The organism is Flavobacterium sp. (genome assembly GCF_039930565.1).
Taxonomy (GTDB): domain Bacteria; phylum Bacteroidota; class Bacteroidia; order Flavobacteriales; family Flavobacteriaceae; genus Flavobacterium.
This window is the reverse complement of the sequence record NZ_JBDTTP010000018.1, coordinates 1-57,495: the sequence shown is the minus strand read 5'-3', so window position 1 is coordinate 57,495 and position 57,495 is coordinate 1. Positions and strand designations below refer to the sequence as shown.

The following is a 57,495-nucleotide window of genomic DNA, read 5'->3' as shown; positions in this document are numbered from 1 at the left end:
CAGAACCAACTGTAATTACAGGAACAACGATTGTGAGTAATGTATCTTGCAATGGGGGCAGCAACGGAACTATTGATTTAACACCAACAGGTGGAACAGGAAGTTATACTTATAATTGGAGTGACGGAATTACTACTGAAGATAGAACAACAGGACTTGCTGCAGGAACATATTCATGCACCATTACTGATTCTAATGGATGTACAGGAACTGTAAGTGGAATTACCATTACAGAACCAACTGTAATTACAGGAACAACGATTGTGAGTAATGTATCTTGCAATGGAGGCAGCAACGGAACTATTGATTTAACTGCATCAGGTGGAACACCGGGTTATACCTATAATTGGGGTGGCGGCATCACAACCGAAGACCGAACAGGATTAGCAGCAGGAACTTATTCTGTTATTATCACTGATGCTAATGGATGTACTGCCAATGTATCGGCAACCATTGCACAACCAACGTTAATTGACGCTACGGTTTCAGTAGCATCTGGCGTAATTACTGCCAATCAATCTGGAGCTACGTATCAATGGTATCAATGTCCTAATATACTTTTGGTAGGCGAAAATAATCAAAGTTTTACGCCAACTCATTCGGGTGATTACAAAGTTGTGGTTACAATTGGAACTTGTTCTCAAACGTCAACTTGCATTACGATAAGTACTTTAGGAACTCAAAATCTACAATCTAAAATCGAAATTGCAATTTATCCAAACCCATTCAGTGATGCATTTTTTATTGACAGTAAAGAGAATGGTGTTGCATTGGTATTTGATGTTTTAGGAAAAACAATCCAATCTCAAAAGATAACATCGGGAACTACAAAATTGGATTTAAGCAATGCTCCAAATGGAGTGTATTTGTTGAAAGTAATTAATGATAACAATCAATCCAAAACAATCAAATTGATTAAGAAATAATCAATTCTTTGAAAATTTACAAATCCTGTTTTACCTCGGTAGAACAGGATTTTTTATTAATGGTTTAGTATTCCATTAGTCTTTTCAAACTGTCTATATGTCTTAATTGGCTATTCAATCATTTTATTTTTTATTTAATTTTGTAAAGACTAATCGAAAGTGTAATTCAGGGTTTCCCCTTATAGTAGTTACATTTTAATTGGTAGAAATTTGCAATTAAATTTATAAGTAGCCGTCTAAATTTTAGTTTTATCCAAATTTTTAATTTTTTAAAATGAAAATTATCAAATCGAATTTTCGCAACTTATTTTAGAAAAAGCCAAGAATAATAAGGATTTTAGATTGTTGAGGAGAAATTTACATTATACTTTTCTAGAACAATTAGAAAAAGTAATTACTACAGATAATTTAAAAATAGAGTTTTGGTTAACGATATATAATGCGTTCATAACTCATATGACTAAGGAATCTAATAATGGTGAAATTGATTATGAGAAAAAAAGAATAAAAGTAGCTCAAAATCTTTTATCGCTCATCGATATGAAATTTGGAATTTTAAGAATACCTAAATGTTCTATCTCTCTTTTAAATATAAATTTATTTAAAGAACCAATAATAAAAAAATGATGATTGCTAAACCAGATCTAACCTTGAGCGAAGTGCTATACAAATAGAGTAAGATTTCAAAATAATTACCAATTCTGGTGTTTTTTATTTTCTTTGGAATTTAATAAAGTTAACTTTGTCAAAAGAAAAAAAGTCTTTATAATCCAAGCAAGAAACAATTCCAAAAAAAATAAAATTTATATGAAAAAGACCTTTAGCATTATATTATTTTCGTTTCTATTTATTTCTTGTCAACAAACGATAACGCCTGCAGATATTGCAAAATTGAACGGTTATTGGGAAATTGAAAAAGTAGTTTTTGATAAGGGCGCTGACAAGGTTTACGGGATGAATGAGAATTTCGATTTTTTTAAAATCAATGGTACCAGAGGCACGAGAACTAAAGTTATGGCGCAGCTGGATGGTACATTTTTAACAACAGATACTTTTGAAAATGTTTCGGTTCGGTTTACAGACAAAGGGACTTTTCTGGATTATAAAACTGATTATGCAAAATGGAGTGAGGAACTGATTTCGATTTCGGATGAAAAATTCGTGGTGAAAAATGAACAGAATAAAGAATATTATTATAAAAAGGCGAGGCCTGTAAATTTATTAGGAGATGGCAAAGAGACTAAATAATCAGAGTACGATTGGTGCAGTTTTGCAACAGATTATCCAGGTGAACAAACTGCAGCCAGGCATGGATCAGATTGATGTAAAAGAAGCCTGGAAACAATTGATGGGAAATGGTGTGAATACGTATACTAAAAATGTAGTTTTAAAAGGAAGCACGCTATATGTAGAATTGGGATCGGCGGTTTTAAGAGAAGAATTAAGTCATGGAAAATCTAAGATTGTTAAGATGATTAACGAGGAATTAGGACGTGAAGTGGTGAAGGAAGTTGTTTTGCGATGATTTAGTTTGCTGTCACAGTCTCGGATTCAGTATAAAAAAAGTCCCATTTCAATTTGAAATGGGACTTTTTTTATACTAAGTAAGTTACTGAAAACGGTGACTAAAACTGCTCTCTTCCAGCAAAGTGAAATGCACTTTCGATCGCTGCATTTTCGTCGCTGTCAGACCCGTGAACTGCATTTTCTCCGATAGACGTTGCATATGCTTTACGAATTGTTCCTTCAGCAGCTTCAGCCGGATTGGTAGCTCCAATTAAAGTTCTGAAATCTTCTACTGCGTTATCTTTTTCTAAAATAGCAGCAACAATTGGTCCGCGTGACATAAATTCAACTAATTCTCCGTAGAAAGGTCTTGCTGCGTGTACAGCATAAAAAGCCTGTGCATCAGCTACAGTTAGTTGTGTTAATTTTAATGAAACGATTTTGAAACCTCCGTTAGTAATCATTGCTAAGATGTTCCCGATGTGTCCGTTTGCTACAGCATCCGGCTTAATCATTGTAAAAGTTCTATTTGTTGCCATTTTCTTGCGAATTTTAAATTTTTGTGCAAAAATAGACTTTTTTATGAATTGATTTTAATAAATTCACAATTAAAACTCTTGAAAATGATTTTAAAGGACTAAACCTTAAAAATGAGTTTGTTTTTGTAAAATATCCACAAAATAAACGTCCAGATACCAACATAAACTAAAGCTCCAGCGAAAGAAGCTGCCTTTGGATCGCTAAAAAATGGTGCAATTCCGAAGCTATACAGGTAATCTAAAAGATTAATGTTTTGTTCCGGATTGTGTGGGTTTTTAAACTGAATCATCACTAATGCCTGCGGAATAATCTGTGAACTAAAGAATACAATCATTGGATTTACTCCCCAAATTAAAAAGAGTTTAAAGGATTTTTTATAATCAGCAATATCAATTACATAATATAATATTGATAAGAAAGTAGTCGCTAATCCTGTAGTGTACAAAACGTAACTGCTTGTCCAAAGTGATTTATTAATTGGGAAAATTAAATTCCATGATATGCCTGCAATGATAAATGCTGGACCAAGTATAGCCATTTTTGTTGCTTTTTTTGTTTTCCCGATGTCTTTTAATAATATTTGTCCAATCAATAAGCCGATTATTCCGTTTACGATAGATGGAATAGTACTTAAAATTCCTTCCGGATCCCAGGTTACGGTTCCGCTATACATGTGTCCTTTAAGCAAAATGCTGTCAAGCCATGACGCTAAATTGGTTCCTTTTTCAAGATTGGCATCTCCAATTCCCGGAACAGGAATCAATGTCATTAAAGCCCAATATCCTAATAACAAAACAATTCCTGTAATGATCTGGGTTTTTTGAGAAGTTTTTAAATATAAAAGCGAAACTACAAAATATACAATAGCAATTCGCTGTAAAACTCCCGGAAGCCTTACATCCTGATAGGCTTCGATGCCACTGTATGCTAAAAAAATATAGATAAAAAGAATTGAAAGAGCCAGAATGTTTTTGACTTTCGGGCTAAAGCTTCCCATCAAGGCATATCCAACAGCTATGGTAATGAGAAGTCTTCCTATCAGAAGCAGAATTCCATCTAGACCAAAAAACTGAATTTTTCCAAAAAAGTTGAAGAAAATCCCTAAACAAAGCATTCGCAACGAGCGAATTAGAATCTTATTTAATGTGGTGCTGTCATAAAATTTCTCAGGCATTGCTAATGGAACAGCAACTCCCATGATGAAAACGAAGAAAGGAAAAACCAAATCGGTTGGGGTACAGCCATGCCAGTCAGCGTGTAGTAAAGGTGGATAAACATTTCCCCAATCTCCGGGATTGTTTACAACGGTCATCAATAAAATAGTGAGTCCACGAAAGACATCAAGCGAAATTAAACGTTCTCTTACCATCAGTTTTTATAAATAGGTTATTTTTAATTTTCTATTTGGTTTGAGAAGTAATAATTTCAGAAGAGAGTGGTTATTTATTTCTGAAGACTATTACTTTATTGTTTTTTTTATATAGTTATAATATTAAAATTAGTTTCTAATGGTTTTAATTTTTGAATCAAAAGCGGAATTAATTGTTCCCCTTTTTGTAAATAAAATTCTGAAAAATTAGTCTGACGTTCCTGTAGACTTTTGTTTGGGAATAATTCGCATTGTAGATTAGTTATACGCTGTAATTCGTCATCCAGTTTTCGTTTTTGTGCTTTTAATAATCTCTTTTCAAGATTTTCAAGACCTTTTTTCTGTTTTACTTCCTGAGCTTTTACAGCACCGCTAAATGATTTGTCGGTTTGCTGCGCCAGTTCGTAAAGATATTCAAATTGTTTTTCCAATGTTTCCTTTTGTGGCGTTAAATCAATTGGAAAAACAGATAGCTTGTGTGTAGTTGTGTTTACTAAATTTTCCGGTTTTGTAAATAAATCTGCCCAGCTTAAACCTAAATTATCTGCTTTTTTTGCTTGTTTTTCTGTATTTAAAAGTACCGAATTTCGAACTAAAATTATTGGAAAAGTAATTTTTACCGAATCAAAGAATGATTTTAGTTCCAGCCAATAGGCAATTTCTCCGCCTCCGCCAATATAGCAAAGATTAGGCAAAATAACTTCCTGATAAAGAGGACGCATAATCACATTAGGACTGAATTTTTCCGGATTACTTTCTAATAATTTTAGAATTTCTTCTTTTGAAAAGGAGATTTTGGTATTATTGACAAAATATTTATCGTTTTCAAAAATAATTCTTTCACGCAGATTATCTTCAATATAAAACAAATTGATTTCCCGCGGATTTACCTGAACGGTGTACTCTTTCAATTGTTCGATTGTTTTCTGAACAGTCTTGAACGAAATTTGTTTTTCTAATTCTTCTTTGATATAAGGAATAAAAACACGTTTTAAATGCTTTTCGTCTGCATCTAAAATAACTAAACCATAATCAGCAAATAAACTGTTGGCTAAAAAGCGAGTTGCATCTGCCAGGTTTCCATGCTTTAAATAGGCTTCTTCAAATAAATTTTTTAGGAAGCCGGCATTTGTACCTGATCCTAATTCTGCAGCATAAATTTCACAGAATTCCGCTAAGCCTTCAGTTGAAAGCCTCCCAACCGGACCGGTACTTTCTTTATTCCATCTGAACTTTTTCCCTTTAAAATTAAAATAATTAATCTCTTCAAAATCATGGTCTTCCGTAGCCATCCAATAAATTGGAACAAAATTGTACGTTGGATATTTGGATTTTAATTCTTTGGTCAGGTTAATTGTCGAAATAATTTTATATAAAAAATACAAAGGACCGCTAAACAAATTTAATTGATGACCTGTCGTAATTGTAAAGGTATTTTGAAGTGCTAAAAGCTCGATATTTTGTTTAGTCGAATCAGAAATTTCGATGTTTAGATATTGTTTTTTTAACGTATCCACTAATGGGATTCGGTTGTTATTATCAAAATTAGCTTGCTTTTCAATGATTTGCTTTTCAAAGTTTTCCAAAGTTGGAAAATGATTGTAAAGAGAATGTAATTCGGTTTTTTGATCTAAATAATCGCGTATCAATTTAGAGAAATATCCTGATTTTTGGTAGCTGATACAGTCGGTGGGCATAATTTTAAATTTATTTTGACAGCTGTAAATTTAATGAAAATATGTACTTAAAAACGGTTTTAACGATTGCTTATGATTTGAAATTTAATTTTAGGTTTAAAGTCTTTGTAATCAGGTTTTTAGTTTGATAAGTTGTGTAAAATTGAAAATTCATCAAATTTGTTAAAAAGTGTAGGGGTTGCGAAACTAATCAATCTAAAACTGAATTATTGACAATGAAATTCTATTTTTGCAACTAAAAAAACACATCAAATTAATATGAAAGATAACCCTAATAAAAAGAACTCCTTAAAACATGTTCTGTTTGGAAGTTTAATAGGCACAACAATCGAATTTTTTGACTTTTATATTTATGCTAATGCGGCGGTATTGGTTTTTCCGCAATTATTTTTTCCTGGTTCTGATGCGACAATGGCAACCTTAGAATCATTAGCAACTTTTTCGATTGCCTTTTTATCGAGGCCATTAGGTTCTGCTTTTTTTGGACATTATGGAGATAAAATCGGGCGCAAGTTTACCTTAGTTGCTGCATTGCTGACTATGGGAATTTCTACCGTAGCTATTGGCTTTTTACCAAGTTATGCCAGTATAGGTGTTGCGGCTCCTTTATTATTAATGTTATGCCGATTTGGGCAAGGCGTTGGTTTAGGAGGTGAATGGGGAGGTGCTGTTTTACTAGCAATTGAAAATGCACCGCCACATAAACGTGCATGGTACGGAATGTTTCCACAGTTAGGTGCGCCAATTGGGTTGTTGCTTTCGGGAGGAACTTTCTTGTTATTGACAGATTCCATGAGTAGTCAGGATTTTATGGATTATGGTTGGAGAATTCCTTTTATAGCGAGTTCACTTTTGGTTGTAGTCGGGTTTTATATCCGAACTAAAATTACAGAGACACCTTCTTTTGAAAATTCGAAAAATGCACATGAAGAAGTTAAAGTTCCATTTCTAACTTTGATTAAATCCTATAAAAACCAATTAATTTTTGGAACTTTGGCAGCGGTAACGACATTCTTGGTTTTTTATTTAATGACGGTTTTTACTTTAAGCTGGGTAACTTCTGATTTAGGAATTGTTAAAAGAGACGCTTTATTGGTACAGCTTTTTTCTGTGTTGTTTTTTGCGCTTTTTATTCCAATTTCTGCTGTGGCTGCCGATAAAATAGGACGTCGTAAAATGCTGATAATAGCTACAGCTGCAATTGCAATTTTTGGTTTTTTCTTTTCATTCTTTTTAAAATCAGGAGATTTAGTTTTAGTTACAATTTTTGCCTGTATAGGAATGGCATTGATGGGATTTACTTATGGACCATTAGGAACATTTTTATCCGAGTTATTTCCAACAAACGTTCGATATTCTGGGGCTTCATTAACTTTTAATATGGCTGGAATTCTTGGTGCGGCATTTGCACCGATGATTGCAATTTGGCTGGCAAGCACTTATGGTTTGAATTATGTTGGTTTTTATCTGACCAGTGCGGCATTAATTTCCTTAGTTTCATTTTTAATGATTTCTAAAAAAGTACATCAGTTTTAAATATTGTAAAGAATAATTATGAGGTAGCGAATATATATTCGTTGTCTTTTTTGGGAATAAATTTCAAATTTAAACAATTTTGATATATTTTAACTTATTGGTATTTAATTAGTTAAAATTATTTTAAGAAAATTTTATGATTTAATTTGTTTATTAAGAAAATAATTCACAAAATTTGCATCAGAAAATAAATAATAACTATTAATAACGAAGACAATGTTTGTATTAAACTTTACCTCTCAAAACATCGCATCAGGATCAGATTCTGTTGGCATGTGTCTTCGTGGCTTTTCTCAATCATAGCAAATCAATTTTAGAGATATGAACAAGCCCGAAGTAATTTAACTTTTGGGCTTTTTTTTTATTCTAGACTCTTCAAAAAATTCCCGATTATCAGAACTTAATTTATCTGTTTCAGATAAAATGCTATTTGTCTTGTATTTTTTATGCTTGACAGAAAATCTATAATCTAATTTTTTTTTAAAATGGACAATTTTCTTTTTGACGATTACATTAAATGTTCTCGTTTAAAGAATAAAAGACGAAAAAAAAGATTAGTTAAAGAGGATTTTGAAAAACAACTTGTTCAATTATCAAAACGAAGACATGCAATTTATTTGGCAATTAAAAATTTGCCTCTAATAGAATTGAAGGAACCTTATCAAAAAGGATGGGTTCGGTTTTTTGTAGTCCGGAAGGATGTTTTGCGATCACCCGACGGTGTGTTTTATGAAAACGTATTAGAAAAAATAAACACTTTTCAGTTTTCAAATCAAAAAATATTTATGAATCGGAAAAAGCGTTTTGGAAAAAAAGCAGAGAATCCAAAAGAGCAATTTGTTAGTAATATCAGTATCAGCGATTGGAATACTAATACATTCGAATTGACTGAGAAAGAAAAATCCTGTTTTACACTAGTCGAAAAATGGTCTGATTTATACAATCGTTTTCTTAGAAATTACAAATTTAATGAGCCGTGGAGGTTTGTATTTAAAATTGAGCCTTACATAATCACACATAAAAAAGCTGTAGATGTGTTGCTGGAAAGTGAATTTAGGCTGATAGATAATTACATAGAGAACCGGAACTTAAGAGGTAAGATTTATAAATCACGTAATAGAGACAGTTATTATTATCGAAGTTTAGAAAAACTAAGAAATAATAATGAAATAAAAACTAAAAATCTGAATACTATTTATGAAGAGTATTTAGAAGAAAAAATATAAATAATGGGAAATAAATTATCCGGAAAAGACCTGATTAAAATAGGCTTTCCAAAAAATAATAGTATCAATATAGCTTTAGGGCAAATAAACCGATACAGAAAAAGAGAAAAAAAGAAAGTATATTAACCGAAGCCAAAGAAGTTTTATTGTCACCTGAAAAATTTACGGGACACGGAACCTGGGGGAAAGTTGCAGAAGGATTAGTAAATCCGGTACAGGTGAGAATGCATCAGCTTAATAATACCAGAGCACCTTTTTCCATATTTGGAGAAAATGAAATAGATGAAAAGGCAAAGTATCAGTTATATGATGCCTTAAAATTGCCAATTTCAATTGCCGGTGCTTTGATGCCCGATGCTCACTCAGGTTACGGATTGCCAATTGGAGGAGTGCTGGCAACTGACAATGTTGTGATTCCTTATGGTGTGGGAGTGGATATCGGCTGCCGAATGAGTCTGTCAATTTTTGATATTCCGGCTTCATTTTTTAAAGGAAAAGACCATCAGCTGGAAGCTATTTTAAAAGACAATACAAAGTTTGGAATGTATGAGACACATACTATAAAAGCAGATCATGAATTGTTCAGCCTAAGTGAATTTCAGGATATTCCGCTCTTAAAAAGTCTTTTAGGAAAAGCATACAAACAACTGGGAACTTCCGGCGGAGGCAATCATTTTGTAGAATTCGGAATAGCAAAAATTACCAATCCTCTTAACGAATGGAAAATTGGTGTAGGTGAATATTTTGCAGTGCTTTCGCATAGTGGTTCAAGAGGTTTGGGTGCCAATATTGCAAAACATTACACTTATCTCGCAACTAAACAATGCCCGCTGCCTAAAAATGTGCAGCATCTGGCCTGGCTGGATTTGAATACACACGACGGACAGGAATATTGGCTGGCAATGAATTTAGCAGGCGATTATGCAAAAGCCTGTCATGACGATATTCACCGCCGAATTGCAAAAGCCATTGGTAGGAGGGTTGTAGTAACAATAGAAAATCACCACAATTTTGCATGGAAAGAAATCGTAAATGGCAAGGAAGCAATTGTTCACCGAAAAGGAGCAACTCCAGCAAATAAAGGCGAACTGGGAATTATTCCCGGCTCGATGGCAGCTCCCGGATTTATTGTTCAGGGAAAAGGAAATGCAGAAAGTTTAAATTCTGCTTCTCATGGTGCAGGACGATTGTTTTCTCGTAGAAAATGCAAAGAATCCTTCACTCAAAGTGAAATCAAAAAAGTACTTAAAGCAAATGATGTGACTTTGATTGGCGGAAATATCGATGAAGCACCAATGGCGTATAAAGACATTAATAAAGTAATGGCAAACCAAACGGAACTGGTGGATGTGTTAGGCACGTTTACACCAAAAATCGTTAGAATGGACAGATAATATGGAAAAAATAATTCAAATAACATCAGGTCGCGGCCCGGCAGAATGCAGCTGGGTTGTTGCTCAGGTGCTGAAAAATTTTCTGGAAGAAGCAAATGACAATAAAATAAAAACGACTTTGCTTCAGCGGGAAACAGGAATCGAAAACGGAACCGTAGAAACGGCAACAATTTTACTGGAAAGCAATGATCTAAATGAGTTTGTAAACTCTTGGATTGGAACAATTCAGTGGATTGGTCAAAGTCAGTTTAGAAAATTTCATAAACGTAAAAATTGGTTTATAGGAATTTTTGAAGTTGATAAAGCGACAACTACCAAAATTACCGAAAAAGATATTCAGTATCAGACCATGCGAAGTTCCGGAGCCGGAGGACAACATGTAAACAAAGTAAGTTCGGCAATACGAGCGACTCATGTTCCTACGGGAATTAGTGTAGTTGCTATGGATTCCCGTTCACAGCATCAGAATAAAAAACTGGCTACCGAAAGATTGCTGCAGAAATTTAAAGATGAAACCGTTAAACAATTCAAAGCCGAATTTCAGTCGCAATGGATGAATCAATTGCAGGTTCAAAGAGGGAATCCGATTCGGGTTTTTCAAGGCTTCGATTTTAAGAAACAAAAACAAGTAAAAAATTACAAACAGGAACGGCAAAGATTAAAACGAGAAGATTATTCGACAGAGAATAATTCCTGACTTTGAATTTCCAAACAAAATAAATTATGAAAACAGTAGATAAATATCTTTTTCAGGCACTGGACAGTTATCCCTATTCGTTGGAAGAAACCATTGAATCATTGGATTATGCCTTGTCTTATGATGACAAAAACACCATGGCTTTATGTTTATATGGTCAGGTTTTTACAGATCAGTTATTGAAATATGAAGAAGCTAAAGAGTATTTTCAAAAGGCGCTTTCCATTAATATTTATGCTTTAGAAGTATATCCTTTTTATATCCATACCTTAATTTTGAATGAAGATTATGAAGAAGCAATGAAACTGATTGATTTTGCATTAGCCATCAGAGGAATCAATAAAACGGAAATTCTTTTGAAAAAAGTAATGCTTTTGGAAAGTCAGCAAGACTTTAAGAAAGCTTTGAAAGTGATTAACAAAGCAAAACTTTTAACAATAAATAATTCTTACGATTACATAATTGAAGAAACCGAAAAAAGACTGAACAAAAAAACCAATGGTGATTCTAAAAAAGAGGAACAGACCAAGAAGAAAAAGAAGAACAAGTAAAGAAGAAAGGATGTCATAGTTGACATCCTTTTGTGTTTTAAATTTTTATCGTTTCAGGCTAAAATGACCTCTATATTCTGTTCCATTCAATCGTGTAACTGTAAACCAGTAATCAGAAGCAGGTTCTTCCCGACCAATGTATGTTCCATCCCAGACAGAATTGGTTGTTAATTCTTTAATGAATTTTCCATAACGGTCAAAGATTCGGATTCCAGTATTCGGTTTCAAATAGGCAAAATCAATTGTCCAGGTATCATTAAACGTATCATTATTTGGAGTAAAGAATTTTGGATACGGAAGTTCATCTACAAAATTGATACAGTCTGCAGTTGTGGCTCCAAGAATATTTATTAAAACAGGAATTCTGTCACTTTCGCAATTATTTATAGTTTGGTAAGCGTAATAGGTAATTCCGTTTTCTAGCGGAGTTGATTCTGATAAATTTATAGTTGAAGTACTATTTTCAAACCATTTTATATTTTCTCCTGTAATAGCAATGTCATTTATTGAGGCATTTTTTTGTATGCAAAAAGCCTGTGGTGAATCAGCAATTGGAATTTGAGTATCCTGAATTTTTACAGTAATAGCAAGTGGTTCACTTTCGCAGTTGTTCAATGTTTGTGTAATGTAATAAATACTATTTTGGAGTAAGGTCGTTTCTGTTAAAACGTTTCCATTATTAACTGAATCATAGTATTTTAGTGATGTTCCTGTAATGTTGAGATCAGCGATGGTTGCGTTTTTATCAATACAAAATGGTTGATTTTTATTTCCTGTAGGTAATGGTGTGTCATTAATTCGAACCAGAACTGGAGTTCTGTCACTTTCACATCCAATAGTTTGGGATGCATAATACCTTTTGTTATTTTCTAATAAAGTAGTAGTAGGTAAAGTTGCTGCTTCAATAATAGAACCATACCATTTTATATTTTGCCCTGCTATTTGGATATTCTCTAAAGTTGCATTTTCGCTTTTGCAGAATTCTGTATCTCCATTTGCTATTGGTGCAGAAGGCGTATTTACAATCGATACTGTAACTCCAAATCTTTCACTTTCACAGCTGTTTATGGTTTGTGATGCAAAATAGGTTTTTCCATCAATAAGAATATTTGTAGCTGGTAGAAGGCTTCCATTTGAAGAATCATCATACCATTTTATTTGATCTCCGGTAATTTGAATATCTGCAATTGTTGGATTTTGCATCGAACAAAAAGGTTGATTTGTATTTCCTGTTGGAGGAGAAGTATTCTGAATTGCAACAATTGTTTTTTTCGTGCCATCACAACCGCCTGTTCCAGAGATTAAACAATTATATTCACCATTATTACTTGATATTACATTTGTTATGATTGGATTTTGATCGGTAGATGTAAAACCATTTGGGCCTGTCCATAAATAATTAGTTCCTCCAGAGGCTTTAAGCTCTAAAGAGCCTCCAATACAAATAGGAGAATTACTTGAAATTATAGGAGAATTAAAGATATCTTCTGAGAACTTCATTAAATAATAATTTTCAGTTCCTAAAATATCTGATTGATGTGAAGTATTATCTGCAATTCCATTATTTCCATAAGAGATTCCACTAATAAATATTGCATTATCATTATTAAGCGCAATTCTTGATACTCTACCGGTACTCATACCTCCTACGTAGGTTCCCCATATTAAATTTCCTTCTTTAGAAAATTTGCCAATATATCCTTCAGAAGATGTATTAGTTGGTCTGTAAGAGCATAAAGTTGTTAATTTAGTGTTATATGATTGACCGTTTGTAGCTCCAATATAAATTGAATTGTTTTTAAAAATAAGTGAATAAACATGCGCTTCTCCTAAATAAGTACCCCAAATTCTTTTTCCATCCTTATTTAATTTTGCCAAAAAACCTTTATAGAGCGATTGATTAGAACTTTCAAAACTTCCTAGTGTTATTATATTGTTATTACTCGCACTTTCTCCACCAAGATATATATTATTTTCATTATCAATGCCTACAGCATAAACGTAATCAACTTGCTCACCTCCATAATAACTAGACCATATTCTGTCTCCATTAAGGGAAAATTTATAAACTGTACCATCACTATGACTTATAAGATCATGTTTTTCTTGAAAAACTCCTGGGGTCCCAATATTATTGTAACTATGAGAATAGCCTCCTGTGATTAAAAAATTATCTTTTACTTGTATTGTTTTTAATTCATCCCAGAGTTCTCCACCTACGTAGGAACTCCAAACCAAATTACCATTAATATTAAATTTTGCTAGAAAACCGTCAAAATGTGTATTTGTGTTGTCGAGATTTAATTGTGTTTGGAAATTATTATTTATAGAGATTCCAGTTTTACTATTAGTCCTTCCTACTATGTATATGTTATTGTTGTTATCAATATTTAGAGCAAAGGCAGCATCTCGATTTTCCCCTCCATAATAAGTTCCCCAAAGTCTAATTCCAGAATCATTGAATTTTGCCAAGAAAGCATCATCATCTCCTGTTATACTAGATTTGTATGACCCAGGAGTACTTATGTTTGTTTCTCCCTGTGTAATTCCTGATATTATAATATTATTTTGCGAATCTATTTTTATATCTGATATTTCATTATAATCTTTGCCTCCGTAATAAGTCCCCCATAAAAGATTTCCATCTGGATTAAATTTTGCGATTACTCCATTTGATGTTGTGTAAATTGAACTAGGTAATTGCGTTTGATGGGCTCCAGTAGTCGCATAAGAATTACTTGAACTGGTAGTTCCTGTCATATAAACGTTTCCAGAAGAATCAGTAGTAACACTAGATGCAATGAGAGCATAGTGATTATTTCTTTGATCCCCATAAAAGGTTCCCCACAGTCTCGTTGGTACAGGATCAATTACAATAGTTTTTCCATTAAGATAATGATCAGAACCAAATCCATAAACATTCTTTTTAATCTTCCTGTACTCAACAACAATTTCTTTTTTACATACTCCATCTTCAATCCAACTTGCAGGAAGCGTTTCTTCCATTTTTCCAAAACGAACATTCATCTGAATTTTATTATCAATCAAGTCTGTTTCAGCGCCATTAAATTTTAATTGTATATCAGCTATTTTCCCTTTTGGATGAATGACAAAATTATATTCAACTGTTTTTTGAGGATCTTTAGGGACTGTAAAAACAACATCAATATTGGGATAAATGTTTTTGTAGGTTATCTGTTTATATTGATGAACGCCAACAATTCCCTCTGGTTTGTTTGGAACATTATAATAATTGTCAAAATCAGTTGACTTTTGTTCAGTAATTAACTCAACTTTTGAATTTGAGTTTAAAAAATCAATATCTATTCTATGAAAAGTATATTCTAAATTATATTCCGGTTTTGTTTCTTTGTTTTTTTTAGGAATTATATAAGGAAGTGTTTTTGCAGTTTCAGAACGAACGATTGGATTTTTTTTTACTTCATAAACATCATACGAAAATCCATTTTTTCTCAGTTGGACATTTAATCCGTTAGAGTTTAACAGATATTTTACAGCAGAATTGGATTTGCCTTTTTGATCAATAATCTGACCCTTATTTTCTTTGAAACCAACAGATTGATTTTTATTTTGGGAAAATAATGAAATGGTAATTATAAGAAAAAATAAAAGTACTGTATGTTTCATCCGAATAATTTGATTGCCGCAAATGTAATTAAATATCTACAAAATAAAACTAAGGTGAGCAGTCGAATCTTTTCCTGAAAACAAAATAAATATCCCGTATTTTTGCAGAAAATATTTCCTTTTGAACACGAAGCTTTTCATCATAACACCACCTTTTACACAACTGAATACTCCGTATCCGGCAACCGCTTATATCAAAGGTTTTCTGAATACGAAAAATATCGAATCGGTTCAGGCAGATTTGGGTATTGATGTGATTTTGGAGTTGTTTTCGAAGAAAGGTTTGCAGGATTTATTTCAATCTGGCAACCAACAACCAATAACTGACAACTGTAAAAGAATTTTTGCTTTACAGGACGAATACATCAAAACCATTGATGCTGTAATTCAGTTTTTACAAGGGAAAAATCCAACATTGGCGTTACAGATTTGTCAGGAAGATTTTCTGCCCGAAGCTTCCCGTTTTGCACAATTGGAAGAACTTGATTGGGCTTTTGGGACCATGGGAACTCAGGACAAAGCAAAACATTTAGCGACTTTGTATCTCGAAGATATTTCGGATTTTATCGTAGAATGTGTGGATGAAAATTTTGGCTTCAGCCGATATGCAGAACGATTGGGACGAAGCGCCAATTCTTTTGATGAATTATATGAAGCTTTACAACAACAACCAACTTATATTGATTCAATTTTAATTTCACTTTTAAAAACTAAAATTGAAATAGTAAAACCGACTTTCTTTTTAATTTCTGTTCCTTTTCCGGGGAATTTATACAGCGCGTTTCGATGTGCGCAATGGGTAAAACAAAACCATCCGGAAATAAAAATTTCAATGGGTGGCGGTTTCCCAAATACCGAATTACGTTCTCTTTCTGATAAACGTGTTTTTGAGTTTTTCGACTTTATTACTTTGGACGATGGCGAAGTTCCAATTGAAGAATTGATTGCCAATGTTGAAAATCCAGCTCACAATTCCTATAAAAGAACTTTTTTATTAGAAAATGGAGAAGTTGTTTATAAAAACAATTCCTTAAAGCACGATTACAAACAGGCGTACGTTGGAACTCCTGACTACTCTGATCTGTCTTTGGATAAATATATTTCGGTTATAGAAATCGTAAATCCGATGCACCGAATGTGGAGCGACGGACGTTGGAATAAACTTACCATGGCGCACGGCTGTTATTGGGGGAAATGTACTTTTTGTGATATTTCATTAGATTATATAAAAGTTTACGAACCTGTTGCCGCTAATTTGTTATGTGATCGAATGGAAGACATGATGCGGCAAACCGGTCAGAATGGTTTTCATTTTGTTGATGAAGCTGCACCGCCTGCATTAATGCGTGCTTTGGCACTTGAAATTTTACGCCGAAAACTGGCAGTTACCTGGTGGACAAATATCCGTTTTGAGAAAAGCTTTTCTAAAGATTTATGTTTGCTGCTAAAAGCTTCAGGCTGTATTGCGGTTTCCGGTGGTTTGGAAGTGGCTTCGGACCGATTACTCAAATTAATTGACAAGGGTGTAACTGTTGAACAAGTTGCAAAAGTAACGAGCAATTTTACCGAAGCGGGAATTATGGTTCATGCGTATTTAATGTACGGATATCCAACACAAACGATTCAGGAAACAGTGGACAGCCTTGAAATGGTGCGCCAATTATTCGAAGCCGGAATTTTGCAATCCGGTTTTTGGCATCAGTTTGCCATGACGGCTCACAGTCCGGTTGGATTGTATCCTGAGAAATTTGGCGTGAAAAAAGTAACGGAAACTATTGGAACTTTCGCCAATAACGATATCGATTATACCGATGCTACCGGAATCAATCATGATAAATTTAGTTTTGGATTAAAAAAATCGCTCTTTAATTTCATGCACGGAATCTGTTTTGATTACGAACTGCAGGATTGGTTCGACTTTAAAATTCCGAAGACTAAAATTGATCCTGATTTTATATTTAATGCACTTCAGGAAGAAAATGACTTCAATACAAAACCAAACGCAAAAGTGGTTTGGCTTGGTGGAAAACCTTCCGTAGAACATTTCACAAAATCAAAAAAAGGAAATTCATGGGAAATAATGAGTTTTACTTTTCACGATAAAAAAGAAAGTTTCACCATTCAGACCAATAAAAACGAAGGTGAATGGCTTATAGAAATTTTGAAAAAAATCTCAATTTCAAATGCTAAAAATTACACTTTTCAGGAAGTTAAAAATGATTTTGAAACCAGTTTAAATGACTTTGAATTATTTTGGTATTCCAAACCAATCAATACTTTACGTGAATTTGGATTGTTGGTTTTATAAAGCTTCAACACTAAATCTAAAGCCAATTCCGTGTAAATTCTCAATTGAAATTCCTTTTTCGTTGACCAGAATTTTACGTAATCTGGAGATAAAAACATCCAGGCTTCGTCCGGTAAAATAATCGTCATTTCCCCAAAGTGACGTTAGAATTTGCTCCCTTTTTAAAACGGAATTTTTATTATCGAGAAATAATTTCAAAAGTTCAGCTTCGCGTTGGGTAAGACCAATTTTTTCATTTTCATTGAAAAGAAAGAAATTTTGTGTGTCAAACTGATACTTTCCAACTTCGTAAATTGTTTTTTGTGTTTGGGTGTTTTTTTGTGAACGCTTGAGGAAAATTTCAATTTTCAAAAGTAGTTCTTCAATACTGAAGGGTTTCACCAGATAATCATCGGCACCCAAGCGCAATCCTTTTAATCGATCTTCCTTTAAGGTTTTGGCAGAAAGAAAAATAATAGGAATATCTGTATTGTTTTTTCGGATTTCAGTAGCCAATTCAAAACCATCCATTTTTGGCATCATGATATCGAGAATACAAATGTCAAAATGTTCACTTTTAAAAGATTCCAAACCTGATTTTCCATCAGAACAATGGATGACTTCATAATTGTTCTGTTCCAGATTATCTTTGGTTAAAAATGCCAGAGTTTCATCATCTTCGGTATAAAGAATTTTACTTTTTATCATTTTTATAAGGAATTGAAATCGTTATTTTGATGCCTTTATTTAAGTTATTTATAGCTGAAATTTTCCACTTTTGTAAGTCGCAAATCTTTTTTACATAATATAAACCCAATCCAAAACCAGTTACTTCATTGCTTTTTTCATTTTGGATCCGATAAAATTTATCAAATATAAAAGAGATGTTTTTTGTTGAAATTCCAATTCCATTATCAATAAAGTCTAACTTCAGAACAGTATTTTCCAAGCTGATTCTAATTGTAATTTCAGGTTTTGTATCGCAGTATTTAACAGCATTATCTAATAAGTTATAGATCAGATTCGTAAAATGAAAAACATCAGTTTCAATTTGATACTCTTCTAAAGTATCTATTTTGATATATGCCTCCGGATATTTCAATACAATATTTTCAATTGTTTCTTCAATTAAAGGAATAATAGAAACCAATTCTTTTTTTAGTTCCAAACTAGTATAATCTGATTTGGCAATTGTCAGGATTTTTTCTATGTGATGATTCAGCTTATGACCCTGATTAATAATAATGTTGGTGTAGGTATGAAGCTTTTTATCTTCTTTAATTAAATTCTGTTCACTCAGATATTTGGAAGCAATTAAAATAGAGGACAAAGGGGTTTTAAATTCATGCGTCATATTATTAATGAAGTCACGCTGTAATTCGGAATATTTTTTTTGCTGTAAAAGAGTAAAAATCGAATAAACATAAATCAGTAATATAAAAATCAGAACAATAGAAAGTACAAACCAAAAACGCATAGAACTGAATAAATAACTGGTTTCATTAGGAAAGCGGACAGCAAAATAATAAATCAGATTTTTATGTTTCGGAAAATAAACAGATTGCTTTGCTTTTCCTTTATCAGACAATGAAATATAATTTCCGTACACCATTTCATCACTTTGGCAATTGTACATAGCATATTCAAAATCTGTAGTGATATTCATTTTCTTGAATTCGGTTTTCAGATAAAACTCCAGAATATCAGGTTCAAAATCATTATCAATATTAACTATATAATAATCATTAGCAATTTTCTGCACCGGATTTTGTACGGGTAATTCATGATTAGTGCCTTTATATAGTTTTTTAGCAACTTCAAGTAAGGCAATATGGGTTTTTTGGCTAAGCTTTTTCTGCTCTAAAGTAAATGCTTCTCTTGTCCACAGCAACTGTGCGACCAATATGCCGATAATGGCTATTAATCCGAGGATAATGATACTGTTGAGCTTATTTATTTTCAAGAAAAAGGTGTTTAGAAAGTGTAATATTAATCAAATTTTAAATTAAAAACACCAGTTAACAAGTCATTAACAAACATTTGAAACCGCTTAACAGCGATTTGTTTTTATCCGGATTACTTTTGAAATATTAAATCGAACCATTAACCAATTAAATAATATAATATGAAAAGTTTTCAAATTTCGATGTTGGCATTAGCTTTAGGATTGATGTCATTCTCTGCAATTGCACCAGTAGAATCATTAGCTTCAAAATCAACAACTGCAGTTACAGCTTCAACAGTTTTATGGAAAGCAGAAAGTATTGACGTAGGGCAGATTCCTCAGGGAACACCAAAAGCGATTGTTTTTGAATTTAAAAATACAGGTAAAACAGCTGTAGTGATTACAAATGTAAAAGGATCATGTGGCTGTACAGCAACAGATTATACCAAAGAACCAATTCTTCCTGGTAAATCTGCAAAAGTAACAGCAACTTATAATGCTGCCAACAAAGGCGCTTTTACAAAAACAGTTACGGTTACGACAAGTGCTGAAAGTACTCCTAAAATCCTTACGTTAAAAGGTACGGTTATCTAGAATAAAGGTTGATTATATAAAGGTGAGAAACTCTGGACATGTTATGTGTCCGGAGTTTTTTTTAGATATTATTTAGGTAAAACAGTAATGCATTTATAAAACCGTTTGCTGTAATGTTCTGAATTCAGTTCGCTAATTGTAACGCTTGCTGCTTTTCCTGAAGAAGCATGAATGAATTTGGATCCCATGCCATTGGCTTCACAGATAATTCCAAGATGACCAATAATGGTTTTGTCCTTGTAACCATAAAAAACTAAAATATCACCAATTTTAAAATCTTCAGGTGACAATGCAATTCCTAAATTTTTATAACCACTGGAACTTCTGGGTAAATTAATATTAAAATGATGGAAAACATAACTCACAAAGCCAGAACAGTCAAATCCTTTGTTAGGATCATTTCCAGCATATAAATAGGGTGTTCCCATATATTGAGAAGCATAACTGATAATAGAGTCCCGATCAGTTTTAGCTTGTATTTTTTCAGTTTTGGCAGATATGGTTTTGGTGTCTTTTTTTACATTATAACAAGAAAATGAAATGGTCAGGAGAATAATGATAGAAGTTATTTTCATTTGTTTAGGGCATTTTTTCAAAGATAAAGATAAGTTCTTTTAATTGAATATAACTATTGAAAATTGAGGTATGTTTTTGGTGTTTTTTTATTGCTTTTTGATGTTTTAGTATCTTTATAGAAGTTATAATTCAATATATTTGTGAATCACATTTATATTTAACAATAAAATTATGTTTTTAAAAAAAATACCATTTTTAATTTTCTTTTTGCTGGTTTCAATCGTATCGATTTCGCAAAACACAACAAAAACTTTTTTGTATGCCGGAAGGGTTGATGTCTTAAAAGATAACAAAGCGGTTTTGATAGGAACTGCAGCCTCAGTAACATTTAATTTTTCCGGAAAAAAATGTGCCGTTACCTTGCAGAGTATTGATTCTTGGGAACATCATAATTATGTAGCCTTAGAATTGGATGGTCAGTATATGGGCAAAGTCAGAGTTGAAAAAGGTCCTGCTCAGTCTTTTAATATTAAGGCTACTTCAAGGCAAAAAGTACACACACTCACAATATACAAGGCTACAGAAGCTACAATGGGGAATGTTTTATTTATAGGAACTACTGCTAAATTAATGACCATAACCCCAGTTAAGAAAAAGAAAATAGAGTATATCGGGGATTCCATTACCAGCGGTGCGGCAAATGATCCGTCAACGATTCCGTGTAATGAAGGTGAGTATTTTGATCATCATAACGGCTATTTTGCATATGGACCTATAATTTCCAGAGATATTGATGTTGACTATTTATTGAGTTCCGTTTCCGGAATAGGAATTTATCGCAACTGGAATGATGCAGGCTCTGAAGTGCCGATTATGCCTGTTGTTTATGAAAATTTATATCTGACAAAAGAGGCCTCCAAACCTAAATATGATTTTGCCTTTCAGCCGGATATTATCAGTATTGCTTTAGGAACCAATGATTTTTCGAATGGAGACGGCAAAAAAGAACGTTTGCCTTTTGATCCTGAAAAGTATGTTTCTAATTATATCGGTTTTATCAAAATGATATACCAGCATAATCCAAATGCACAGTTGGTTCTGACAAACAGCCCGATGGTTAATGGAGAAAATGCAGTTGTTTTTGAAAATTGCCTTAATCGGGTTAAGGCCGAATTTGAAGCTGATACGACAAATAAACCTATCATTATCTTCAAATTCAAACCTATGATGCCAAGCGGTTGTTTAGGGCATCCTAATATTGAAGAACATAAAATTATGGCGGCGGAATATGGTCCGTTTTTAAAAAATCTTCTAAATGAAAAATAATATATTTAAGTTTGTTTTCATTCTGATGATTTCCGGTACTATGATGGCAAACGTTTCCCTTCCAAATATATTTGGTGATAATATGGTATTGCAGCGCAACTCTGAAGTAAAAATCTGGGGATGGGCGAATCCAAAAGAGGAAATTAAATTAGTATCCAGCTGGAATAATCAGGAGTATAAGGTTACCGCAAACAATCAGGCGAAGTGGGAACTCAAGATCAAAACACCTGAAGCAGGAGGACCTTATACTATTTCAATAAAAGGTTATAATGAAGTTGTGCTTAAGAATATTTTAATTGGCGAAGTATGGATTTGTTCCGGACAATCCAATATGGAAATGTCAGCAAGTTGGGGAATCGACAATGGTGATGAAGAAGTAAAAAATGCCTCCAATCCTAATATTAGATTTTTTACTGTTCCAAAATTAACTGCGACAACACCACAAAATAATTTACTTGGAAATTGGGTTGAATCAACTCCTGAAACTATGAAAAACTTTAGTGCAGTTGGGTATTTCTTTGCTAAACGCCTGCGGGAAGATTTAAAAAACGTTCCAATAGGATTAATTTCTTCCAACTGGGGAGGAACTCCGGCCGAAATATGGATTCCGGAAGAGGTTGTTCTAAACGATGCCGTTTTATTAGAAAACGCCAAAAAACTAAACGAGCAGGAATACGGGCCACGTCAGCCGGGACGTGCCTACAATGCAATGATTTATCCGGTTGTTGGTTTTAAAATTGCCGGAACGCTTTGGTATCAGGGAGAATCTAATGTTGGTTCTTTGGTTTATGATAAAACTTTAGAAGCCCTGATAACCTCGTGGAGAAAAGCCTGGAAATATGATTTTCCATTTTATTATGTACAAATTGCACCCTACAAAACAGGCAGTAATAATTTCTCGAATGTTATTGTCAGAGATTCCCAAAGAAAACTACTTAAGCAAGTTCCAAATACCGAAATGGTTACCATAAGCGATGTCTCGGATACGATAGATATTCATCCAAAGGATAAAAAACCTGTAGGAATCCGTTTAGCGAATTTAGCATTGGCAAATACCTATAAAACCAATTCAAATTTGGTAAACGGTCCGCTTTTTAAAGAAATTAAAATCGAGAAGAACAAGGCAATAGTTTCTTTTGATTATTCTGATGGATTGTATTTTAAAAACAAAAAGTCAAATCAATTTGAAATAGCTGCGGCTGATGGGACTTTTTATCCTGCTGAGGCTTCGATAAAAAACAATCAGATGATCTTAACAAGTAAAAAAGTACCGAATCCTGCGAAAGTTCGATTTGCGTGGGGAAATACGATTCAGTCTGACTTGTTTAATAAAGCGAATTTGCCAGCTTCGTGTTTTATTACGGAATGAGAGAAGAAAGAGTAAAGAACAAAGAAGAAAGATTTTAGACTTATTTTTTTCAGATTGAGACACACAGTTTGTCATTTCGACGCAAGGAGAAATCAAATTAGTAAATCGACAAAGATTGGCGATTTTGATTGCGGAATTTCCCATGTGATTCATCCTTAGTCGAAATAACAAGATTGGCGAATAAAAACCGAAAAAGTTTCGTTTACCCTGAATCGCGTGAGGGATAGAGGCGGTATCCTTTTGTGAAGAGAAACGGAACAAAAGATAAAGCCGAAAGCCCGACGGTTGCCTTTTTCGGGCAAGCGACACGCCAAAATATAAAAACCACTTACCATTATGAAAAATAAAAAAATACTAATTATTGGGGTTTTTACCCTGTTTATTGCCGGAAATATGAATGCACAAAAAAAGCCGTATCTCGATGAAAATAAGACCATTGAAGAACGTGTAGATTTGCTGATGCAGCAAATGACTTTAGAAGAAAAAGTAGGTCAAATGAACCAGTATAACGGTTTTTGGGATGTGACAGGACCTGCTCCAAAAGGAGGAACAGCCGAATTGAAATATGAACATTTACGAAAGGGTTGGGTTGGATCGATGCTTACCGTTCGTGGTGTAAAAGAAGTTCGTGCCGTACAGAAAATTGCAGTGGAAGAAACCCGTTTGGGAATTCCGCTTATTATCGGTTTTGATGTGATTCATGGATATAAAACATTGAGTCCTATTCCTTTGGCAGAAGCCGCGAGCTGGGATTTGGAAGCGATTAAAAAGTCGGCTGCGATTGCCGCTGATGAAGCTTCGTCATCCGGAATTAACTGGACATTTGGTCCCAATGTCGATGTTGCAAACGATGCCCGTTGGGGTCGTGTGATGGAAGGTGCAGGCGAAGATCCGTATTTGGGAAGTAAAGTTGGTTACGCAAGAGTAAAAGGTTTTCAGGGAGAAACAATTGCTGATTTGGCGAAAATAAATACTATTGCAGCCTGCGCGAAACACTTTGCCGCTTACGGTTATGTGGAGGCGGGACTGGAGTATAATATTGTAGAGATTAGTAATTCTAAATTGTATAATTCGGTTTTGCCACCTTTCGAAGCGACTGTGAATGCGGGAGTCCGTACATTTATGAATTCTTTTAATACTTTAAATGGTGTTCCGGCAACCGGAAATGTTTTTTTGCAAAGGGATATTCTAAAAGGGAAATGGAAATTTGATGGTTTCGTGGTTTCTGATTATGCTTCGATTCGCGAAATGATAGCGCACGGTTATGCAAAAGATGAAGCTGATGCTACAGCAAAAGGTGTTATTGCCGGTTCTGATATGGATATGGAATCGTATTTATATGTAGCTAAGTTGACTGGTTTGGTGAAAGAAGGAAAAGTAAAAGAAGCTTTGGTCAATGATGCCGTTCGCAGAATTTTGCGTGTGAAATTTGAATTGGGATTATTTGATGATCCCTACAAATATTGCGATGAAAAACGTGAAAAAGCGGTAGTAGGAAGCAAAGCAAATAATGAGGGTGTTTTAGACATGGCGAAGAAGTCTATCGTTTTGTTGAAAAATGCTCCTTCTCCTTCTGGGAAGGCTGGGGAGGGGTTACTTCCGCTGAAAAAGTCCGGACAAAAAATTGCTTTAATCGGTGCTTTGGCAAACGATAAAAACAGTCCGTTGGGAAGCTGGAGAATTGCTGCAGATGATAATAGCGCAGTATCAGTTCTTGAAGGAATGCAGCAATACAAGGACAACCAGCTGGTTTTTGAAAAAGGTGGAGACCTGTTATCTCAAAAAGCTACTTTTTTGACAGAAACAGTTTTTAATACGACAGATAAAAGCGGATTTGAAAAAGCTAAAATGGCAGCCAAAAATGCCGATGTCGTAGTAATGGTTTTAGGGGAATATGGTTTTCAGAGTGGTGAAGGAAGGAGCAGAACAGATCTTAATTTACCAGGTTTGCAACAAGAATTGTTAGAAGAAATTTATAAAGTGAATCCTAACATTGTTTTGGTTTTAAACAATGGGCGCCCATTGAGTATTCCCTGGGCTGCAGAGAATGTTCCGGCAATTGTTGAAGCCTGGCAATTAGGTACCCAAACCGGAAATGCTGTTGCTCAGGTGTTATACGGCGATTATAATCCGAGTGGAAAACTGCCAATGTCTTTCCCGAGAAATGTAGGTCAGGTTCCGATTTATTATAACAAATACAGTACAGGAAGACCAATTGACAGTGATAAAAATGTTTTCTGGTCTCATTATATGGATATAGAAAAAACGCCTCAATATCCGTTTGGTTTTGGTTTGAGCTACACCAAATTCGATTATAAGGACTTGAAAGTAAATAAAACTTCTTTTGCAAAAGGTGAAAAAGTGCAAGTGAGTGTTACTGTAACAAACTCTGGGGATTATGATGGAAAAGAAGTGGTACAATTATACATTCATGATGAATTTGCCAGTATAGTTCGCCCAGTTAAAGAATTAAAAGGTTTTGAATTAATCAATTTGAAAAAAGGAGAAACCAAAACCGTAACGTTTACTTTGACTGATAAGGAGCTTGGTTTTTATGATAATGATGGAAATTATTTAGTAGAACCGGGAACTTTTAAGATCATGGTTGGAGGAAGTTCTGATAAAGGTTTGGAAAGTGGTTTTGAATTAAAATAGATTAAAGTAAAAATGTTTTCACTTAGATTTAGAAGATTCGGCAATTTTTTTTATCTCCTTAGTCTGCTAAATCTGTGTGAGTTTTTTGTATTTTTAAAATCTATAAAGTTTTCAACCTTAAATAAAAATAATGAAATATAACAGATGTGGGAAAAGCGGTTTGCTTTTACCCGAAATTTCTTTGGGATTATGGCATAATTTCGGATCAGTAGATAATTTTGAAAATGCTGAAAGTATTGCTGTAGAAGCTTTTGACAAAGGAATTACGCATTTTGATCTGGCTAACAATTACGGACCTGTTCCAGGTTCCGCAGAAACCAATTTTGGTAAGATTTTATGGCACAACTTTCAGGGAAATCTTCGTGATGAAATCATTATTTCGACAAAGGCAGGTTACAACATGTGGGACGGACCTTATGGGGATTGGGGTTCAAGAAAATACTTATTATCAAGCTTAGACCAGAGTTTGAAAAGAATGAAAGTAGATTATGTCGATATCTTTTATTCGCATCGTCCTGATCCTGAAACCCCAATCGAGGAAACAATGATGGCACTTGATTATGCTGTAAGAAGTGGAAAAGCCTTGTATGTTGGAATCAGTAATTATTCGGCAGAAGAAACTCGTGTTGCAGTTGGTGTTTTAAAACAATTAGGAACACCATGTCTCATTCATCAGGCTAAATATTCGATGTTAGAACGCTGGGTTGAAAATGGCTTATTGGATGTTCTGGAAGAAAAAGGGGTGGGCTGTATTGCGTTTTCGCCTTTGGCACAGGGACTTTTGACAGATAAATATTTAGACGGAATTCCGGAAAATTCAAGAGCTCATAATCCAAACGGGCATTTAAAAGAAGATGAGGTTACAATTGAAAGAATCCAGAAATTAGTTCAGCTGAATGAAATTGCCCAAAACAGAAATCAATCTTTGGCACAATTGGCTTTGGCCTGGCTGCAAAAAGACAAACGAATTACATCTGTTTTGATTGGTGCGAGTTCTGTAAGGCAGTTGAATAATAATATTGAATGTTTACAGCGCTTAGATTTTACACAAGATGAACTTAATGCGATTGAAAAAATATTAGCATAATAAAAAATGGGACAATTTGTCCCATTTTTTTTATTTTATAATCATAGCCAAACCTCCGCCACTTGCTAATCGATATTTTAACTTCGTTGTTGAATCAACTTTAATAATTTCTCTTTTATAATCATTCGCAGCCTTATCAGCATTTAATCCATCTGAGAAAATCTCGGCTTCGAATTTTTTGCCTTTTTCAAGAAAGGAGAAATCAATTGTAATTTCTCTGGAATCCCAGTTTGTTATTGTCCCTAAATACCAAATATTTCCTTTTTTACGAGCGATTGAAACAAATCTTCCAACTTCGCCATTCAAAGCTACAGTTTCATCAAAAACAGTTGGAATCTTAGCTATAAAATCAGTGCTTTCCTGTTCCTTCATATAAGCAGTCGGACTATCGGCCATCATTTGCAAAGGCGCCTCAAAAATGGTGTACAAGGCCAATTGATGACATCTAGTTCCCTGACTAACCGGATTAGAATTACTTGATTTGAATTCACTTTTCGAAGCATTTCGCATGGCACCAGGAGTGTAATCCATCGGTCCCGCAATCATTCTGATAAACGGAATTGTGGTGTCGTATAAAGGAACATCATCATTTGGAGTCCATTTGTTATTTTCCAGTCCTTTTACACCTTCAAAATTTAAGATATTCGGAAAAGTTCTTTGAATTCCGGTTGGTTTGTACATACCGTGAAAGTCCAAAAGCAATTTATTGTCAGCTGCTTTTTGCGCAATGTCATAAACTGAATTGACCATTTTAGCATCGTCACGATCTAGAAAATCCACTTTAAAACCTTTGATTCCTAAATCAGCATAATTTTTTAAAATACCTGATGTATTTTTTGTCAAAGCCATCCAGGAACTCCATAAAATAATGCCAACATTTCGTTCTTTTCCGTAGGCAATCAAAGCTTCCAGATCTACATTCGGATTGTGTTTCATAATGTCATCTTCCAGACTCCAGCCTTCATCTAAAACCACATATTCTACTTTGTTTTTTGAGGCGAAATCAATGTAATATTGATACGTTTGCGTATTAATTCCGGCTTTAAAATCAACATTGTAAATATTCCAGTCGTTCCACCAGTCCCAGGCGACTTTTCCGGGCTTGATCCATGAAATGTCGTTAATTTTTGAAGGCTCGGATAATTTCTGAACCATGTCATTATTGGCTAAAGCAGCATCGTTTTCAGAGATTACTAAAATCCTCCACGGAAAATTTCTTGTTCCTTTTGTCTTGACCAAATAATCTGCTCGATCTGTAATTAATCTGTTGATGTTATTGAATCCCCCGTTTTTTTCCTGCAAAGGATATTTTGAAAAACGAGATTCAAAGCCTGATTTTGATTTATTATTCGTTACAAATAATCCCGGATAATCTTCCAGATTGGCTTCCAGAAAAACTGCTTTTTTATTTTTTTTATAATCAATTAAAAAAGGAAGAAAAGCCAAAGTATCTTTTGCAAATTCACTGATTTTTTTGTTTTCATAATGCGATTCAAATGAAGAAATATACGGATCTTTCGGATTTCTTAAATCCCGAACATACGGCATTAAAGTGTTGTAATCCTGATCGAAATTCAAATTAACTTCTTCCGATTTTACCGTAATATCATTTTTCTTTTTAGTGATGAATCTGTAAGCGACACCATCATCAAAAGCACGATATTCAATGCTGAAATCATTTTTGAAATTCAAAACCAAAAGATTGTATTGGTTTTTTACTGAACTTTTTTTGTAAAACGGAGAGTCAAATGTTTGGTTTATTTTCTCTCTCTTTGAATTCAAAAGCAAAGCATTTTTTCCTAAAACTTCATTCTGCTCCAATGTCATTGAAACAGCTGACGGAGCCAGAATCAAATCGTTTTCATGTGTAACCGACCAAGTTATTTGCTCATTAATTACAATGATAATTTTTATTTTCCCGTTTGGAGATGCCACAGTGAAATCCTGAACTTTTTGCGAAAAAGAAACATTAAAAAGTAAAATCAAAAAGGCAGTAAATATTTTTTTCATCTTATTTGTTTTAAAACGGCAGAAGTGATTATAAGTCAATCAATTTTGGACAAAGCCAGTTATGAACTTATAATCACTTATATGGTAAAGAATTTTATCTTTTCTTCAACTCCAAATTATATTTCTTCACAATTTCCAAAGTTGATTTATCGCCAGAAAATACCGAATTTAAGCCTTGTGGTTCCTGCGGAGGATCTGTGGTTAAAGGTTCTCCGGGATTCCATTTACCTGTTTCGTTTACTGCTTTTCCTTCACCGCCAAATCCCCAAAAATTAGCTGCCTGCAACGGACCTTTATTGGATACACTTTCTGCAACTCTTCCAAAAATATAATTGTAAAACTGATCACGATAAACAGAAGAAGCTCCCGCATTTAAATTTTCATTTTCCCTTGGTAATCCAAATTCCTCAATAATAATGGGGCGATGTAAATTGTTGGCTACTTTTACATGGGCATCAATATATTTTCCTGCGTTTTCAATTGTGGCAGGAATTGTGGCTTGGGCATTCTCAGCCTTAAACCAGTTCCAGTTTTTAGGCCAGATGTGCATCGTCAAATAATCGATATTTGGGTTTTTATGCGTTCTTTCGAAAATTTCTATGTTATCGTTTGAACTGTTTAATCCTTCAGAACCTGTAGAAATTAAATGGTTTTTATCTAAACGATCCATTAAATTGACAATGTTGTTCAGCCAAATAGTGAATTTCTCCTCGTTTTCAACTGTAAAAAGTCTTGGTTCATTTCCAACCTGCCAAGCCATAATGGTATTGTCATCAGAATATTTCTTTTTTGAATATGGATTTGTACGTGTCATGATAAATTTCACATGATTTTCTAAACCCTTCATACAAGGTTCACAGCTGTGAAATTGTTCTGTGTAGGACATAAACTGAGGCCATGTATTGGGTGCAATATTCGGAACCGGAATCGCTCCTTTGCCATTCCACTCTAAATATTGAGACATCCCGCCAGACCATTCCCAGTTGTTGGTCAAATACAAAACCGCATACATTTTGCGTTTGCTCATTTCATTCATCAGGAAATCTAACCCATCAAGCAAATCTTCATTATATTTTCCCTGCTCATATTGCAATGCCGGACGAACTGTGAAATCATACTTTCCGCCATCGGCACCCACCAGTATTCGTAAATTGTCGATTCCGTTTTTTTGCATTAAATCTAGTTCACGAAGCAATCTTTTTCGGTCACCCACTTTTTTGGAAGCCAGTAAACTTCCGTACCAATAATTTGTGCCAATGTAGGCGTAAGGTTTATCACCTTTGTAAAATTGCGTTCCTTTTACCGTAATTCTGGGAAGCTGTTTTTGTGCTTCGCAACTTAGATTCATAAAACAAAATAAAAGCAGAAGTAATTTCGGAATAGAATTTTTCATAGTTTATTAATAAATAATTTTTATTTTTTTTCGATAACCACAAAAACAGAGGAGCGGGCTGGCAGGGTTAAGTTTGTACCTTTTGTTGTTTCTGCTGAATATGGTTTTAGGGTTGCATAATTATCAGGTCCTCCAGCCACTAAAGCAGGGCCGTTTCCGTTTATAATTACCTTTCTTGAAAATTCTCCATTATCGGTATCACCAATTAATGTATACCAAAACATTCTTTTTCCAGTTAGGAAATTGCTAAGTTTTACTTTTATATTAATTGCAGCTGTTGCTTTATTTACGAAGGTAAGACCTATTTTTCCATCTGAAAAAGAGGAGGCATACACTTCATAATTTCCGTTTGTGTCTTTATTGGCTTCGATCAAACGATCTCCCATATACTTTTGGAAATAATACATATGATAGAAAGCAGGACGAGGGGTACCTTTTGGGATATTTGGCTCATCTCCGTTGCTAAAGGTTCCATGATCATCTCCGTTTGACCAGGCATTTGCTAAATCCCAACGGGCAGCAAGGCCAATTTTGTTTTTTAAAACTTCTCCTAAAATTAAAACAGCGTGCATTCCGTTTATGTGAGAAACTTGCTGTTTGCTGCCAGTTGAAAAAATATTCCACTCGTCTAATGCAAAAGGTTTTATTTCTGCAGCTGCGGCTGTTAAAGCATTTTTTGAGAAAGTCATCATTTCAGCAGTCACTTTTTTAGGAGTGTCTAATATTTCAGCAGCAGCAGCATTTGTGTGGTAATTGGTATAGTAATTATGAATCACATAATAATCAGCTTTACCCTCGATGTTTTTAAGTAATTTGTCATTCCAGGTTTTATGGCACTCAGGCAGATAACTTGCTGGTGTGCTTTCAACCATAACAGCTCCAATTTTAATTGGATTTCCAATTGCTGTAGCCGCTTTGCGCATTGCTTCTGCAATTATTTTGAAATGTTGGGCATACAATTGTCCGTTTAAAAGTTCTGGTTGTCCATCTTTATTATTGGCAGTGTTAATGCGATAACTTGCTTCCCAATCTGCGAAAACTTCGTTGCCAATTTCCCAATATTGTGTTCTTCCATTATCATATGTTACCCAGTCTGCCGCTAACTTTGCAGCATCTGCAACTGGATCTGCACCCGTTCCATATCTTGCGTATCCATAGTTTATTGTGATGATTCCTTTACTGTTGGTAGCTTGTAAAAGTTGATAATAATTATCTAAAGAAATGGTCCAGTCCGCATCATTTTTACCATACCAAAATCCGGATGCTTCTTCACTACCATCTGCTTTTATCAATTTTGAAGGTGCTGTAGCCGGAATACTGGCAGTATTCCAAAAATAAACATCACTAATACTTCCTCCGGGAAATCTAATAATATTTGGCTTTAGATTCTTTATATCGTTTACCAGAGTCGTATTGGTAATCATTTTACCTGACCATAAATTGGCATTGTTTCCATAAATTGAACTTGGAATTTTAGTAATTACATTGGCAAAATCAACAGTAACTGTCGAATTTGTCGTCTCAGGTATAGTCGATGGTGTATAATCTGTTGGTGAAGTGAAATTTTTTGGTGTCCAATTTTCCAGAAAAAAACCAATAGTACCGGCTATTGCAGGATCTGTTTGTTCTTTTATTACAGGATCTGGAGAATCTACTGGAGCAGTAGAATTTTCATCTTGTTTGGAACAGGAAAACGACTGAATTACAGCAAAGAACAGTGCTATGTAAATTAATTTTTTCATTTTTTGATATTTTGGTGATCAGTTTTAGGCAAGCAAAATAATTTTAAGGTTTTATTCTTTTAATGAGTTCCAGACAAGCACGGCTATTATGATAAGGGCATTTCCAGAATCCTGCTTTGTCCTTTTCAATCAAAGAATAATCCTGATAAACTCCCCAAAACCATTCTCCGTTTTTGGGGTCTAAAATATATTTTTTTATGAATTCCCAGTTTTTATAAACGATTTCTAAATATTTTTCATCTCCTGTTAACTGATAGGCATTATAAAAGCCGATAAGCGCTTCTGCCTGAACCCACCAATGCTTTTCTGTAACTATTTTTTTTTTTACAGGATCAAATTCGTACGATAACCCTCCATCAGAATCTAAGCCCTTCTCAGCTGCCTTTGTCATTTGGATAGCGTGTTTTTTATATTTGGCAATTAAAGTCTGGTTTTCTGAAATTTCAGCACATTGCAATAAAAGCCAGGCAGCTTCAGTATCGTGTCCATACGATATAACATCTGGTTTTTCATTCCAGTTTTCATCAAAAAACAATCGTAAGTGCCCTGTTTTTGTATTGATGAAATGTTTTTCTATGGTTTGTAATAATTCGATAATAGTGTTCTGAAGCTTTTTGTCTTTCCATACTTTATACAAATTTGCATATGCTTCTACAATATGCAAATGGGTATTCATGGTTTTCTTTTCGTTCGCATCTTTATCACTCAGACGTAAATCTTCAATAGGCTGCCAATCTCGTGTAAATGCTTCTAAATACCCTTTGTTTATTGGGTCGTAACTATGTTTTTGTATTTTTAAATATAAATTAATAGCTATTGCCAATGCTTTTTCATCTTTAGAAATAACATAATATTCAGAAAATCCATAAATGGCAAAGGCTAAAGCATAAATCTGGTTTTTAGTATCTTTTGGTGTTGTATCGGAATTGATGCTCCAAAATAATCCTCCAAATTCAGGATCATAAAAATAATTGGATAAAAATTCAAATGCCCGCGTTGCTGTTTTTTTATGTTCGTCATTTTTAGTGTTTTGATAACTGGCAGAAAATGTCCACAAAATCCGGGTATTTAAAACCGCCCCTTTGTCTGCATCCGGAATGATATTTTCGTTATGATCAATCTGGCCAATAAAGCCTTTATTTTTATTATCTACCGCGTTTTTAGACCAATAGCCTAGAATAGAATTGAGTTCTGCTGATAATTCTGTTTTAAGCTGTTTTAGTTTTGTTGTCACGATAATTATATTTTGTTGTTTTTTTCTATTTGACTAATAATCGCATTTACAGAACCGGCAGAAGTAAATGTATCCGCTGGAGTATTTGTTACATAATCAACTAATTTTGCGACTGATGAAACAGCAACATGCATTCTGGTGTCAGATGAGGCATAATAAATGTATACAGTTCCGTCAGTATCTTCGATCCATCCGTTAGAAAATAAAACATTGGATACATCACCGACTCTTTCAATAGCTTCCGGTCCCATAAAATGACCTCCAGGAACGTGTGTTACCTTAGCAATATCATGTAAATCGGTCATAAACATGTAAAGTGTGTAACGTAAACCTGCAGCTGTATTACGTACACCGTGTGCCAAATGCAACCAGCCTTTTTCTGTTTTAATAGGAGCAGGACCAAGACCATTTTTTAATTCATAAATGGTATGATACTGTTTGCCAAAGATAATTTTCTCTCCCTTTACAACCGGATTTACCATATCATCAACATATCCCAAGCCAATTCCGCCACCGGCTCCAACATCAATAAAGCCATCCTGCGGACGTGTGTATAGAGCATATTTTCCGTTTACAAATTCAGGATGCAAAACCACATTACGTTGTTGTCCGGTATTCGAAATCAAATCAGGAAGCCTTTCCCAATTCACTAAATTTTTTGAACGTACGATTCCTGCATTGGCTATAGCTGAACTTGTATCACCTTTTGGAGCTTTAGGATCTTTTCTTTCTGTACAAAAAATGCCGTAAATCCAGCCATCTTCATGATGAATCAAACGCATATCATATACATTAGTGTCAGGTTCTTCAGTTTGTGGAATCACGCATGGCTTATCCCAAAACTTAAAATTGTCTATACCGTTTGGACTTTCCGCAATAGCGAAAAATGATTTTCTGTCAATACCTTCTACGCGAACAGCCAGTAAATATTTGCCATTCCATTTCATTGCACCTGCATTAAATGCAGCATTAATTCCGATACGTTCCTGCAAAAAAGGATTTGTTTTTTCGTTGAAATCAAAACGCCAGTTTAACGGAACATGGGCAGCAGTAACTATTGGATTTTTATAACGCTGGTAAATACCATTTCCTATTGCATTTTGAGGCTCGTTTTTTTGTTCTGTAAGCGTTTTGTGTTCTTTTTCCAATGCTGACTTTCTATCCTGAAATGTAGTTGTAGTGGTTATTGCTATCATATAAATTAATTTCTAAATCTTTATTTTAATTGGCCTGGTCTCTTTTTTGGTTTAAATCTTGTTCAATTATTTGAAGTTTTTCTTCGGATAATGGATAAAACAAAATAAAAAGAACTGATAGTACTGCTGCAATTGCCGGAAGTATACTTAACATCAATTGAATGCCGTTTTGTGTAACTGCTGTTTGTTCTACATTTGCCTGAAAGCCAAAATACCCTAAAAGCCATCCAGCTCCGGCACCTCCAATAGTCCATCCAAATTTTTGTGACATTGAGGATGCTGAGAAAATTAAACCAGTTGCACGGCGTCCCTGTTTCCATTCAGAATAATCAGCACTATCAGCATACATGGACCATATTAAAGGGAAAATACAACCTGCACAAATGCTTATCAGAACCTGAAAACTCATAATTAGCAAAATATCTTCTTTTTCAAAGAAATAGAAAATAAGGCTCAAAATTGCTGCTAAAGCCATAGCTCCAAAAAAGGTTTTCTTTTTTCCTATTCTGTTAGCAATAGGGGTAGCTGCAATTACACCGATAATATTGGCTGCCTGTCCCAAAACCAAATATACAGAAGTAGGTGCCATGTGAAAATCTGTTCCGAAAAGTGAAAAATCAAAATTGACACTGCTGCTTACAAAATATTTAAAGTAGTAAACTGCTGCTCCGTCACGAATAGAATTGAATACCAAGGCACCAATTCCCGCACCTAATAAAATCCACCATGGTTTGTTTTTTAGCAAGTCCTGCAAGTCTTCTTTTAAGTTGCTTTGTTCGCCTTCAATAGGTTTTACCCTTTCTTTAGTAAGAAAAAAGCAGCCCCAGAAGAATATAGTTGTTATGAGGCCGAAAACAGCAATTGTTGCCAGCCATCCAGCTTTAGAATTTAGGCTTCCGCCGAAATAATTTACTAAAGGTTCAATAAGCCAAAGTGCCAAAAGACTTCCTCCAAAAGCAAAAACCATGCGGTAAGAGGATAAGGTAGTTCTTTCTTTTCTGTCTGATGACATTACCCCCAATAAAGATGCATAGGGCACATTGATCAGCGAATAGATCATCATCATTAGCGAATAAGTTACATACGCATATATTATTTTTCCTTTTTCATCAAAATCAGGTGTATAAAAAGTTAGCACGCCGATCACAGCAAAAGGTATCGCAACCCATAACAAGTAAGGCCTGAATTTTCCCCATTTGCTTTTGGTACGATCTGCTATAATTCCAACAATAGGGTCAAAACAAGAGTCCCATATTCGGGTTATTAAAAACATGGTTCCTACTACAGCAGGTGCCAATCCGAAAACATCGGTGTAGAAAAACAAAAGATACATGCTGAAAATTTTCCAGAACATGGAAGACGCTGCGTCTCCAAGTCCGTACCCTATTTTTTCTTTTAAACTGATTTTGTCGTGCATTTAGGTTTTTTTAAGATGTAATTTAAGGTTAGTTAGTGCTTTTGAATGTCTTTTTCGAATAACGTATTATCCAGATTATAAAAATTAACAAAATCTTTCTCGCTTATTTGACCGGAATAGGGTGCATAATAGTGCATTTTTTGTTCTTTTTCCTGCCAGCCATGATTTCTCCAAAGCAAAATATAGGATATCTTATAATCTCCAATAGCTTTATCCAGTACTCCTGTCCACCATTTTGGATCTGGAACAGCTTCATATCCTGCTTCTGCCACGGCAATTAATTTATTTTTTTCAATACCTATTTCATTTATCATTTTAAGTTGTTTCTGTACTTCTCCAATAAATTTTTCACCTTCCTTATCATCATTATTTTGATAGGAATCGAAACTTAAGATATCAGCATAATTATCACCAGGATAATGGGCTAAAAAATCTTCTTTGGAATTGAAACTGCTTGTATTATAAACATAAATTAAATTGTGAACACCTTTTTTTTGCAGATATTCAAAAGTGAATTTCCATACAGTTTTAAACTCCTCTGGTGTACAATTTCCTTTACCCCACCAAAACCATCTGCCGGTAAGTTCATGATAAGGTCTGAAAAGGATTGGAATATTTTTTCCATTCTTATCTTTTAATGATAAAAAGAAACTGGCAGCCTTATCCAGCCACAAAGCAAATTTTTGATGATTTTCACCATTAGGCAAAACAGTTTTTAAGGAATTAGGTGTGTTGTCCCAGGCATTTTTTCCTGTTGCAGGATTATCAAAATGCCAGCTTATGGTTGAAATTCCTCCTCTTTCATTGGCTTCTTTTATATATTGTTTCATTTTATCAAAAGGAACACCATCAATATTGTTTTTATTGTCTTTTTCTAATCCGGCAATATCCCAGCCATAAACGGCAGGATAATCCTTAACAACGTCTTTGATATCACTACGGTTGTCCTCATATTTCCATTTTACACCATATGCAAGGTCGTCCTGATGTCCGAAAAGATATCCCCTTTTAGTCAATTGGTGTAGTTTTTTATAGAGAAAAACAGTTTCGTTGGTGGCTTTTTTGTCTGAAAGTGACAAATTTGTATCAATAGAAATTGCTTTTGTGGAACATGAAATTCCAATACAGGTAAGTATAATTGGTATTATGAGCGTTTTTTGCATAATTTATTCAAAAAATTTATTTGCATTGCATTAAAAATTATAAAAAATGACTTAGAGACTTTAAAGTGTTTTTTAAATCAGTATTTTAAGATTTTAACTGTCGATATATATAAAATTAGGGTATATTAAAATGATTACTGTTTTTTATGCTTATTTTTTTTGAAAAAATGATAAAAGCATTGTTCAAAGATATAGGTATGTTTCTTGTTTCATTAGTATTATTTTATCAATTATATATCATATTATTGCAATTTATTATTGATTTAATGCCTTAAAAAAATATTTGTAAGATGAGTAATACTAAGAATTTTTATAGAGAAATTGCACCGCTTTCAAGTGGAGATAGTTTTTTAGTTTTCGACAGAGTCAAAGATAGTTTTGATTTTCCGGTTCATTATCATCCGGAATTCGAAATTAATTTTATCCTAAACGGAAAAGGAGTCAAACGTGTTGTTGGAGACAACATTGAAGAAATTGACAATGTTGAATTGGTTTTGATTGGGCCTAATTTATATCATGGATGGGAATTAAATAAATGTACAAGTAAAAAAATTCATGAGATCACGATACAATTTCATAATGATTTATTTCATGAATCATTGCTGTCAAGACGTATTATGAATCCAATTCGTGATATGTTTAATCGGTCTATTCACGGTATTTTGTTTTCTAAAAAAGTGTCTGAAGAATTAACTCCAAGATTGATAAAGCTCTCAAAATTAGATGGAATGGATTATTTTTTGGAAATTACTTCGTTATTATATGATCTTGCAAATTCCAGGAATCAAAGACTGCTTTCTACATATACTGTAGATTATGATACCTTCGATGACTACGATAAAATGAAACAGGTTTATGAATATGTACAAAAACATTTTGCAGATAAAATTACTTTAGAAGATGCTGCAAATGTTGCTAATATGTCTATAATTTCTTTTAATCGGTTTATAAAAAAACGAACGGGAAAAACCTTTGTCAATTATATTAATGATATCCGGATTGGATATGCTGCACGCTGGCTCGTTGAAAAAGACATGAGCGTATCGGAAGTCGCCTTTAAATCAGGGTTTAATAATATAGCCAATTTCAATCGTAGTTTTAAAGCTATTAAAAATTGTACGCCTAGTCAGTACAGGGAAGATTTTTCTGGATTAAAGCGTATTTTATAATGATACTTTTTTTTCATAAACAAATATTATTTTTAACGAAATCGTTTTAAATTTCGATTGTTTCTTAATTAATATTTATTTTTTATAGTGGTTATGGAGGTTTAAATTGTGAAAAATTTAAAAATTACATGTTTTTATTTCACTATGTGTTTTTTTTAAATTAGTTAAGTAAAAATATTATCATCAAATGATATAATACTATTAATATCACATTACGTAGTGTTATAGATTTGTTAAATAAATCAGTAAAAAATTTGTACTTGAATTTAAACGGGTTTATAAAGTATTTAAACTTAAACTAACCAAACTTTACTATGAAAAAACTAATGACTAATTTTATTCATTGGAATGCTAATCACAGAGTTGTTCCATTAATAATATTTCTGCTGTGCAGTAACTTTATTGCTGCTCAGGTTAAGATTTCAGGGATAGTCTCTGATGATAAGGGATTGTCGATTCCGGGTGTAAATGTCTTAGTGGTAGGACAGAATACATCAGTTTCTACTGATTTTGATGGCCGATATACAATTAATGTGCCTGATAATGCAACACTTCAATTTTCTTTCATTGGTTTTACTACACAAAAGATAGAAGTGAAAGGCAAAGCTACTATAAATGTAGTTTTAGAATCTGTAGCTCAAGACTTGAAAGATGTAGTTGTAATTGGCTACGGAACTCAAAAGAAATCTAATATTACAGGAGCTATTTCAAGTATAAAAGCCAAAGATCTCGAAGATACACCTAAAATAAGCCTTGATCAGATGATGCAGGGAAAATTGTCAGGTGTAACTATTACTAACAGTTCTGGTGCTCCCGGAAGCTCAGTTTCCGTAAATATACGTGGTCTTACATCAATTTCAGGTACTAATGAACCTCTGTATGTTATTGATGGTATACCAATTTCTGGTGATGCAAGAAATTCTTCAACATCGGGAAGATCACCTGTTGCCGGATCGAACTTATCTAATTCAGGTGAAGTAACGGTGAGTCCGTTAGCACTTATTAATCCCAATGACATTGAGTCTATTGATGTTTTAAAAGATGCATCAGCAACTGCAATTTATGGATCCAGAGGTGCCAATGGTGTAGTTTTGGTTACTACGAAATCTGGTAAGAAAGGAACTGGAAAATTGAATTATGAAAATAGTTTGTCTTTGCAGCAACAAACGAGGTTGTTGGATGTTATGAATTTGCGTGAATATGCCATAGCTCAAAATACTCTTCAAAAGTACCCTGCTAATCCATGGGAAGTTACTTCGACCCCGAGAACTGAATTTGCTTTTCCTGAATTGTTAGGTGAAGGTACAAACTGGCAGAAAGAAATTTTCAAGGATGCCATTATGATTAATCATCAGCTAGCATTTTCCGGATCAAAAAATGACATCAGTTATTACCTGTCGGGTGGCTATACGAATCAAGACGGAACAGTTGTTGGCTCTGGATTTAAACGTTATACTTTTAGGTCTAATATAGATGCAAAGGTAAAAGAATGGATAAAAATTGGTCTGAATGTTTCTGGAGCAATTTCAAAAGAAAACATAACATTAAATAGCTCATATAACGGAATAATTAGTACAACTTTATTAGCGACACCTGATTTGGCTGTAAAAAATGCTGACGGAACTTTTGCAGGACCACCAGCAGACGATCAGACCTATGTTAGTTTTATAAATCCCGTGGCTTCAGCTTTGAGCAAAACAAATGAATTAAGAAGAAAAGAGTTTTCTGCAAATCTGTATACAAATATCAATATAGCTAAAGGTTGGGAGTATAAATTTGAAATAGGAACATTTATCAACTTCTCTGATGGACTGGCGTTTAATCCAAGCTATAAATGGGGTAGGGTTGAGAATGAAGTGGCTACTATTAATACAAATCATCAAAGCTACTACAGTGTTAACGTTAAAAACTTATTGACTTACAATAAAAGTTTTTCAAAAAATAACTTCACTTTACTTTTAGGACAGGAAACTAATGGTTCTAATTGGAACGGCTATGGATTAAAGGGTAGCGGTTTTTTGTCTAATGATAATAGGGATATTGCTTTTGCAGACCCAAAGAAAGTTTTGTTAGATGGAAGGTATACGGGTGCTGCAACATTAAACTCTTATTTTACAAGGGTAAATTTTGATATTCTTAATAAATATGGAATTTCAGGTTCGTTCAGGGCAGATGGTTCTTCTAAATTTGCTAAAGGAAAGCAATGGGCTTATTTTCCTGCTATTTCCGGATATTGGAAACTTTCGGAAGAATCATTTATGAGTGAAACAAAACCCGTTGTTAGCAATATTAAATTTAGAGCAGGTTATGGACAGACTGGTAACCAGCAAATTCCAGGAAATAGATTTACTGAAACGATAAAAACAGTAACTACTGGTTTAGGATCTGGTACGGCAATATCGAATTACGAAAATCCGGATTTAAAATGGGAAGTCTCTAAACAAACTAATTTAGGTGTTGATTTCTCCTTATTTAATTCCTTTTTAAATGTAAGTTTTGATGTTTATAGAAAACTTTCGGAAGACTTTTTGTATCAACCGGATTATCCTACTTATTTAACAGGGTCTGCTTCTTATTCAGGAGGTATTGATGCTCCATGGAAAAATTTAGGAGATATGGAAAATAAAGGGTTTGATTTATCTGTAAACATGACTAAAAATTTCTCTGATAAATTTTCATGGAGCTCTAATTTGATTGTTTCCAAATATAAAAACAAAGTTTTGTCTTTGGATGGTTTAACAAACCTTTTACGCTCCGTTAATATTAACGATTACACTTTAAGAAATGTAACCAATACCACTGTTGGGGAGTCGGTAGGTAACTTTTATGGATTTAAATACTTAGGGGTTATCAAAAATAATGAGGAGTTGGCTAAGGCACCATTAGTTAAGTTGGGTACAAGTTATGAACAATCGCGTTTAGGAGATGCACTTTATATGGATGTTGATAATAATGGTTATATAGATGACAATGATCGTACTAAAATAGGTTCTCCTCACCCTGACTTTACTTTTGGATTCACAAATTCATTTAAATATGGGGCGGTTGAATTATCTGTATTTATTCAGGGGAGTCAGGGTAATGAAGTTCTAAATCTGACAAGGCGTGCGGGTGTTCAAAATCGTTATTATACAAATCAATTGATAGAGGCTAGTAATTTTTGGAATCCTGCAAACACAACTTCTAATATTCCAAGAGCGGCAGGAAATGATGACACTTTGGCAAATGGCGAAATATCTGATCGATACATAGAAGACGGTTCATATGTCAGAATTCAAAATGTTAGTCTGTCTTATTCATTTACCAAGGATCTTTTAAATAAAATTAGATTAAGTAATTTAAGGATTTATTCAGGCATTCAAAATTTATACACTTTTACTAATTACTCAGGATATGACCCGGAGGTAGGAAAATACAATCAGGATGCTTTGTTAAATGGTGTTGACAATGGACGTTATCCTTCTTCAAGAACTATTACACTAGGTTTAAATATTGAATTTTAAAAAACAGCCATGAAAAAAAATATAAAATATAACGTAATACTCAAATTATTTGCAGTGTTATTCTTTTTTACGATTACATCTTGTCAGGATGATTATTTAGATGTTAAGCAGGAAGATTCATATACTTTAGAAACTGCATATCAAAATGATAAGTTGGTGGAGAATTCTACAAACGGTTTGTATTGCAATGTCTGGTTTGATTTTTACAATGGCCCTTATCATCTTATGTTAGAAATAAGTTCCGGTAATATGACTGGTTTTGATCCGGGAAGTTTTGGTTCACTGATGCACAGGTCAACAGATTCTAATTTGCTGAGTGCCTGGAAGGGGCTATATTCTGTGGTAGCGCAATCTAATGCAGTATTAATTAACTTACCCAAATATGTAGGTCCAAATGTAACACCAAATGTAACAGACAATGCTTTGGGAGAGGCTCATTTTATGAGGGCTCTTGCTTATTTTTATTTAGTTAGACTTTATGCAGCAGTTCCAATTATTGAAAATAGTTATGACTTTTTTGATAACTACAACGTGCCTCCCAACACTACAGCAAGTATCTATACCTTTATCGAAAATGATCTGATTGAAGCTTCTAAATTGCTTAAAACAAAAAGCAGAACATCTGATTATGAAAGTAATGCAAGAGTTTCCAGCGGTTCTGCTAAAGCAATGCTGGCTAAAGTGTATTTATATCAAAATAAATTTACACAATCAAAAAACTTAGCAATGGAAGTTATTAATTCCGGGGAGTTTAAGCTTTTGGGTGGTCCTGAACTGAGTGATAAATCTTTTGGTGATTTGTATTCAACGGCTAATAATAATAATGAAGAAACAATTGCGGCAATACAATGGGTAACTGGTGGCGGATATTCTGCTGCAAATTACAGCAATACAGTCTATGCTGGCAGTTCGTCGTTAACAGCAGCTACCTATAACGGTGTTTATGCTCCTTCTCAGGATTTGATGAAAACAGCATTTGAGATTTATGAATTAGGAGGGGTTACCTATGAAGACAAAAGAAGAAAAGAAACTTATATGATTAAAGGTGATAAATATAGTTATCTCCAGTCAAAACAAGGATCTTCTTATGATACTTCTACAGATGCTAATTTTGGTGCGCAAAACTCGGGAGCGGGAATAAAAAAGTATGTTGTTGGAAGAAGCAGTAAGTATGCAGGTGATGAGGATCCTGATAATCATGGATATGGAAATAATACTTATCTAATGCGCTACGCTGAAGTGTATCTTATATTAGCAGAAGCTATTTTGGCAGGGAACACTTCAACAAGTGATCCGGAGGCAATAAATGCAGTTAATGTTATAAGAAAAAGAGCGGGATTGCTTGGATATACGACTAAATTGACAGATTTGCAGCTGCTTAAGGAGCGAAGAGCAGAACTAGCTTTTGAAGGAGAGTACTGGTTTGATTTATGTAGGTTTGACCGAAGTTCTGCGGTTGATTTAATCTTAAAACAAAATAGAGGTACAATAGCAAATTCTTATTATGTGAGTTCTGTAAGTTCGTCCTCATTTATTTTTCCAATTCCAGCCTTCGAGGTTCAAAAAAATCCAAGATTAAATGATGCTCCAGTTCCATATACAAAAAAATAATATTATGAAAAAGATAAAATCAATAATGCGTTTATTTAATGTTTTCTTAGTAATACTTTTTGTTTTTTCATCCTGTGATAACAATGATTCTGAGAATAACACATTAAGTATTGAAAGTGTCAATGCAACAAAAGTTGAAGATTATGCAGGTATACTTGAGCCAGTAGAGGAAGCTTACACTGAAAACTTATATTACATAAAAGGAGCTGGTTTAGCAACTTTATCAAAAATCACTTATAATGATGTTGAAATTACCTTTAACGCAACAATGGTAACAAATAATGGAGTTTTTGTAACCATACCTTCTGCAATTTTATATAATAACAAGGTAATAAACAATAGTTTTAAATTTTATACAGGATTGGGGACTTTGGTGTATCCATTTCCAGTTGCAAATCCAGATCCTGAAATTTTAAATGCTGCAAAAGCAATACCAGATGCAGGTGATATTTTGACCATTAAAGCTTACCAGCCAATTTCTGTAACGATAGGAGGGGTTTTGGCAACAACTGTAAGAACTCCAACAACTACACAAATACAAGTAAAAGTGCCGGCGGGTTTTAAAGATTCAGGAGATTTGGTGGTATTAAGTGCTTATGGTTTATCTAATCCATTATCATTAGGTATTGATTACTTGATTTTTGGAGATGATTTTTCAGGTAGTGCTACTCCTGTTGGTTCTGGTAATTGGGGAGGCTCAGAAAATTTTGCCAGTACAGAGCTAGTTAGCAGAGGTACTCATTCAATCAAGAGAGTGACCGGAGGGTGGAGCTTGGCCTGGATAGATTTTGAACCAGTAGATGTAAAAGAATATACTTATTTGAAAATTTCAGTACGTCCGGATGTTGTTAGAAATTTAAGATTTTCTATTAAATCTGGTGAAGGGTTAGACGAAAATACTGCAAGTGGTGACAAATATGGTATTGAAGTCCAGTTAGAGCCAGGCAAATGGAATCATATTAGTATTCCTGTTAAGGATCTTATTGATTTAGATGAATCTGATACAACTGTAAAAAGACTGTATATTAGAGATTTAAATGGTACTTCTGCGAATATTTTCTTAGACGATATTGGTTTTATATAGTAGAAAAAAATGTGGATGGAATTTTAAAAACAATAAATAAAAAAATCATGAAAAAAATAATTTCTAGGTATTTGGCAATTCTATTATTGTTAGCTACTATAATTGTGTCATGTGATAAATATGAACAGGAAGAAAAACAGAATAAAGCATCACTTGTAGAAACACTATCTAAAAATCCTGACTTAATTATTTTTTATAAAGCATTGGAAAGTACCGGATTGGATAAATCTTTAGACTCTTTGTCTAAGATTATACCGCTTACTATTTTTGCACCTAATAATAATGCTTTGGAGATTTATTTTGAAAAAAATGGATATTCAACCGTGGATCAGGTTCCAAAGCTGGAATTGAAGAAAATAATATTAGGTTACATTATCCCTGGAATAAAAAGGGTTGAAAGAATTGTTGTTGATCCTATGAATCCTTCTTCAGATCTTGATGAAACTATTGGTGCTGAATATTTAGAGTCTAAAACATATGTTTCAATAGCCTCATTGTTTAAGGATTTTGAATCCATGGATAATTCTTTGATTATTGGAATTCAGGATAATTATGACAGGAGTATTCAAACACTTACAATTGCTGGTGAAAGCGTAGCTGCATCTGCAAAAGATATTACGTCAGAAAATGCGATTATACATATAGTGGGCAATTTAGGAAGTTTGCCTAAAGCACCTTTCATTAATAGTATATCTAATAAATATCCGGTCTCAGGGGAAATAGTTACAGTTACGGGAATTAATTTTTATAATACTCCACTTGTTACATTGGGCAGCGCTAATTTGGATATTATACCGGGCACTTTAACAACGACAAAATTTGATGTAAAAATCCCTTCCAATTTTGAATATGGTCTTTTAACGGTTAAAACAAATTACGGCAAGTCCAATCAGGTTAAAGTTGGAATAGAACCTGCACCACCAACTATTAATAGTTTTAGTCCAATAAATGCTGTATCTGGAGATGAGGTAACAATATCTGGAGATGGTTTTATAAGTCCGATAGTTACTCTTTCTGCAACTGCCACACAGCCAGAAATATCACTTACGATAGTACATTACACATTAGATAAAATTGTTGTAAAAATACCGGAAAATGCTAATCATAGAAAAATCTCTGTAACGAACAGTGTAGGTACAGGAACTGCAGTTGAGGCAATAGGTACAGCATTATATGATGATGAATTGCGAGGTGTACAATGGGGTGGCCCTTGGTCTGGTCAAGGTGTTGATCTTAATTACGGCGGAGATTCATATCAGGGGACCAAGTCCTGGCGTTGGGTTTTTGGAGGTTGGGATGGTGGAAACTGGGGTTTTTATTTCGATATGTCTCCTTACAAGTCACTTAGAATTGCTGTAAAAGGTTCTAAAAATGGCCAGGTTAATTTTAACGTAAACGGAGGCACGAATTTTGTAATTCCAGTAACAACTTCATGGGTTTACATGGAAATTCCTTTGAGTGCATTAGGTAGCCCTTCCAGTCTTACGATGCTTACTTTTCAGGAATCTAATAATGATGGAGGTAATACCGTATTGTTTGATAATATTGGTTTTGTGCTGAAATAATGAAACGATTGTTATTTGAATTAGTCTAAGATATTCCCTAATTAAAAATTAGGGAATATCTTTTTATAGTGGTTTTAAATTTAATTAAAATGAAGAAAATAATTTTATTACTGGTTTTAAGTGTATCAGTCTTAAGTTTCGGCCAAGGTAATACGCATATGCAAGCTGCCGGAAAATTCGAAGGCCTCGCCATGACACCTCCAATGGGGTGGAATTCCTGGAATACTTTTGCCACCAATATCGATGAAAAACTGGTAAAAGAAACTGCAGATATAATGGTTTCTTCCGGAATGGCTGCTGCCGGTTACAACTATATTGTATTGGATGATGGATGGATGGCAAAAGAACGTGATGCAAACGGAGATCTTGTTCCGGATTTGGTTAAGTTTCCTAATGGAATGAAACCTGTTATTGATTATGTCCACAGTAAAGGCTTGAAATTTGGCCTGTACAATTGTGCCGGTACTCAAACTTGTGCCGGATATCCGGGAACAAGAGGTTATGAATATCAAGATGCTCGTTTTTATGCCAAGCTCGGAATCGATTTCCTAAAATATGATTGGTGCAATACAAAAGGAATCACAGCGCCAGAAGCCTACAGTACCATGAGTAATGCCTTGAAGACTGCCGGAAGGCCTATTGTCTTTAGTCTTTGCGAATGGGGTGATAACAAGCCTTGGGAGTGGGGGAAACCAGTTGGGAACTTATGGAGGATTTCAGGAGATATTTACCCATGTTTTGATTGTGAATTCAAACATCCTGAAAATTGGTCTTCATGGGGATTTATGAAAATTGCAGATATGCGAAAAGATATCCGTAAGTATTCTGGTCCTGATCATTGGAATGATTTTGATATGATGGAAGTAGGCAATGAAATGAATAATATAGAAGATAAAGCGCATTTTAGTTTATGGTGTATGCTGGCGTCACCATTGTTTAGCGGAAATGACTATAGAAAAATGTCCAAGGAAACGTTAGCAATCTTAACGAACAAAGAATTAATCGCAGTAAATCAGGATAAATTAGGTATTCAGGGATTTAAATATTTTGAAGATAACGGGTTGGAAGTTTGGGTAAAACCTTTAGCTGACGAAAATTGGGCAGTAACTTTCCTAAACAGGAGTGATGTTGCCAAAAAAATTAATTTCGACTGGAATAAGAATACTATTAAAGATACAGATTTTGGTTACGAAGCCGATTTTAATAAAAAAACATTTAAAATAAAAGATCTTTGGAAAAATAAAGAAGCAGGAAATACCAAAAAGAATTTTATTTCTGAAATTGCTTCACATGATGTAATTACTCTAAAATTAATTCCATAAACTCTTTCAAATGAAATTAAAGGCTAAATTTTTAACAATGTTATTGTTGCTGTTTTTTGATTTATTAAACGCACAGTTTGTAAAAAAACATGGTCAGTTAAATGTCCGTGGAACTCAGTTGGTGGATCAAAACCATGTTCCTGTTGTGTTGCGCGGAATGAGTTTTGGCTGGCATAGCATGTGGCCTCGTTTTTACAATGAAAAATCGGTAAACTGGCTTAAGGAAGATTTTAATTGTAATGTAGTACGCGCAGCCATGGGAATCGAATTAGGAGAAAAGGGCTATATAAAGAATCCTGAATTCTCAAAAGATAAAATTGAGTCAGTAATAAAAGGGGCTATAAAATCAAATATATATGTTATTATCGATTGGCACAGTCATAACATCAATTTAAATGAAGCTAAAGCATTTTTTGCTGAAATGTCTCAAAAATACAACAAGTATCCTAATATAATTTATGAGATTTTCAATGAGCCTGATCATGAATCATGGCCTGAAATTAAGGATTATGCCGAAGAAGTAATTAAGGTTATCAGAGAAAACGATCCGAAAAATATTATCCTGATCGGTTCACCAAGATGGGATCAGGATGTTGATCTTCCTGCTGCAGATCCAATACTAGGATATGATAATTTAATGTATACAATGCATTTCTACGCTGCCACACACGGAAAAGAATTGCGTGACCGGACTGATGAAGCCATTAAAAATGGTTTGCCGATTTTTATTTCAGAATCTGCCGGAATGGAAGCAACAGGTGATGGGCCATTAGATATGAAAGCATGGCAGGATTATATAGATTGGATGGAAGAGAGGAAATTAAGCTGGATTACCTGGTCTGTTTCAGATAAAGATGAAACCTGTTCCATATTACAAAAATCAGCAGATTCTCAGGGTAATTGGAAGTACAAGGATCTAAAAGAATCAGGTATTAAGGTTCGTGAGTTCCTAAAAAAATATAATTCGGAAAAATGAATTAAATATTATAATTCTATACTAAGCCTGTTCATTTCCTGAACAGGCTTTTTAGTTTAATATTTCTTGGGTAAGTATTTAATTTTGTAAGAATTTAGATCATTATTTTTTTGATATCGAAATCGAATTAAAAACCATCAACATTATTAATTTTTTTAAAAAATAAAACATACCCCTATTTTATATGGGGGTATATAATTTTTTTGGACTAAATTTTTCCGTTTTTAGTCGCTTATTATAGGTTAAAATATTTAGTAGTGTAATATTTAAGTCTAAATTGATAAAATATCGTTATTGTATTTTTAAAAACCAATCCGTATAAATGTGAAATAACGATTATTTTTAATTTAATTTTTGTAATCCATAATTCTTCATGTAAAACAGTAAAAAAATAGATTTCGATTCTTTTAGTCATATAAAAAGTTGATAAATTCGCTGATGAAAATGAGGGTGTTTGAAGGAGATTTGAAGTTCAAAAGTGAAAACATATTCATAAATAAGAGATAAAAATTTAACTAACCAGAATCAATTAATAACTAAAACCAATTACACATGAAAAAAGTATTTTGTATTTTATCATTAGCCTTAACAACAAGTATTGCATTTGCACAAGATGACGCACCAGAATCAACTCCTTTAGAAATTACAGGTTCTGGGGATTTATATTACAAATATGATTTTGCTAAAACTAGTAATATACCAACAAGCTTTGCAACAGATCACAATTCTGTTTCTTTAGGAATGTTAGATATCGCTTTGAAGAAAAAAATAAAAAATGTATCTTTTGTAGGTGAAATTTCTTTTGGGCCTAGAGGTCAATTTCAATCAATACCAAACTCAGACGGGACATATGATGAGGGTAATGGCTTTAACTCATTCCATATCCAAAATTTGTATGCTACGTATGAAGTTTCTGATAAACTTAGTCTGACTGCAGGGTATATGGGAACCTTTATTGGGTACGAGGTAATATCTCCTGTATCTAATTTTCACTACTCTACTTCATATTTGTTTACCAACGGACCATTCCAAAATGCTGGTATTAAAGCGAATTATGCAATAACTGAGAAATTTGGCGCAATGCTAGGTTTGTTTAATGACACTTGGAATTCATATCAGGCTGATCCACAAAAAGGATTAAATGCCGTAGGTGGTCAATTATCTTTTGTAGCTGATAAAGCTAGTGCTTATTTGAACTTTATGGATGGTTCTGTAAGTGGTACTATTGTTGATTTGACTGCAACATTTCAAATATCAGATAAATTCAAATTAGGTGTAAACGCTGCTGATTTTTCAAACGAAGGAGATGTAGGTTATACTGGAGCAGCATTGTACCCATCTTATGCAATTACTGATGCTTTTGCTTTAGGATTACGTGCAGAATATTTTAAAAAGAAAGAAGGTTCTGGAGATAATGATGTTACAGCTTTGACTTTGTCAGGAAATTATAAAATAAACGGTTTAACTATAATTCCAGAGTTTAGACTTGATTCTAATTCAGACGAAGTGTTCGTAGATTCGGATTTACTTCCTACTAAATCTGCTTCTCAAGTACTTTTAGCTGTGGTATACGGATTCTAAGAATGCATTATTTAACATACTCTCTTTTCTAGAGATAAAGATTGATATTTTTTTTTTTTTGGAAGCTGTCAAAATTGTAAAATTTTGGCAGCTTTTTTATTTCTCACCTCATAAAAATATATAATGCTGATTTGTAAATATTAGATTATTTTTGAGTAGTAACATAAGAAATATTTGCTTACAGAGGAATTTAGTTAGAATTGTGTGTGTAAAATAAAACGAACAATGGGCACAAGAACAATAATTGGAATAGTTCAATTACAGATCTTAAGACAAACTAAACATTAAAAAATGCGTTTCTAAATAAAAACTTAGAAACGCATTATAATTTTAAAAATGTAATTTTATTGCAGTTGTTTTTTGTAAATAGAATAAATAGTGTCTATTGTTTTTCTGTCTAAAGTTACGCTTATGTCGGTTTGAATATAATGCAATTTGAAAGCCATTATTGCTGCAGACAGATTTTTGGTATTATATCCAATAATTCGCAACGCAGGTTCAATTTGAAAATCAAAAGGAGCTTCTTCTAAAAATTCATCCGGCCATATTCCAAATCCCTTTTCTGCTAATGTTTTCCATGGAAAAAGAGCGCTTGGGTCCTGTTTTCTCCCTGGAGCAATATCAGAATGGCCTAATATATTTTGTGTTGGAATGTTGTAATCTTTTTTCAATTTTGTCAGAAGTGCAATCAAGCTTGCAATTTGAGATTCACTAAAAGGTTTAAAACCATTATTATCCAGCTCAATACCAATCGAAGTTGAATTCAGATCTGTATTTTTTCCCCACGTTGAAGCACCTGCATGCCAGGCTCTTAAATAATCATTTAGCATCTGAACCACTTTTCCGTTTTCAGAAATTATGTAGTGCGCACTCACCTGTGTTTTTGTTTTTGTAAACGTACTGATAGTTTGTTGTAAGGAGTCCTGTGCAGTATGATGTATGATAATGAAACTCGGTTTTCTTAAATTAAAATTAACCGTTCCTACCCATTCTGTATTAATGCCATTTAATAAAGGTGTTGATCCGGTTTTTGACAGTGAGTCTTTTACAATGCCTAGTTGTGAAGCGTAAGTAGTGTCTATAATTACAGGAGCTATTGTTGGTATAGATTCAACTTGTTTGCTTGTTATCTGGTTTTCTAAAGTTTTTAACTGTTGATCGTAAACTTTTTCAGTAGCTTTATAAGGGTTTTTTGTAGCGCAGGAAGTAATTATAATTGCAGGAATCAGGTAAAAAAGATGTCTTTTTAACATGGTAAATTATATTGTAAGTTTTAAAATTAAAACAATTATTCTTTAATTATTTCTTCTTTTGTTTCTTTATAATCTTTTTTCTTTTTAGACTTTGTTTTTTTTATCTCCTTAAAATTAGTCATAAAAACATTGTATTTTTCTATTTGTGCAGGACTTAAAAAAGCATTTATTTTTTTTGTAGTTGCTTCTCTTAATGCTGTTATTTGTTCAATTTTCTGATCCTGGCTACTGCTTTCGTTTTTCAAAAGAACACCTTGTTCTCTCATACTGTCAGCTAAAACATTTGCAATGGCTATGGCTTGTAATTCATCAAGATTTACTTCTGGCTTCATTTGTTCTACTATTTTGGCTGCAGTTTCTTCAACAGGAACTTCTTTAGGTTTGCTCGGAGAACTTTGTTGTCCCTGCATCATACTTCTGTCCATTCCGCCACCTCTACCGTAGCCATTATTTCCATATCCATTATTATATCCATTTCCATATTGTGCCGAAACAGAATTAAAAATTAATAAAGTAAAAACTAAAAGTAAGATAGATTGAATAGGTTTCATAAAGTGTTTTTTATCTAAGTTGATAATTCGATACTTATTACTGTAAATTTAAGCAGGTTCTCCGTATAAATCAAATTCTGTTGCTTCTATTATCTTGATATTAATAAATTCACCTGTTTTTACGTAATGTTTCGATGCATCTATTAAAACTTCATTATCAACATCCGGACTGTCAAATTCGGTTCTTCCCACAAAATGAGCTCCTTCTTTTCTGTCAATTATACATTTATAAACCTGACCGATCTTCTCCTGATTCAAATCCCATGAAATCTGAGACTGTAATTCCATTATTTCGTTAGCTCTGGCTTGCTTTACATTAGTAGGAACATCATCTTCCAGTAAATAGGCATGTGTGTTTTCTTCATGAGAATAAGCAAAACATCCCATTCTGTCAAATTTCATTTCCTGAACAAAATCTTTCAAAATTTCAAAATCTTCCTGGGTTTCACCGGGATATCCAACTATCAATGTAGTTCTAATTGCCATTCCCGGAACCGCAGCACGAAAATCTTTTAATAATTGAGTCGTTTTTGCCTGGGTTGTACCCCGACGCATTGATTTTAAAATACTATCTGAAATATGTTGTAATGGAATATCAATATAATTACAAATCTTAGGTTCTCGTTTCATTAGCTCCAAAACATCCATCGGGAAACCTGTAGGGTAAGCATAATGAAGACGAATCCATTCAATGCCTTCTACTTTTGCCAGGGCTTCTAAAAGTTCAGCAAGATTTCTCTTTTTGTATATATCAAGACCATAATAAGTTAAGTCCTGAGCGATTAAAATCAATTCTTTAGTTCCGTTTTTTGCTAAGCCTTCTGCTTCTTTAACCAATTTTTCAATAGTTTGAGAAACATGTTTTCCACGCATAAGCGGAATCGCGCAAAAGCTGCAGGGCCTGTCACAACCTTCAGCAATTTTTAAGTAAGCGTAGTTTTTTGGAGTTGTTGTTAAACGTTCTCCTAATAATTCATGTTTATAATCGGCTCCCAAAGCTTTCAATAGCTGAGGTAATTCGGTTGTACCAAAATATTGATCTACATTCGGAATTTCTTTTTCTAAATCAGGTCTGTATCGTTCCGATAAACATCCGGTTACAAAAACCTTGTCCACCAAACCTCTGTCTTTTTTATCAGCATATTCCAAAATCATGTTTACCGATTCTGCTTTTGCATTATCAATAAAACCACAAGTGTTGATTACGATAATGTTTCCTTCTTCTGCAGCAGGCGCCTCATGTTGTACTTCTTTACCACTGGCACGAAGCTGTCCCATCAGTACTTCACTATCATATACATTTTTCGAACACCCAAGAGTGATTACGTTAATTTTGTTCTTTTTTAAAGACTTGGTTCTCATACTTTTATAAATTGGAGTGCAAAATTACGCTTTTTTATCCAAACACCGCTTATTTAGGTTTCTTTTAGTCATTTTTCAGGAGCTATTCCTGCTGTGCGTTATATCTTTTGTGGCGAACCCCGCCACAAAAGGATACCACTTCCATCAGGGCTAAAAAAAATCCGTCAGGTATGACCTAACGGATTTCCATTCATTTATTTGTTCTTAATTACAATTCAAATAATAAAGTCAAAGAAACAGTATTAAGCTTCGACTTAATATTGGCAGTATCAGTTAAACCCACGTTAAAAAATCCCTGATTCGATTCTCTTTCTAAGTAGGAGTAAGCCAAATCTAATTTAGTTGATCCGAAATTATAACCTAAACCGCCTGAATAGCTTTTTAAATCCCCAATTGTTGTTCCGTTTTTATAAGGACTTCCTTCAAAACGGTATCCGCCTCGAACACTTAATCTTTTTATCTTGTATTCGCCACCGATTCTTAATTCACCATTGTTGGTTAACTGCTCATTAATCTGATTGTTTATTTGTCTGAAACCTGAGTCATTGGTAGGTTTGTACTTTGTATTAGCATAATCTTTAATAGCATAATCAATACTAATTAAGCCTGATTTTCCAAATACGTAGGCTGCACTAAAAGTAACTTTTCCCGGAGTCTGTAAAGTATAGGAATCGTAAACATTTGTAATTTTTGGATTTACATCATAATCAAATGCCTGATTTGCATTGTTCTCTGTTGTAGAATATAAACTCTGAGACAGTTCATCATAAAGTTCATACCACGTATTAGATTCGTATGCCAAACCAACTCTAAATGCTTCTGTCACTTTAGCAATGGCTCCTAATTGAAAAGAAAATCCATTACCATACGTATACAATTCATTGTTAAAACGTACGTTAGAAATAGTTTCATTCGGCTGAAGATCATTTAAATTCGACTCATAAAAGCTGCTTGATCTTCTGTAATCAGTAACATGAACGTTCAAATTCGCACCTAAATAAAGACGGTCTATGTAAGATGTTGCAATATTAAACCCTAATTTACTGTTGTATCCTCTGGTGTAAACTTCATTGGTCTGGTCGTAGTTGCCACCCGCCGGAACATTACTTAGGTAAATGTTGTTGTTGGAAGCCTGAATAACATTTCCGTTAAGTCCTAAGTGGGTTTGTTGCTCAACATAGGATAAATCTTCGTAGTATGCATTTTTAATATAACTTGGAGAAGAGGTTGATCTATTGGCGTAATTTAAAAAATAACCGTCTATAGAGTTTGAATTGGTTCCTTTTGAAAAAATATTATTATCGAAGTTGTTGGTAGTTTCAAAAGTAGCCCCAATAGCAATTTTTTTCCAGTTATTATTAGGATTCCCATCATGAAATACAAAAACAGCTCCACCCTGATTTAAAGTAAAAGCATTCTCTTTGGTGCTGGTTTTTGTGTTAAAATAATCAGAGTTGTTTTTAATGCCTTGGTTGTTAAATGTCACACCAACCTGATTATTTGAAAAAATGGCAGAACCTGCAGGATTTACAGCCAGAGAGGATAGATCTCCACCTAAAGCGCCAAAAGCGCCACCCATTGCTCTGAATCGGGCAGTTCCATTCAGGTTATCCTGAGAGTAACGTACAGCATCTGAAATTTCTTGAGAATATGACATGCTAAAACTTAGTCCTGAGATAACTAGGAAGAATATTTTTCTCATTTGCATTAAAGTTTGATATATTATTAATGTTGTATTGTAAGTAGGAAGATATTATCTTCTTCCTCCACCGCCTCCCGAAGATCTTCCTCCGCCTCCGCCTCCGGATGATCTCATGCTTCCTCCGCCTCCGCTATTATACGAACGGGATGGGCTCGGAGAGTAACTTCTCGTTTGGGATGAGTTGTTGTTATTGTTATAATTTCTGTTTGTGGTTGTTGTATTGTTAGAAGATGATCTTCTTGATGAATTGTAAGTACTATTGTTATTTTGAGTACTGTTACTTCTTCTATTAGTAAAGGTTGGACTTGAAGTTGTGTTTCTGCTATTTACATAACTGCTGCTTCTTCTGTCTGTAAAATTGCCTGATCTGTTAGTGCTGTAACTTCTGTTTGTAGTATAGTTTCTGTTGTTAGAATAACTTCTGTTTGTAGCATAACTTCTGTTTGCTGAATAGCTTCTTCCATTGTAATAAGCTGCAGTTCCTCTCCTTCCTGAGTTATAGGCATAACGCGAATATCCAGGTCTTCCATAGTATCCGCCGTATCCAGGTCCCCAATAGCCACCGTAATAACCGCTGTATCCATAGTAAGGATATCCCCAGCCGTATCCGCCATATCCAGAGTATCCCCAAGCATATCCAGGATATCCCCAATAACCTCCATAATATGGGTATCCAAACCCAAATCCAAATCCCGTTGACCACATAGGATTTGAATAAACATTTATGGATACTTCAGAATTACTGCTTCCCCATGCCGGATAAGCTGTTGAGGTAGTTTGCGTGCTGTCGTTTTCAGCATAGTTCCCATAGGTATCTACGTCTGTAAAAATTTCAGTTGGTACATTTTCATCTTGTAAGGAACTGAAATAATCTTTATATTGACTATTAGCAGTACTAGTGGTTTGTTGATTATAGGTGCGGGTATTGCCATAAACCCCATCATTGTCATTGTATGAAGTGTTTTGGTAAGAACCACACGATGCTAATAGAAAACTCAATAATCCAATTAAATAGAAATGAGTTGAGTTTTGTCTGAGATAAATATAAGTTTTCATATCTGTGGTGTTTTTTATTGTTGCACATTACAAAAATAGTTAGTTTTGCGGAACTATTTAGTTAAAAAAATAAAACAAAATTTGTGCCAAACTATTCAATATGAGTAAGAACCTCACTACAAGATCAGAAGATTATTCGAAATGGTATAACGAACTGGTTGTTAAAGCAGATTTAGCCGAAAATTCAGGAGTTAGAGGATGTATGGTAATTAAGCCATACGGATATGCTATTTGGGAAAAAATGCAGGCTGAGCTTGACAGAATGTTTAAAGAAACTGGACATCAAAACGCATACTTCCCTTTATTTGTGCCAAAAAGCATGTTCGAAGCAGAAGAAAAAAATGCCGAAGGATTTGCAAAAGAATGTGCTATTGTAACACATTACAGATTAAAAAATGATCCTGATAAACCCGGAAAACTAATGGTTGATCCGAATGCTAAATTAGAGGAAGAACTTATTGTTCGTCCAACAAGCGAGGCAATTATATGGTCTACATATAAAGGTTGGGTGCAGTCATATAGAGATTTACCTTTATTAATTAACCAATGGGCAAATGTCGTACGTTGGGAAATGCGTACACGTCTGTTTTTAAGAACTGCTGAATTTTTATGGCAGGAGGGTCATACAGCACATGCCACAAAAGCAGAAGCAATTGAAGAATCTGAAAAAATGATGAATGTATATGCTGATTTTGCGGAGAACTTTATGGCAATTCCTGTGGTTAAGGGTATAAAAACCGAAACAGAACGTTTTGCCGGAGCTGATGAAACGTATTGTATTGAGGCTCTGATGCAGGATGGAAAAGCATTGCAGGCAGGAACTTCTCACTTTTTAGGACAGAATTTTGCAAAAGCATTTGATGTAAAGTTTGCAAATGCCGAAGGAAAACAAGAACACGTTTGGGGAACTTCGTGGGGAGTTTCGACTCGTTTGATGGGAGCTCTGGTTATGACACATTCTGATGATCTGGGATTGGTTCTTCCTCCAAATTTGGCACCAATACAAGTTGTTATAGTGCCAATTTATAAAACAGATGAACAGTTTGCTGAAATTACAACTGCCGTTAATGAATTAACAGCCGGACTTAAAAAATTAAAAATTTCAGTTAAATACGATGACAGAACAACGCAAAAGCCAGGTTTCAAATTTGCAGAATGGGAATTGAAAGGAGTTCCTGTTCGAATTGCAGTGGGTCCAAAAGACCTGGAAAACGGAACTTTTGAAGTTGCAAGACGTGATACATTGTCTAAGGAAGTAGTTTCAAAAGATGAAATTATAAATTATGTAAATGTGTTGTTAGAGCAGATTCAGACGGATTTATTTAACAAAGCATTGGACTATCGCAATACACATATTACAGAAGTAAATAGCTTTGAGGAGTTTAAGGTGATTTTAGATACTAAAGGTGGTTTTGTCTGTGCCCATTGGGATGGTACAGCAGCTACTGAGGAAAAAATAAAAGACCTGACAAAAGCAACGATTCGTTGCATTCCTTTAAGTCATGTAGAAGAGGAGGGAACCTGTGTATTTACTGGGAGTCCATCTACTAAGAGAGTGCTGTTTGCTAAGGCATATTAAAAAAAAATAATTTTTTTTACATCAACTATTGTAGATCTTAAAAATAGTTGTATTTTTGCATCCGCATTAGAGAAGCAGGGCCCGTTCGTCTATCGGTTAGGACGCATGGTTTTCATCCATGTAAGAGCGGTTCGATTCCGCTACGGGCTACTATTTT

General features: G+C 34.0%; 41 protein-coding genes, 1 tRNA gene and 1 pseudogene. 24 read left to right on the top strand and 19 right to left on the bottom strand.

What is annotated here, in order from left to right; all coding sequences use genetic code 11:
• The 3 genes from ABI657_RS06865 to ABI657_RS06855 form a co-directional block, all read left to right on the top strand.
• The coding region (locus ABI657_RS06865; RefSeq protein ID WP_348096501.1) for a T9SS type A sorting domain-containing protein at positions 1-926 on the top strand (926 nt) is incomplete at its 5' end.
• Between the two features lie 807 nt (positions 927-1,733).
• The gene (locus ABI657_RS06860) at positions 1,734-2,174 is read left to right on the top strand and encodes a hypothetical protein (RefSeq protein WP_348096500.1); all 441 of its coding nucleotides are present in this window, start codon (positions 1,734-1,736) and stop codon (positions 2,172-2,174) included.
• Positions 2,155-2,451 carry a DUF721 domain-containing protein gene (locus ABI657_RS06855; RefSeq protein ID WP_348096499.1) on the top strand — a complete coding sequence of 99 codons (297 nt, stop codon included), beginning with the start codon at positions 2,155-2,157 and terminating at the stop codon, positions 2,449-2,451. The genes ABI657_RS06860 and ABI657_RS06855 overlap by 20 nt, the downstream gene beginning before the upstream one ends.
• Positions 2,452-2,551: 100 nt before the next feature.
• On the opposite strand, the gene ABI657_RS06850 is transcribed toward ABI657_RS06855, so the two are convergent.
• The 3 genes from ABI657_RS06850 to bshC form a co-directional block, all read right to left on the bottom strand.
• Positions 2,552-2,971 carry a nucleoside-diphosphate kinase gene (locus ABI657_RS06850; RefSeq protein WP_056196211.1) on the bottom strand — a complete coding sequence of 140 codons (420 nt, stop codon included), beginning with the start codon at positions 2,969-2,971 and terminating at the stop codon, positions 2,552-2,554.
• Positions 2,972-3,069: 98 nt separating this feature from the next.
• A complete protein-coding gene (locus ABI657_RS06845) occupies positions 3,070-4,341 on the bottom strand; it encodes a DUF5009 domain-containing protein (RefSeq protein ID WP_348096498.1) in 1,272 nt (423 codons plus the stop codon).
• A gap of 107 nt (positions 4,342-4,448) precedes the next feature.
• The gene (bshC, locus tag ABI657_RS06840; RefSeq protein WP_348096497.1) at positions 4,449-6,038 is read right to left on the bottom strand and encodes a bacillithiol biosynthesis cysteine-adding enzyme BshC; all 1,590 of its coding nucleotides are present in this window, start codon (positions 6,036-6,038) and stop codon (positions 4,449-4,451) included.
• 258 nt (positions 6,039-6,296) lie between these two features.
• Between bshC and ABI657_RS06835 the strand changes: the two genes are divergently transcribed.
• From ABI657_RS06835 to ABI657_RS06815, 5 genes and pseudogenes are all read left to right on the top strand, one after another.
• Positions 6,297-7,574, top strand: a complete 1,278-nt coding sequence (locus ABI657_RS06835; RefSeq protein ID WP_348096496.1) for an MFS transporter — start codon at positions 6,297-6,299, stop codon at positions 7,572-7,574.
• Between the two features lie 485 nt (positions 7,575-8,059).
• Complete coding sequence (locus ABI657_RS06830) at positions 8,060-8,800, top strand: hypothetical protein (protein ID WP_348096495.1); 741 nt, start codon at positions 8,060-8,062, stop codon at positions 8,798-8,800.
• Positions 8,801-8,803: 3 nt separating this feature from the next.
• Positions 8,804-10,194, top strand: a pseudogene (locus ABI657_RS06825) (RtcB family protein).
• 1 nt (position 10,195) lies between these two features.
• A complete protein-coding gene (prfH, locus tag ABI657_RS06820) occupies positions 10,196-10,891 on the top strand; it encodes a peptide chain release factor H (RefSeq protein ID WP_348096494.1) in 696 nt (231 codons plus the stop codon).
• A gap of 26 nt (positions 10,892-10,917) precedes the next feature.
• Positions 10,918-11,442 (top strand): hypothetical protein, encoded by a 525-nt coding sequence (locus ABI657_RS06815; RefSeq protein ID WP_348096493.1) that lies wholly within the window; start codon positions 10,918-10,920, stop codon positions 11,440-11,442.
• Positions 11,443-11,487: 45 nt separating this feature from the next.
• Here the strand turns inward: ABI657_RS06815 and ABI657_RS06810 are convergent, their stop codons facing one another.
• Positions 11,488-15,090 carry a T9SS type B sorting domain-containing protein gene (locus ABI657_RS06810; protein ID WP_348096492.1) on the bottom strand — a complete coding sequence of 1,201 codons (3,603 nt, stop codon included), beginning with the start codon at positions 15,088-15,090 and terminating at the stop codon, positions 11,488-11,490.
• A gap of 121 nt (positions 15,091-15,211) precedes the next feature.
• On the opposite strand from ABI657_RS06810, the gene ABI657_RS06805 reads away from it, so the two are divergent.
• Complete coding sequence (locus tag ABI657_RS06805; RefSeq protein ID WP_348096491.1) at positions 15,212-17,398, top strand: radical SAM protein; 2,187 nt, start codon at positions 15,212-15,214, stop codon at positions 17,396-17,398.
• Here ABI657_RS06805 and ABI657_RS06800 read toward each other — a convergent pair.
• Complete coding sequence (locus tag ABI657_RS06800; protein WP_348096490.1) at positions 17,393-18,085, bottom strand: response regulator transcription factor; 693 nt, start codon at positions 18,083-18,085, stop codon at positions 17,393-17,395. The genes ABI657_RS06805 and ABI657_RS06800 overlap by 6 nt on opposite strands.
• On the bottom strand, positions 18,072-19,340 hold the full coding sequence (locus tag ABI657_RS06795; RefSeq protein WP_348096489.1) for a HAMP domain-containing sensor histidine kinase: 1,269 nt from the start codon (positions 19,338-19,340) through the stop codon (positions 18,072-18,074). The genes ABI657_RS06800 and ABI657_RS06795 overlap by 14 nt, the downstream gene beginning before the upstream one ends.
• A 162-nt stretch (positions 19,341-19,502) precedes the next feature.
• On the opposite strand from ABI657_RS06795, the gene ABI657_RS06790 reads away from it, so the two are divergent.
• Entirely contained in the window at positions 19,503-19,916 is a 414-nt protein-coding gene (locus ABI657_RS06790; RefSeq protein ID WP_348096488.1) for a DUF1573 domain-containing protein, read from the top strand.
• A 68-nt stretch (positions 19,917-19,984) separates the two neighbouring features.
• On the opposite strand, the gene ABI657_RS06785 is transcribed toward ABI657_RS06790, so the two are convergent.
• Positions 19,985-20,491 carry a C40 family peptidase gene (locus ABI657_RS06785; protein ID WP_348096487.1) on the bottom strand — a complete coding sequence of 169 codons (507 nt, stop codon included), beginning with the start codon at positions 20,489-20,491 and terminating at the stop codon, positions 19,985-19,987.
• Positions 20,492-20,663: 172 nt separating this feature from the next.
• On the opposite strand from ABI657_RS06785, the gene ABI657_RS06780 reads away from it, so the two are divergent.
• The 4 genes from ABI657_RS06780 (at position 20,664) to ABI657_RS06765 (ending at position 26,869) form a co-directional block, all read left to right on the top strand.
• Positions 20,664-21,758, top strand: a complete 1,095-nt coding sequence (locus tag ABI657_RS06780) for an SGNH/GDSL hydrolase family protein (protein ID WP_348096486.1) — start codon at positions 20,664-20,666, stop codon at positions 21,756-21,758.
• A complete protein-coding gene (locus tag ABI657_RS06775; protein WP_348096485.1) occupies positions 21,748-23,127 on the top strand; it encodes a sialate O-acetylesterase in 1,380 nt (459 codons plus the stop codon). The genes ABI657_RS06780 and ABI657_RS06775 overlap by 11 nt, the downstream gene beginning before the upstream one ends.
• Before the next feature lie 336 nt (positions 23,128-23,463).
• The gene (gene bglX, locus ABI657_RS06770) at positions 23,464-25,782 is read left to right on the top strand and encodes a beta-glucosidase BglX (RefSeq protein ID WP_348096484.1); all 2,319 of its coding nucleotides are present in this window, start codon (positions 23,464-23,466) and stop codon (positions 25,780-25,782) included.
• Between the two features lie 130 nt (positions 25,783-25,912).
• A complete protein-coding gene (locus ABI657_RS06765) occupies positions 25,913-26,869 on the top strand; it encodes an aldo/keto reductase (RefSeq protein ID WP_348096483.1) in 957 nt (318 codons plus the stop codon).
• Positions 26,870-26,899: 30 nt separating this feature from the next.
• On the opposite strand, the gene ABI657_RS06760 is transcribed toward ABI657_RS06765, so the two are convergent.
• The 7 genes from ABI657_RS06760 to ABI657_RS06730 all read right to left on the bottom strand — a co-directional run bounded on the left by ABI657_RS06760 (position 26,900) and on the right by ABI657_RS06730 (position 37,024).
• The gene (locus ABI657_RS06760; RefSeq protein WP_348096482.1) at positions 26,900-28,879 is read right to left on the bottom strand and encodes a glycoside hydrolase family 97 protein; all 1,980 of its coding nucleotides are present in this window, start codon (positions 28,877-28,879) and stop codon (positions 26,900-26,902) included.
• A gap of 94 nt (positions 28,880-28,973) precedes the next feature.
• Entirely contained in the window at positions 28,974-30,272 is a 1,299-nt protein-coding gene (locus ABI657_RS06755; RefSeq protein WP_348096481.1) for a beta-mannanase, read from the bottom strand.
• Between the two features lie 20 nt (positions 30,273-30,292).
• Positions 30,293-32,014, bottom strand: coding sequence for an alpha-L-arabinofuranosidase (locus ABI657_RS06750; protein ID WP_348096480.1), 1,722 nt, complete (start codon positions 32,012-32,014; stop codon positions 30,293-30,295).
• A gap of 43 nt (positions 32,015-32,057) precedes the next feature.
• The gene (locus tag ABI657_RS06745) at positions 32,058-33,248 is read right to left on the bottom strand and encodes an AGE family epimerase/isomerase (RefSeq protein WP_348096479.1); all 1,191 of its coding nucleotides are present in this window, start codon (positions 33,246-33,248) and stop codon (positions 32,058-32,060) included.
• Positions 33,249-33,253: 5 nt separating this feature from the next.
• Positions 33,254-34,444, bottom strand: coding sequence for a glycosidase (locus ABI657_RS06740; RefSeq protein WP_348096478.1), 1,191 nt, complete (start codon positions 34,442-34,444; stop codon positions 33,254-33,256).
• A gap of 25 nt (positions 34,445-34,469) precedes the next feature.
• Positions 34,470-35,861 carry an MFS transporter gene (locus tag ABI657_RS06735; RefSeq protein WP_348096477.1) on the bottom strand — a complete coding sequence of 464 codons (1,392 nt, stop codon included), beginning with the start codon at positions 35,859-35,861 and terminating at the stop codon, positions 34,470-34,472.
• Between the two features lie 32 nt (positions 35,862-35,893).
• Positions 35,894-37,024 carry a glycosyl hydrolase gene (locus ABI657_RS06730; RefSeq protein WP_348096476.1) on the bottom strand — a complete coding sequence of 377 codons (1,131 nt, stop codon included), beginning with the start codon at positions 37,022-37,024 and terminating at the stop codon, positions 35,894-35,896.
• 290 nt (positions 37,025-37,314) lie between these two features.
• Between ABI657_RS06730 and ABI657_RS06725 the strand changes: the two genes are divergently transcribed.
• From ABI657_RS06725 to ABI657_RS06690, 8 genes are all read left to right on the top strand, one after another.
• Positions 37,315-38,193, top strand: coding sequence for an AraC family transcriptional regulator (locus tag ABI657_RS06725; protein WP_348096475.1), 879 nt, complete (start codon positions 37,315-37,317; stop codon positions 38,191-38,193).
• A 314-nt stretch (positions 38,194-38,507) separates the two neighbouring features.
• The gene (locus tag ABI657_RS06720) at positions 38,508-41,696 is read left to right on the top strand and encodes a TonB-dependent receptor (protein WP_348096474.1); all 3,189 of its coding nucleotides are present in this window, start codon (positions 38,508-38,510) and stop codon (positions 41,694-41,696) included.
• Between the two features lie 9 nt (positions 41,697-41,705).
• A complete protein-coding gene (locus ABI657_RS06715; RefSeq protein ID WP_348096473.1) occupies positions 41,706-43,307 on the top strand; it encodes a RagB/SusD family nutrient uptake outer membrane protein in 1,602 nt (533 codons plus the stop codon).
• Between the two features lie 4 nt (positions 43,308-43,311).
• The gene (locus tag ABI657_RS06710; RefSeq protein ID WP_348096472.1) at positions 43,312-44,391 is read left to right on the top strand and encodes a hypothetical protein; all 1,080 of its coding nucleotides are present in this window, start codon (positions 43,312-43,314) and stop codon (positions 44,389-44,391) included.
• Between the two features lie 47 nt (positions 44,392-44,438).
• Positions 44,439-45,956 carry a fasciclin domain-containing protein gene (locus ABI657_RS06705; RefSeq protein WP_348096471.1) on the top strand — a complete coding sequence of 506 codons (1,518 nt, stop codon included), beginning with the start codon at positions 44,439-44,441 and terminating at the stop codon, positions 45,954-45,956.
• An 89-nt stretch (positions 45,957-46,045) separates the two neighbouring features.
• Complete coding sequence (locus ABI657_RS06700) at positions 46,046-47,278, top strand: glycoside hydrolase family 27 protein (protein WP_348096470.1); 1,233 nt, start codon at positions 46,046-46,048, stop codon at positions 47,276-47,278.
• Between the two features lie 10 nt (positions 47,279-47,288).
• Complete coding sequence (locus ABI657_RS06695) at positions 47,289-48,254, top strand: glycoside hydrolase family 5 protein (protein ID WP_348096469.1); 966 nt, start codon at positions 47,289-47,291, stop codon at positions 48,252-48,254.
• Between the two features lie 552 nt (positions 48,255-48,806).
• A complete protein-coding gene (locus ABI657_RS06690; RefSeq protein WP_348096468.1) occupies positions 48,807-49,835 on the top strand; it encodes a porin in 1,029 nt (342 codons plus the stop codon).
• Positions 49,836-50,179: 344 nt separating this feature from the next.
• Here the strand turns inward: ABI657_RS06690 and ABI657_RS06685 are convergent, their stop codons facing one another.
• From ABI657_RS06685 to ABI657_RS06665, 5 genes are all read right to left on the bottom strand, one after another.
• Positions 50,180-51,088, bottom strand: coding sequence for an N-acetylmuramoyl-L-alanine amidase (locus ABI657_RS06685; protein WP_348096467.1), 909 nt, complete (start codon positions 51,086-51,088; stop codon positions 50,180-50,182).
• A 35-nt stretch (positions 51,089-51,123) separates the two neighbouring features.
• The gene (locus ABI657_RS06680) at positions 51,124-51,639 is read right to left on the bottom strand and encodes a hypothetical protein (RefSeq protein WP_348096466.1); all 516 of its coding nucleotides are present in this window, start codon (positions 51,637-51,639) and stop codon (positions 51,124-51,126) included.
• A 48-nt stretch (positions 51,640-51,687) separates the two neighbouring features.
• The gene (rimO, locus tag ABI657_RS06675; RefSeq protein WP_348096465.1) at positions 51,688-53,001 is read right to left on the bottom strand and encodes a 30S ribosomal protein S12 methylthiotransferase RimO; all 1,314 of its coding nucleotides are present in this window, start codon (positions 52,999-53,001) and stop codon (positions 51,688-51,690) included.
• A 208-nt stretch (positions 53,002-53,209) separates the two neighbouring features.
• The gene (locus ABI657_RS06670; protein WP_348096464.1) at positions 53,210-54,703 is read right to left on the bottom strand and encodes a transporter; all 1,494 of its coding nucleotides are present in this window, start codon (positions 54,701-54,703) and stop codon (positions 53,210-53,212) included.
• A gap of 51 nt (positions 54,704-54,754) precedes the next feature.
• Entirely contained in the window at positions 54,755-55,759 is a 1,005-nt protein-coding gene (locus tag ABI657_RS06665; protein ID WP_348096463.1) for a hypothetical protein, read from the bottom strand.
• Positions 55,760-55,859: 100 nt separating this feature from the next.
• Here ABI657_RS06665 and proS point away from each other — a divergent pair, with 100 nt between their 5' ends.
• The gene (proS, locus tag ABI657_RS06660) at positions 55,860-57,338 is read left to right on the top strand and encodes a proline--tRNA ligase (RefSeq protein WP_348096462.1); all 1,479 of its coding nucleotides are present in this window, start codon (positions 55,860-55,862) and stop codon (positions 57,336-57,338) included.
• A 78-nt stretch (positions 57,339-57,416) separates the two neighbouring features.
• Positions 57,417-57,488, top strand: a tRNA-Glu gene (locus tag ABI657_RS06655).
• The last annotated feature ends 7 nt before the right edge of the window (positions 57,489-57,495 follow it).

Bases quoted from the DNA above. Each gene is read 5' to 3' on its own strand.
- ABI657_RS06850 (WP_056196211.1), bottom strand. From the start codon at position 2,971: ATGGCAACAAATAGAACTTTTACAATGATTAAGCCGGATGCTGTAGCA.
- ABI657_RS06740 (WP_348096478.1), bottom strand. From the start codon at position 34,444: ATGATAGCAATAACCACTACAACTACATTTCAGGATAGAAAGTCAGCA.
- ABI657_RS06670 (WP_348096464.1), bottom strand. From the start codon at position 54,703: ATGAGAAAAATATTCTTCCTAGTTATCTCAGGACTAAGTTTTAGCATG.
- ABI657_RS06700 (WP_348096470.1), top strand. From the start codon at position 46,046: ATGAAGAAAATAATTTTATTACTGGTTTTAAGTGTATCAGTCTTAAGT.
- ABI657_RS06715 (WP_348096473.1), top strand. From the start codon at position 41,706: ATGAAAAAAAATATAAAATATAACGTAATACTCAAATTATTTGCAGTG.
- bglX (WP_348096484.1), top strand. From the start codon at position 23,464: ATGAAAAATAAAAAAATACTAATTATTGGGGTTTTTACCCTGTTTATT.
- ABI657_RS06710 (WP_348096472.1), top strand. From the start codon at position 43,312: ATGAAAAAGATAAAATCAATAATGCGTTTATTTAATGTTTTCTTAGTA.
- ABI657_RS06835 (WP_348096496.1), top strand. From the start codon at position 6,297: ATGAAAGATAACCCTAATAAAAAGAACTCCTTAAAACATGTTCTGTTT.
- bshC (WP_348096497.1), bottom strand. From the start codon at position 6,038: ATGCCCACCGACTGTATCAGCTACCAAAAATCAGGATATTTCTCTAAA.
- ABI657_RS06695 (WP_348096469.1), top strand. From the start codon at position 47,289: ATGAAATTAAAGGCTAAATTTTTAACAATGTTATTGTTGCTGTTTTTT.
- ABI657_RS06755 (WP_348096481.1), bottom strand. From the start codon at position 30,272: ATGAAAAATTCTATTCCGAAATTACTTCTGCTTTTATTTTGTTTTATG.
- ABI657_RS06815 (WP_348096493.1), top strand. From the start codon at position 10,918: ATGAAAACAGTAGATAAATATCTTTTTCAGGCACTGGACAGTTATCCC.
- ABI657_RS06720 (WP_348096474.1), top strand. From the start codon at position 38,508: ATGAAAAAACTAATGACTAATTTTATTCATTGGAATGCTAATCACAGA.
- ABI657_RS06760 (WP_348096482.1), bottom strand. From the start codon at position 28,879: ATGAAAAAAATATTTACTGCCTTTTTGATTTTACTTTTTAATGTTTCT.
- ABI657_RS06750 (WP_348096480.1), bottom strand. From the start codon at position 32,014: ATGAAAAAATTAATTTACATAGCACTGTTCTTTGCTGTAATTCAGTCG.
- ABI657_RS06705 (WP_348096471.1), top strand. From the start codon at position 44,439: ATGAAAAAAATAATTTCTAGGTATTTGGCAATTCTATTATTGTTAGCT.
- ABI657_RS06860 (WP_348096500.1), top strand. From the start codon at position 1,734: ATGAAAAAGACCTTTAGCATTATATTATTTTCGTTTCTATTTATTTCT.
- ABI657_RS06685 (WP_348096467.1), bottom strand. From the start codon at position 51,088: ATGTTAAAAAGACATCTTTTTTACCTGATTCCTGCAATTATAATTACT.
- ABI657_RS06775 (WP_348096485.1), top strand. From the start codon at position 21,748: ATGAAAAATAATATATTTAAGTTTGTTTTCATTCTGATGATTTCCGGT.
- ABI657_RS06730 (WP_348096476.1), bottom strand. From the start codon at position 37,024: ATGCAAAAAACGCTCATAATACCAATTATACTTACCTGTATTGGAATT.
- ABI657_RS06725 (WP_348096475.1), top strand. From the start codon at position 37,315: ATGAGTAATACTAAGAATTTTTATAGAGAAATTGCACCGCTTTCAAGT.
- proS (WP_348096462.1), top strand. From the start codon at position 55,860: ATGAGTAAGAACCTCACTACAAGATCAGAAGATTATTCGAAATGGTAT.
- ABI657_RS06765 (WP_348096483.1), top strand. From the start codon at position 25,913: ATGAAATATAACAGATGTGGGAAAAGCGGTTTGCTTTTACCCGAAATT.
- ABI657_RS06690 (WP_348096468.1), top strand. From the start codon at position 48,807: ATGAAAAAAGTATTTTGTATTTTATCATTAGCCTTAACAACAAGTATT.
- ABI657_RS06810 (WP_348096492.1), bottom strand. From the start codon at position 15,090: ATGAAACATACAGTACTTTTATTTTTTCTTATAATTACCATTTCATTA.
- ABI657_RS06800 (WP_348096490.1), bottom strand. From the start codon at position 18,085: ATGATAAAAAGTAAAATTCTTTATACCGAAGATGATGAAACTCTGGCA.
- ABI657_RS06785 (WP_348096487.1), bottom strand. From the start codon at position 20,491: ATGAAAATAACTTCTATCATTATTCTCCTGACCATTTCATTTTCTTGT.
- ABI657_RS06780 (WP_348096486.1), top strand. From the start codon at position 20,664: ATGTTTTTAAAAAAAATACCATTTTTAATTTTCTTTTTGCTGGTTTCA.
- ABI657_RS06855 (WP_348096499.1), top strand. From the start codon at position 2,155: ATGGCAAAGAGACTAAATAATCAGAGTACGATTGGTGCAGTTTTGCAA.
- ABI657_RS06790 (WP_348096488.1), top strand. From the start codon at position 19,503: ATGAAAAGTTTTCAAATTTCGATGTTGGCATTAGCTTTAGGATTGATG.
- ABI657_RS06665 (WP_348096463.1), bottom strand. From the start codon at position 55,759: ATGAAAACTTATATTTATCTCAGACAAAACTCAACTCATTTCTATTTA.
- ABI657_RS06845 (WP_348096498.1), bottom strand. From the start codon at position 4,341: ATGGTAAGAGAACGTTTAATTTCGCTTGATGTCTTTCGTGGACTCACT.
- ABI657_RS06830 (WP_348096495.1), top strand. From the start codon at position 8,060: ATGGACAATTTTCTTTTTGACGATTACATTAAATGTTCTCGTTTAAAG.
- ABI657_RS06735 (WP_348096477.1), bottom strand. From the start codon at position 35,861: ATGCACGACAAAATCAGTTTAAAAGAAAAAATAGGGTACGGACTTGGA.
- ABI657_RS06680 (WP_348096466.1), bottom strand. From the start codon at position 51,639: ATGAAACCTATTCAATCTATCTTACTTTTAGTTTTTACTTTATTAATT.
- rimO (WP_348096465.1), bottom strand. From the start codon at position 53,001: ATGAGAACCAAGTCTTTAAAAAAGAACAAAATTAACGTAATCACTCTT.
- prfH (WP_348096494.1), top strand. From the start codon at position 10,196: ATGGAAAAAATAATTCAAATAACATCAGGTCGCGGCCCGGCAGAATGC.